This is a genomic window from Telluria sp. ZB4P36 (assembly GCF_059685865.1).
In genome coordinates this window covers 1-56227 of sequence record NZ_JCASIE010000011.1, presented here as the reverse complement: position 1 = coordinate 56227, position 56227 = coordinate 1, and the positions used below count along the sequence as shown (strand labels likewise).

Sequence of the window (56227 nt, the reverse complement as noted above, 5' to 3'; positions counted from 1 at the left end):
GAGCTGTACAGGTTGCTGCCGGTGGCGTCGTATTGTACGCCGCTATCGAAGCTCCAGGTCTCGGAAATGCGGCCCGAGGCCGCCAGCAGCACGTCCGAGCGGCTCTGGTGCAGCGCTTCGCCCGGCAGGCGCACGCGCGGCTCCCTGAAGTACATGCGCTGGCCGAAGGCCAGGCGCAGGCGCTCGGCGCCGTCCGGCTGGATGAAGCGCGACACCAGGGCGGCGGTCAGCTGGTTGGCGTCGGACACGCGGTCCAGGCCGACGTAGCGGTTCTCGCTGAACAGCTGGGCGTAGTTGAAACCGGCGCGGCCGGTGTCGAATACCGGGAACAGGTCCTGGTTCTTGTACGGCGTGTAGACGTAGAACAGGCGCGGTTCCAGGGTCTGGGTCATGGCGCTCTTGAACAGCGTGGTGTCGCGCTCGAACACTAGGCCGCTGTCGAGCGAGACGGTGTTCAGGCTGCGCGACAGCTTGCTCGGGCCGGTGTAGCCGTTGGCGCGGTCCAGGTCGTACTTGCTGTGGTGGCTGATGACTTTCGGCGTGATGAACCAGCCCGGGCGCACGATCGGGTAGCTGAGCTGGGCCACGGCCACGGCGCGGTTGCCGCGCAGGAGGTCCGGGTGCCAGAAGCTGACCGCCTCGGCGTCCACCGCCCAGTCGAAGCCCTTGACGTCGTAGCGGCCGGCGTGGAAGTTAATCTGCGGCATGCGGTCGTAGGGGCGCGGCACCGTCAGGCTCGGGTTGTTGGCCGCGGCCGGGTCCTGCAGCACCTGGTAGTTCTGGGCGCGCGCGCTCAGGTTCCAGTACTGGCCGACGAAGTCGGTGCGCACTTCGCGCAGCAGCTGGCGCTCGGCGCTGGCGGCCACGGTGCGCGAAAAGTCGCTCGGGTATTCGTCGTCGGAAGCCGCATGCAGGTTCCAGCCATAGGACCAGCCCGGGCCGAGTGCCTGGGTGTGGACCGAATCGACGCGCCAGCGGTCCTCGCCGGTCTCGCGGTCCTTGCGCAGGCCCTCGACGTGGGTTTCGCCGTTGTAGGCGCCGAGCCCGGTGACGCCGAGGTAGCGCCCGGTGGCGCCGAGCTGCAGGCCGCGGTCGAACATCATGCGCGGGTACAGCGTCAGGTCGCGGTTGGGCGCGATGTTGAAGTAATACGGCACCATGATCTCGGCCTTGCCCTTGGAGCCGAAGCCCACGGTGGGCGCCAGCCAGCCGGAGCGGCGCGCGCCCGACAGCGAGAACGACAGGGCCGGGGTGCCGATGATCGGCACGTCCTTGAAATAGATGACGGTCTTGCCGGCCAGGCCGACGTCGCGGCCGCTGTCCAGGCGCAGCGTGCTCGATTTCAGGTACCAGTCCGGATCGGGGCCTTCGCAGGTGCTGTAGGTGCCGTCGCGCACCAGCGCCACGTCTTCGCCGAGGAAGTCGATGCGCGAGGCATTGCCCTGGGCGTTATTCAGCTGCAAACGGTATTCGGGGCGCAGCACGTAGCCCTTGCCGGTCTCCAGGTTCAGCTGCAGCTCGTCGCCCTTGTAGCGGTCGCCGAAGCGCCACATGTTGACGTTGCCGACGGCGGTAACCTGGTCTTCGACGCGCAGGTAGCAGGCGCTGTCGGCGGTCAGGCGGGTCTGGCCACGTGTCAGTTCGACATTGCGCTCGAGGTTCAGCTGGCGGTCGGGACGGCCGCTGATGTCCTCGGCGTGGATCGTGATCGGCAGGTCCTGCTCATCCGGGTGTGGCGCCGGTACTACGTTCTGTGCATGCAGGGGCAAGGACATGCCGGCCGCTGCGCTAGCCAGTACATACAATGCGAGCGCCTGGCGCGGGGGAAATGGGTGGGCCGAAAACCAGCTCATGGAGAATCTGCGTGCGCCATAAAGGGCGGTATTTTTGGGATGAATCCCTTATTATATGGGAATAATTTCGATCAACCCGTTTCACCAGGCCGCTTCATGTCTTCTTTGTATCAAAATTCCTCCACTTCCGGCAGCCAGGACGCGCGCCTGCAGCAGCTGACCGAATGGCTGGCATCGACCGGCCTGGTGGAAGTGGAAACCGGCCGCCCGGCATCCGCGGATGCCAGTTTCCGACGCTATTTCCGTTACGACGTTGTGCCAGCGATGCGCGAGAAGCTGGGCGCCACCCTGGTCGCCATGGATGCGCCGCCCGAGCGCGAGAACGTGCCGGCCTTCATCCACGTGCAGGGCCTCCTGATGGACGCCGGCGTCACGGTGCCGGCGATCGTCGAGCGCAAGGTGGAGAGCGGCTTCCTGCTGCTGTCCGACCTCGGCGTGACCACCTATCTGCAGCGCCTCGATTCGGACAATGCCGCCTTCATGTATTCGGATGCGGTCGACGCCCTACTCAAGTTCCAGCTCGCCAGCCAGCCCGGCAAGCTGCCGGAATTCGACCGCGCCTTCGTGCTGCGCGAGATGAACCTGTTCCCGGAGTGGTTCATCAACCGCCACCTGGGTGTGACGCTCGACGACAAGCAGCAGGCGACGCTGGACAAGGTGTTCGAAGCGATCACCGCCAACGTGCTGGCCCAGCAGCAGGTCTACATGCACCGCGACTTCCATTCGCGTAACCTGATGTGGCTCGAACAGGGCAACCCGGGCGTGCTCGATTTCCAGGATGCGGTCTACGGCCCGGTCACCTACGACCTCGGCTCGCTGCTGCGCGACGCCTACATCCAGTGGGACGAAGAGATCGTGCTGGACTGGGTGGTGCGCTACTGGCAGAGCGCCAAGCAGGTGGGCCTGCCGGTGAATCCGGACATCGACGCCTTCTACCGCGACTTCGAGTTCATGGCCCTGCAGCGCCACCTGAAGATCCTCGGGATCTTCTGCCGCCTGAACTACCGCGACAGCAAGCCGAATTACATGGGCGACCTGCCGACGGTGATGGAGTACGTGCGCCGCACCGCCAACCGCTACACCGAACTGAAACCGCTGCTCCGCCTCCTCGACGCGCTCGAGGACAAGGCGCCGGCGGTCGGCTACACCTTCTGACGGAACCAGCATGAAAGCCATGATTTTCGCCGCCGGCCGCGGCGAGCGCATGCGCCCGCTCACGGACGCCTGCCCCAAGCCGCTGCTGAAAGTGCGCGGACGGCCGATGATCACCTACCACGTGCTGAACCTGGTGCGTGCCGGGATCACCGACATCGTCATCAACCACTCGCACCTCGGCCACATGATCGAGGACGAGCTGGGCGACGGCAGCAAGTACGGCGCCCGCATCGTGTATTCGCACGAACCGACCCCGCTCGAGACCGCGGGCGGCATCGCCAATGCCCTGCACCTGCTGGGCGACGAACCCTTCCTGGCGGTGTCGGGCGACATCTATGCGCCCTACTTCGATTTCTCGCAGGTGGTCGACGTCCTGAAGGACAAGGACATGCTGGGCATTCCCTACCCGCCCGACAAGCGCGACATCGCCTGGCTGTGGCTGACGCCGAACCCTTGGCACAACCCGGAAGGCGACTTCGCCCTCGACATGTACACCCTGCGCAACGAGGGTGAGGTGAAGTGGAACTTCGCGGGCATCGGCGTCTACCGTCCCGAGATGTTCGACGGGATCGCCGCCGGCGAATTCGTCAAGTTCGGTCCCCTGATGCGCAAGTTCATCGAGCAGGGCCGCGTCGGCGGCGAGCTGTACGATGGCCTGTGGGTCAACGTCGGTACCGCGCGCCAGCTGGAAGAACTGAACGCGCCGCTGGGAGCGGCCAAGACGGGGTCATGACCGCGGCCGCGGCTCCTTACATCGAACGCCGTGCGCGCCTGGCGGCGCGCATGCAGCCGGGATCGGTCGCGGTGCTGGCCACCGCGCCCGAAGTGCTGCGCAACGGCGACAGCGACTACCCCTACCGGCACGACAGCTATTTTTATTACCTGAGCGGTTTTACGGAACCGGAAGCGGTGCTGGTGCTCGTCGCCGCATCAGGCGAGCTGCCTTCGCGCTCCCTCCTGTTCTGCCGCGAGAAGAATCCCGAGCGCGAGATCTGGGACGGTTACCGCTACGGACCGGAGGCGGCGCGCATCGCTTTCGGCTTCGACGAAGCCTTCCCTATCGGCGAACTGGATGCGCAGATGGGCAAGCTGCTGGCCAACGCGCCGGCCCTGTACTACGCCCTCGGCCACAGCGCCGCCCTGGATGCGCAGGTCAGCGGCTGGCTCAAGGCCGTGCGCGCGCAGGGCCGCAGCGGCATCGCGGCGCCCGGCACCACCCACCACCTGCCCGGCATCCTCGACGACATGCGCCTGCTGAAGGATGCGGGCGAACAGGCGATCATGGGGCGTGCCGCCGCGATCGCCGCGGCGGGCCACGCGCGCGCCATGCGCTTCACCCGGCCCGGCGTGTTCGAGTACGAGATCGAAGCCGAGCTGCTGCACGAATTCCGCCGCAACGGCGCCCAGTTCCCGGCCTATACCCCGATCGTCGCCTCCGGCAGCAACGCCTGCGTGCTGCACTACAACCAGAACGACCGCCGGTGCCGCGAGGGCGAACTGGTGCTGGTCGACGCCGGCTGCGAGTTGGACGGCTATGCTTCGGACATCACGCGCACCTGGCCGGTGGGCGGACGTTTCAGCACGCCGCAGAAACTCCTGTACGAATTGGTGCTGCAGGCCCAGCAGGCGGCCTTCGCCGCCATCGTCCCGGGGCGGCCCTACAGCGGCATGCACGAAGCGGCGCTGCAGGTGCTGGCAAGCGGCATGCTGGACCTCGGCCTGCTCGATCGCCAGAAATATGCCTCGGCCGAGGACGCGATTGCCGACAAGGCCCACCTGCAGTTCTACATGCACGGCACCGGCCACTGGCTCGGCATGGACGTGCACGATGTCGGGCCCTATCGCGACCTGAGCGTCGCCGAGGGGCCTTCGCGGCCCCTGCTGGCGGGGATGGCGCTGACGGTGGAGCCGGGCATCTACGTGCGGCCGGGCGAAGGCGTGCCCGAGCAGTTCTGGAACATCGGCATCCGGATCGAGGACGACGTGATCGTCACCGCGGATGGCTGCCGCATCCTCTCCGGCGACGCGCCGAAGAGCGTCGTGGAGATTGAAACACTGATGGAGGAGCGTTGATGGCGGACGAGCGGATCGATGTCGATGTGGCGATCTGTGGCGCCGGTCCGGTAGGACTGGCACTGGCCGCCTTCCTGGCGCGGCGCGGGGTGGATGGCAAGCGCATCGCCCTCATCGACGGCAAGTCGCTGGGCCAGGCGATCAGCGATCCGCGCTCGATCGCGCTGTCCTGGGGCAGCGTGCAGCTGCTGGAGGAAGTGCGGGCCTGGCCGCTGCCGGCCACGCCGATCCACGAGATCCACGTCTCGCGCCGCGGCCAGCTTGGCCGCAGCCTGATGGACCGGGCCGAGCACAAGCTGCCGGCACTGGGCTACGTCGCGCGCTACGGCGCCGTGGTGGACGCGCTGGCGCGCGCCTGCGACAAGGCCGGCGTGGCCACGCTGCGCCCGGCCCGGGTCGAGGCCTTCGATGAAGAAGACAGCGGCGTACGGCTGCGCCTGGACGACGGCCGCAGCGTGTTCGCGCAGGTGGCGGTGCAGGCCGAGGGCGGCGTGTTCGGCCAGCAGGACGGCAAGGCCCGGCAGCGCGACTACGGCCAGACTGCCCTGATCGCGCGCGTGACCGTGAGCGAGCCGGTCGCGCACCGCGCCTTCGAGCGCTTCACCGACGAAGGGCCGCTGGCGCTGCTGCCGCAGGACGATGGCGACGGCCACCAGTACGCGCTGGTGTGGTGCATGCGCCCGGAGCGCGCGACGGACGTCCAGTTGCTCGACGATGCCGCGTTCTTGAAGCAGCTGGGCGAGGCCTTCGGCACCCGCCTGGGCAGCTTCACGGCCAGCTCGCCACGCGTCGCCTTCCCGCTCGGCCTGAACGCCGAAGCCCGCGCCACCACGCGCACGGTCGCGATCGGCAACGCCGCGCAAACCCTGCATCCGGTCGCCGGCCAGGGCCTGAACCTCGGCCTGCGCGACGCCGCCGTGCTGGCGCGCCAGCTGGCACGCGGCGCCACGCCGGAAGCGGTCGGCGCCTTCATGAGCGCGCGCGCCCAGGACCGGCGCCTGACGATCTCCCTGACCGACACCATGGCCCGCGCCTTCACCGGCGGCGGCCCGCTGCAGCCCATGCTGGGCCTGTCGCTCGCGGCGCTGGACCTCGCCAAGCCGGCCCGCCTGCTGCTGGCCGAGCTGATGATGTTCGGCCGCCGCTGACCCAACAAGTGGGGTCAGAGTAGAATTATTCGCCAAGATCTCCGCATCAACTGGCCTAGCACCATTGATCGTAACAGGAACCAATTGATCCGAAGATCGTACTCAGTAATTCGACTCTGACCCTTATTGTTCAGCCAACAGCGACGCCACCAACAATTGGGGTCAGAGTCGAATTATTTGCCAAAAGCTTCAAAGCAAGTGGCTTCGCCCCATGTTTCATAGATGGGCGACTGATCGCTGGATCAATTGGCAAATAATTCTACTCTGACCCTACTGTTGATTATTCGACAGCCTTGACCATCGATTCGATCACCTTCTTGGCGTCGCCGAAGACCATCATCGTGTTCGGCTGGTAGAACAGGTCGTTGTCCAGGCCTGCGTAGCCGGAAGCCATCGAGCGCTTGTTGACGATGATGCTCTTGGCTTTATAGGCCTCGAGAATCGGCATGCCGGCGATCGGCGATTTCGGGTCCTTGGCCGCCGGGTTCACCACGTCGTTCGCGCCCAGCACCAGCACCACGTCGGTCTGGCCGAACTCGCCGTTGATGTCTTCCATCTCGACCACCTGGTCGTAGGGCACTTCGGCCTCGGCCAGCAGCACGTTCATGTGGCCCGGCATGCGGCCGGCCACCGGGTGGATCGCGTAGCGCACCTGGACGCCGTGCTCGGTCAGCTTGTCGACCAGTTCCTTCACCGAGTGCTGGGCGCGCGCCACCGCCAGGCCGTAGCCGGGGACGATGATCACCGATTCCGCATTCTGCAGGATGAAGGCGGCGTCGTCCGCCGAGCCGGATTTCACCGGGCGCTGTTCCTTGGCGCCGCCGTCGTCCACCACGGCCTCGCCGCCGAAGCCGCCCAGCAGCACGTTGAAGAAGGAGCGGTTCATCGCCTTGCACATGATGTACGAGAGGATCGCGCCGCTCGAGCCCACCAGCGAGCCGGCGATGATCAGCATCGAGTTGTTCAGCGAGAAGCCGATGCCCGCCGCCGCCCAGCCGGAATAGGAATTCAGCATCGACACCACCACCGGCATGTCGGCGCCGCCGATCGGGATGATGATCAGCACGCCCAGCACGAAGGACAGCGCGGCCATGATGATGAAGGGGGTCCAGGCCGGCGCCACGTTGGCGTCGAAGCAGAACATCAGGCCCAGCGCGATGATCGCGATCGCCAGCACCAGGTTCAGGATGTGCTGCCCGGCGAAGCGCACCGGCGCGCCCTGGAACAGGCGGAACTTGTACTTGCCCGACAGCTTGCCGAAGGCGATCACCGAACCCGAGAAGGTCACCGCGCCCACGAAGGTGCCGATGAACAGTTCCAGGCGGTTGCCGAAGGGGAGCGGGGTGTCGCGGGTGGCGATGTTGAAGGCCCAGGGCTCGGACACCGCGGCGATCGCGATGCAGACCGCGGCCAGGCCGATCAGCGAGTGCATCGCCGCGACCAGCTCCGGCATCTTGGTCATCTCGACCTTCTTCGCCGCCACCGCGCCGATGGCGCCACCGACCACCACGCCCAGGATCACCAGCGGGAAGCCCATGCCGCGGCCGGTCGCCAGTTCGGCCTGCAGCTTGAAGATCAGGGCCACCGTGGTCAGCACGGCGATCGCCATCCCGGCCATGCCGAAGGTATTCCCGAGGCGCGCCGTCGACGGCGAGGACAGGCCCTTGAGCGCCTGGATGAAGCAGATCGAGGCCATCAGGTAGAGCAGGGTCACGGCATTCATGCTGATGAAGTTCATGCCCGTTCCTCCGCCGCAGCTTTGGAAGCCTTGGGCTCCTTCTTCTTGAACATCTCGAGCATGCGGCGCGTGACCATGAAGCCGCCGAACACGTTCACCGCGGCCAGCGCCACCGCGAGGGTGCCGGATACCTGCCCGGCCAGCCCTTCGGTGAGGCCGGCGGCCAGCATGGCGCCGACGATGATGATGGCCGAGATCGCGTTGGTCACCGCCATCAGCGGCGTGTGCAGCGCGGGGGTGACGTTCCAGACCACGTGGTAGCCGACGTAGATGGCCAGCACGAAGATGATCAGGTTGATGATGGTATGGCTGATTTCCATGCTTCGCTCCTCTTCCTCGTTCTTATGTCCGCAGCACTGCCCCGTCGGCGCACACCAGGGTGGCGCGCACGATCTCGTCCTCGCGGTCGATCGCGAACTTGTCCTCCTTGTCGATGAGCAGCTTGAGGAAGTCCAGCACATTCCGGGCATACAGGGCGGAAGCATCGGCCGCCACCATGGAAGCCAGGTTCGGTTCGCCGATGATGTGCACCCCGTGCTTGATCACCGTGCGGCCCAGCTCCGTCAGCGGGCAGTTGCCGCCCTGCTCGATCGCCATGTCGACGATCACCGAGCCCGGTTTCATGGCCTGCACCGTCTCTGCCGAAATCAGGGTCGGCGCCTTGCGGCCCGGGATCAGGGCGGTGGTGATGATGATGTCGGCCAGCTTGGCGCGCTCGTGCACCAGCGCCGCCTGGCGCTGCATCCAGCCGGCCGGCATCGGCCGCGCGTAGCCGCCCGCGCCCTTGGCGATCTCGCGTTCCTCGTCGGTCTCGTACGGCACGTCGATGAACTTGGCGCCGAGCGACTCGACCTGCTCCTTCACCGGCGGGCGCACGTCGGAGGCTTCGATCACGGCGCCCAGGCGCTTGGCGGTGGCGATGGCCTGCAGGCCGGCCACGCCGACGCCCATGATCAGGACCCGCGCCGCCTTGACCGTGCCGGCCGCCGTCATCAGCATCGGCATGAAGCGGCCATAGGTGTTCGCGGCCAGCATCACGGCCTTGTAGCCGGCGATGTTGGCTTGGCTCGACAGCACGTCCATCGACTGGGCGCGCGTGATGCGCGGCGCGGCCTCGAGCGCGAAGGCGGTCAGGCCGGCGCCGGCCAGCGCGGCCAGGTTCCCGGTATCGAAGGGATTGAGCATGCCGACCAGGACGCTGCCGGCCCGCATCCGGGCGCGCTCGCCGGCGTCGGGACTGCGCACCTTGAGCACCATGTCGGCGCCGAAGGCGGTGGCGGCGTCGACGATGGTGGCGCCGGCCGCTTCATAGGCGGCGTCGGGAATCGATGCCTTGACCCCGGCGCCGGCTTCGACCTGGACCTGATGACGCGCGGCCAGCTTCTTGACGGTTTCGGGAGTTGCAGCAACGCGGGTCTCGCCCGGCCTGGTCTCGGCCGGTATGCCAATTCTCATGAATCCTCCGTTCAGTGGACACATCCGCCCACAATCTAACATGTAAACACGGCAATTGCTTCATAACAAATACTAAAAAACCAATATTTGATTGTGTCCACGAAGTCTTATGAATGCCAGCCGCACTGCCCAGTTGTTTGCAACAGATCAAGGCCATTTAACGACAGGCAAGCGCACAGCAAGCGGCATGGATGAGCGAAGATGCCCGCTGTCAAGGTAGAATGTCGGCTCATTTTCAAGGACGCGCATGACCGATATCTTCAAACCATCCGTGACCGTCGCCGCGATCATCGAGCGTGATGGCCGTTTCCTGCTGATCGAGGAAGAGACGAGCGAAGGCGTGAAGCTGAACCAGCCGGCCGGGCACCTCGACCCCCACGAGTCGCTGGAGCAGGCGGTGGTGCGCGAAGCGCTGGAGGAGACCGCGCACGAATTCATCCCGACCGCCCTGGTCGGGATGTACATGTCGCGCTACCATTCGAAATCGCGCGGGACCGACGTCACCTACCTGCGCTTCACCTTCTGCGGCCATGCCGGCCGCGAGCTGGACCAGCCGCTCGACGAGGGCATCCTGCGCACCTTGTGGATGACGCGCGACGAGATCGCCGCCACGGCCGAACGCCACCGCAGCCCGATCGTGCTGCAGTGCGTGGACGACTACCTGGCCGGCCATCGTACGCCGCTGCACCTGCTGTATACCCATCCTTCGGTCTTCGAGGGCGGGATCTAAAAGAACGGAATTGAAATGAGCAAGAAAAAAGTCGTGATCGGGATGTCGGGCGGTGTCGACTCCTCCGTCGCGGCGTGGATGTTGAAGGAACAGGGCTACGAGGTGATCGGCCTGTTCATGAAGAACTGGGAAGACGACGACGACTCGGAATACTGCTCGACGCGCCAGGACTGGATCGATGCGGCCAGCGTGGCCGACGTGGTCGGCGTCGACATCGAGGCGGTCAACTTCGCCGCCGAATACAAGGACCGCGTGTTCGCGGAATTCCTGCGCGAGTACCAGGCCGGCCGCACGCCGAACCCGGACGTGCTGTGCAATGCCGAGATCAAGTTCAAGGCTTTCCTCGACCATGCAATGAAGCTGGGCGCCGACCTGATCGCGACCGGCCACTATGCGCGCGTGCGCGAGAACGCGGGCCGCTTCGAACTGCTGAAAGCCTTCGATCACACCAAGGACCAGAGTTACTTCCTGCACCGCCTTAACCAGGCCCAGCTCTCGAAGTCGCTGTTCCCGCTGGGCGAGATCCCGAAGACCGAGGTGCGCAAGATCGCCGAGCGCCTGGGCCTGCCCAACGCGCAAAAGAAGGACTCGACCGGCATCTGCTTCATCGGCGAGCGCCCCTTCCGCGAATTCCTGAACCGCTACCTGTCGCACAAACCGGGCCCGATGAAGCTCGACACCGGCGAGACCGTGGGCGAGCACATCGGCCTGTCCTTCTACACGCTGGGCCAGCGCAAGGGCATCGGGATCGGCGGCCTGAAGTCGCGCAAGAACGTGGACGGCACCAGCGAGCCGTGGTTCGTGGCGCGCAAGGACGTCGCCACCAACACGCTCTACATCGTGCAGGGCCACGAGCATCCGTGGCTGCTGTCGCCGAACCTGGAAGCCGGCCAGGCCAACTGGGTGGCGGGCGAGCCGCCGGCAGCCGAGGGCGAAGGCCGCCTGCTGTCGGCCAAGACCCGCTACCGCCAGGCCGACGTGGCCTGCACCGTGCGTGCCGACGGGATGGCGCGTTTCGCGCTCGATTTCGGGGAGCCGCAGTGGGCGGTGACGCCGGGGCAGTCGGCCGTGCTGTACGACGGCGACGTGTGCCTGGGTGGTGGCATCATCGATGGCAAATCGGCGGCCTGAGGCCGCCGATCGCAAGGGGCATGCGGGCGCATGCCCGCACTTTCTTCAGGCCTGAACGCGGGCCTTGCGGCGGCTCGCGGCGCCGGCACCCAGCAGGCCCAGGCCGATCAGCGCCAGCGACGCTGGTTCAGGCACGTTCGACGGCGGCAGCGTATCTTCCGGAATTAGCGCGTAGTGGACCGTGCCGCCCATGTAGAGCGCATCGCCGAAACCGCTACCCCAGAACTGCACCTTGGTGAACCCGCCGGCATCGTCGAAGGCGCCGACGAACACCTGGTTGCGGCCGTTGAACATGACGTCGCCGGCCTGGGTCGATTGACCCACCTTGATGGCCGCGCCGCCGTCGAAGGAGATGTAGAGGGCCGACGGATGGCAGCAGGTGCCCCAGTCACCCACCTCGAAGCCGACCGCATTCACGGCCGCGTCGAAGGTCAGCGTCACGCCGCTGCCCTTGCCGCCATCGTTGTTATTGACCGCGTTCATACTGATCACCTTGCCCGGGATCGTCCCATAGTTGCTGACGTTCATCACAGCGCCGCTGGTACGCGAAACGCTGTAATCGCCGCGGTCGATACTCGTTTGATTGGTCGCCAGGGTGCTCCACAGATCATGCTTGGCCGTGCCGCCGGCAGCATCCACGGTGCTGTTGAAGTTGTTCAGGCCGTTGGAAGGCGAGCCGAAAACGGCAACCTGGGTGGCATGTGCCGATGCGGCGCCGGCGAGCAGCGCGATTGGCAAGGCGAACTTGCTGAAGAAGTTTTTCATTTTTATCCCTAGAAAAGAAGTTTGCCAAACTAGCAAGCAACTTTTGTGCCAGGAAATAATTTCCTTTTTTCATCAATTACTTAAGTATCGATCGAAAAAACCTGGGTACCGGATGTAAAGAAAATCGACAGGATGCACGGCCGTTTGGCCACGCCGATGCCATCGTCGGCCGGCATTTATCGGAAGTGACGATAATAGGGACAGCTCCGCTCTAAGTGATGCTCATAGTCAATTTTTCGTACAGTCTTCACGCAGTTCCGTCAAATATTTCGGAATTCGGGTAGAATGGATAGATCGACTACAAATCACCGGGAACATGAGCGAGGACGATCCGATCCTGACGACGCGGGAAGCAGCGGACATGCTGGGCGTTGCCGTCAGCACAGCGCAGCTCTGGATGGAGAGCGGAGCACTGCGCGCCTGGAAGACGCCCGGCGGGCACCGGCGCGTGCGCGTGAGCGCGGTGCGCCAGCTGCAGGCAAGGCAGGCCCCGGGCGTGGCCCCGGCAGACGTGGCGCCCGCCCCTGTCGCGCAGGCATTCGACCTGCTGTCTACCCACCCACTGCTCGACACGCCGGCCGAGGAAGTCTTCGACCGCCTGGCGCGGCTGGCCGCGCAGGTGACGGACTGCCCGATGGCGCTGGTCACGGTGCTGGCGGGAGGGCGCCAGTGGTTCAAGGCGCGCGTCGGCCTCGAGCTGCGGGAGACGCCGCGCGAGTGGGCGTTCTGCAACCAGGCGCTGGCCACCGGACTAGCCTTCGTGGTGGGCGACGCCGCCAACGATGCACGTTTCGCCGCCAACCCGCTGGTGACGCGGGCGCCGCACGTACGCTTCTATGCCGGGGTGCCGCTGGAAGACGCGCAGGGCCGCCGCTTCGGCACCCTGTGCGTGCTGGACCGCGAGCCGCGCCGCCTGCGCGAGCGCGAACTGCGCGCCCTGCACGAGCTGGCGGCGATCGCGTCGGACGAACTCAAGCGGCGCGGCTGAGCACCGGCCGCGCTATTCCGCGCTGCCCGCGCCTCCCTGCTGCTTGCGGACGACCGCGATCACGGTATTGCGGATGGTCTTGAGTACGGCGTCGGCCTTGAAGGGCTTGACGATGAAGCCGTGCACGCCGCGCCCGAGCGCGTCCTGGATGGCGGCGGCATCGAGCGTGCCCGACACCATGAAGATCATCGCCTTCGGCAGCTGGACGCGCAGTTCCTCGACGATGCGGCTGCCGTCCTCGACCTGCTCGCGCGCAATGCAGACGATCTGCGGACGGTGCTTCATCGCCAGCCCGTAGCCGAGCGTGCCGGTGTGGGTCTGCGCGACGACGTCGTAGCCGCCGTCGAGCAGCACGGTGTTGAGCAGGCCGCGCGCGATGGCGCTGCCGTCCACGATCAATGCCTTCAGCATCGCCTCTTTCCTTCAGTGTGATTCATAGGCCAGCATGTTCCAGGTCACGCCCAGCCGCACGTCCAGCTTGAGCTCGACCAGCCGGCGCGATACCGCCAGTATCTCACGCTCGGCGCGCAGCCTTTCGCCCAGCGGGGTCTTGAGGATGCCGGCCCCGGCCACCACGGCGTCCAGGCTGCCGTAGGCATTGAGCAGGCGCGCGGCGGTCTTCATGCCGATCTTCGACACGCCCGGCACGCCGTCGGTCGGGTCGCCCATCAGGGCCAGCAGGTCGTGCAGCAGTTCCGGCGCCACGCCGAAGCGCTGGCGCACCCAGGCGTCGTCATGCCATTCGTTCTTGAAGTGGTCCCACACCAGCGCGCCGTGCGCGATCAGGATGTGCAGGTCCTTGTCGGTGGTCGCCACGATGGCCTCGCCCCGCCCTTCCTGCAGCCAGCGCATGACGCCGGTCGCGATCACGTCGTCGGCCTCGACCTCGGGCAGCGCCAGCACGTGCAGGCCGGCCTGGCGCAGGCGCTCGTGGAAGTCCGGCAGGGCCTCGCGCAGCGGTGCGGGCATGGCGGCGCGTCCCTCGCGGTAGCGCGGGTAGAGGGTGTGGCGCCAGTTCGGACCGCCGTAATCGAAGGCCGCCAGCACGTGGGTCGGCGCATGCGCTTCCAGCAGGTTGCGGAAGGACGAAAACGCATGGCGCAGCGCGATGCTGGCCTTCAGGTCGGAATCCGGTTCGGGGCTGGCTTCGTAGACGCGGCGCACGATGTTCAGGCCATCGATCGCGAGCAGCTTTCCCTGTTTGCTCATGGTGGTGGTTCGGTTGATGCGGCGCCGCCATGATAAACCGGACGGGCTGGCCCGTACTATGCGTAATCGTATTTTCCGCCGCGCTCCAGCGCGCGCTGGTAAGCCGGACGCGCGTGGATCTTCTGGAGGAAGGCGGCCAGCTTCGGGTATTGGCTGCCGAGGCCGCCGCGCGAGGCGGCCGCTTCCAGCGCAAAGCTCATCTGGATGTCGGCGGCGCTGAACTCCTCGCCGGCGAACCAGCTGGATTTGCCCAACTCACTCTCCAGGAAATCGAGCTGGCTGCGGATGTTCGGCAGGATGAAGCTGTCCTTGACCTTGCGCGCGATCGCACGCGCGATCGGTTTCGCGAAGAATGGCATCGGGCCGTTCTCGACCTTGTCGAACACCAGCTTCATCAAGAGCGGCGACATGGCCGAGCCTTCGGCGAAGTGCAGGAAGTAGGTGTAGCGCAGGCGCTCCGGGGTGCCGCTTGCCGGCACCAGGCGCCCGTTGCCGTAGCGGCCGGTGAGGTATTCGACGATCGCACCGGACTCCGCCACCACGGTGCCGCCGTCGGTGATCACCGGCGACTTGCCGAGCGGGTGCACCGCCTTCAGTTCCGGCGGCGCCAGCATGGTCTTGGGGTCGCGCTGGTACTTCTTGATCTCGTATTCCAGCCCGAGCTCTTCGAGCAGCCACAGGATGCGCTGCGAGCGCGAATTGTTCAGGTGGTGGACGACGATCATGGACTGCTTCCGTGGAGTTCGAGAGGCCGCCAGCTTAGCATGTTGTGCGCCTGCCACGGATGAGGCGATGGATGCCTTGGCGGCGCAAGCGGACTAGAATGGACGTCCACCCACGCAGTGAACGACCAGGAGGCTATATGAAATTGCTTCGCGTCAGTACCGCTGTCCTCGCCCTGCTGTTCTCTTCCACCGCCCTTGCCAACGACCCGGCTCCATTGCGGGCCGCCAACGGCATGCTCGTCAACAGTGCCGGCATGACGGTCTACACCTACGACAAGGACGCGCCTGACAGCGGCAAGAGCAGCTGCGTCGCGACCTGTGCCAAGAACTGGCCGCCGGTCATGGCCGAAGGGACGCCGCCGGCGCCCTACTCGGTCGTCACGCGCGAGGATGGCGGCAAGCAGCTGGCCCACAAGGGCAAGCCCCTGTACACCTTCGTGAAAGACAAGAAAGCGGGAGACAAGACCGGCGACGGCGTCGGCGGCGCCTGGCACGTGGTCAAGAGCGAGTGATCAGCGCCGTTCGTGGATCTTGATGACCCTGCCGCTGCCCTTGCCGGGCGGCGGCGCGGGCTCGGACGGCCCGCAGGTATTGCAGCTGTTGCAGCCGCTGCCGCAGCTGGCCGAAGTGTCGAGCCACTTCACCAGCGTCGATTGCTTCCCGCCCTGCGACAGGCGGTGCACGATGGCGCGGCGCCAGCCGTCGGGCAGGTACTTCGCGCCGACGTAGAGCACGGCCAGCGCGACGATGATCCCGGCTACCAGCTCCTGCCACATGCTCAGCCCCCCGTGAAGTACAAGGTCACGCGGTAGACGATGAAGGCTGCGACGTAGGCCAGGCCGAACATGTAGCCGGCCATGATCCAGGCGTAGCGGCGGTTGCCGGTCTCGCGCGCCACCGTGGCCAGCGTCGGCAGGCAGTGCGGCGCATAGACGTACCAGGTGAGCAGCGACAGGCCGGTGGCCAGCGACCACGATTGCGCGATCAGCGGCGCCAGGGTGTTGCCGACTTCATCGCCACCCGACAGCGCATACACCTGGCCCAGGGCGCCGACCGCGACTTCGCGCGCGGCCATGCCCGGCACCAGGGCGATCGCGATCTCCCAGCCGAAGCCGATCGGGGCCAGCAGGTATTCGAGGCCGCGGCCGATCATGCCGGCCACGCTGTAGTACACCGGCGGATGGGTCGCGCCTTCCGGCGCGCCCGGGAAGCTCGACAGCACCCACAGCAGGATCATCATGGTGAGGATCAGGGTACCGACCCGCTTCAGGAAGATCTTGGCGCGTTCCCACAGGCCCATGGCCAGGGCGCGCGGCTGCGGCCAGTGGTAGGCCGGCAGTTCCATCATGAGGGCATGCTGCTTGTAGTCGCTGCGGCGCTTCATGAACCAGGCCACCGCCATCGCGCTCAGGATGCCGGCCATGTACAGCACGAACAACACCAGGCCCTGCAGGTTCATCAGGCCGGCGACCTCGCGGTCCGGGATGAAGGCGGCGATCAGGAGCGCATACACCGGCAGGCGCGCCGAGCAGGTCATGAGCGGCGCGATCATGATCGTCACCAGGCGGTCGCGCGGGTTCTGGATGGTGCGCGCGGCCATGATGCCGGGGATCGCGCAGGCGAAGGAGGACAGCAGCGGCAGGAAGGCGCGGCCCGACAGGCCCACGCTGCCCATGATGCGGTCGAGCAGGAAGGCGGCGCGCGGCAGGTAGCCCACGTCTTCCAGCAGCAGGATGAAGAAGAACAGGATCAGGATCTGCGGCAGGAACACCAGCACGCTGCCGACGCCGGCGATGATGCCGTCCACGATCAGGCTGTGCAGAACGCCTTCGCCCAGCAGCAGGCCGACCTGCTCGCCGAGGGCGCCGACGCCCGCCTCGATCAGGTCCATCGGGGTGCCGGCCCAGCTGAACACGGCCTGGAAGATCAGGAACATCAGCGCGGCCAGCAGCACCGGGCCGAGCACCGGGTGCAGCACCACGTTGTCGATCTTTTCGGTGAGGTTGCCGCGGTCGGCGCCGCTGGAGACGGCGAGGTCGAGGATGCGGCGCACTTCGCGCTGGGTTTCCTCGACCGGCACCGCGTCGATCGCCGACAGCGGATTGGCCTTGACCGGGACATCGAAGGCCATGCGGTCCAGTTCGGCCAGCAGGCCTTGCTCGCCGCCGGCCTGGATGGCGACGGTTTCGACCACCGGCATGCCCAGCGCCGCCGACAGCTTGGCGGTATCGATGGCGATGCCGCGCTTGCGCGCGACGTCGACCATGTTCAACACGAGCACCATCGGCAGGCCGAGGCGCTTGAGCTCCAGCACCATGCGCAGGTTCAGGCGCAAATTGGTCGCGTTGACCACGCACAGGATGGCGTCGGGCGCGGCTTCGCCGGCACGCAGGCCGGCCACCACGTCGCGCGTGATGGCTTCGTCCGGGGTCTGGGCGCTCAGGCTGTAGGCGCCCGGCAGGTCGAGCACGCGGAAGGCGCGGCCGGCGGGCGAGGTGAAGCTGCCTTCCTTGCGTTCGATGGTCACGCCGGCATAGTTCGCGACCTTCTGGCGCGAGCCGGTCAACCGGTTGAACAATGCGGTCTTGCCGCAGTTGGGATTGCCGAGCAGTGCGACCAGGGGCGTACGCGACGCCACCTGTTGTTCCATGACTCCCATCCGCTTATTCCGGCTTGATCGACACGAGGGCCGCTTCGAAGCGGCGCAGGGCGAAGGTGGACTCGCCCACCTTGACCGCCAGCGGGCCACCCAGCACGCGCTTGAGCACGCGGATGCGCTCGCCCGGCACGAAGCCGAGTTCCATCAGGCGGCGCTGGACGTCGCCGGCGCCCTGCTGCTCCGCCGGTGCAAGGTGGATCACAGTGGCGCTCTGGCCAGGCTGGAGGGCGTCGAGGGTGGTGAGGCTGGGAGCTAAGGTCATGGTCGCGTCCGGATAGTAGGACTACATATGTAGCGCTGATGAGACAGATATGAGCATCATAAACCTAAATGCGAATTATTTCTATTTGCAGCTTGATCATACTCGCCAGAATTTGCGCGCACATCACAAAAATCAGTTGCAAACGCCGCCGAGTTTCAGCAGAATAGAACACGAATGAGATTGATTCTCATTCGTGTGATGATAAAGGCAAGGAGCCGCAACGATGATCGTCTGTGTTTGCAACAACATTTCTGACCGTGAAATCCGCCAGGCGGTCGACCTCGGCATCTCCTCGGTCGCCGAACTGCACAAGGAACTGGGCGTCGGCACCATGTGCGGCAAGTGTGTCAGCTATGCACGCGAAGTGCTCAACGAACACCTGGACAGCAAGACCACGATTACCGAAGTGCGCCGCGTTCCCCAAGCGGCCTGAGGCAAAATCGGCTCTCTCCTGCCCCGCCATGCGCGGGGTTTTTTTTCGTAGTGAGAAGCGTTCTCGCGATGGAACGAGAACGGTTTCCATTACGGCGCATTTCGATGATTTTCCCTGCTTTTGAGGCAGTTTTTTCAGGATTTTCGCCGGTTTTTGGCCGATTCTGGACAGCTTGTTTGCTATCATGGTGTCTATCCAACATCACCGAAAGCATTCCATGAAGGGCGATCCCAACATCATCCGGCTGCTCAACGCGCAGCTGACCAACGAACTCACCGCGATCAACCAGTACTTCCTGCATGCGCGCATGTACCGCCACTGGGGCTTCGGCAAGCTGGCGAAGAAGGAATACGACGAATCGATCGGCGAGATGAAGCATGCCGACAAGCTGATCGACCGCATCCTGATGCTCGACGGCCTGCCGAACCTGCAGGCCCTGCACAAGCTGCTCATCGGTGAATCGACCCAGGAAATGCTGGAATGCGACCTCAAGCTCGAGCGCGCGGCCCAGGTGACGGTCAAGGAAGGCATTGCGGCGGCGGAAGCGGCGGCTGACTACGTGACCCGCGACCTGTTCCTGATGATCCTCGAGGATACCGAGGAGCATATCGAGTGGCTGGAGACGCAGCTGGACCTGATCGTGAAGGTCGGCATCCAGAACTACCTGCAGAGCCAGATCAGCGAGTAAACCGCGCCGGCTCCTCAGCCTGGCGCCACTTCCTCATCCACTGGTCATAAAACCCGAGATCCCGCGGCACCGCGCCCGGGATCGCGCAAATCGCTCCCGCGAACTCGTTGGCCCTGGCCAGTGACACATCGAGCGGCCAATCCCGCATCTTCCCCAGCAGGAAAATCGCCGAGAAGGCATCGCCCGCGCCGACCGTGTCGATCACGAAGGGCGGCGCCGGGTTATCGCGGTGCATGAGCACGCCGCCGTCCGCACTGAAGTAGACCGAGCCGCGGTGGCCCAGCGTGACGATCAGCGCATCGAGCGAGAACATCTGCAGCAGCGCCTGGCACGAGGCGCGCACCTCGTCGGCCGTCAGCGCCTGCGCATCCGCCTTGATCTGGAAATACCAGCCGAACAGCGCCTGCAGTTCTTCCTCGTTGACCTTGGCGATATTGGCTTCCTGCAGCGAGCGCGTGACGACGCGTTCGTCCACCTGGCCCTCGCGCAGGTTCAGGTCGAGGTAGCGCAGCGCCGCCGTGGTCCCGAGCAGGGACATCAGGGTGGCGCGCGAGCGCTCGTTGCGCTGGGCCAGGGTGCCGTAATAGAAGATGCCGGGCTGCGCCTGGTCGAGCGCTGCCCTGGCCTGGGCGCGGTCGATGAAATCGTAGGCCTGGTTCGGCAGGATGGTGAAGCGGTGGCTGCCGCGCGCGCCGCGCTCGACCAGCACACGGCCGGTCTCCTCGATGGCATCGCACTGCAGCCCGGCTTCGCTCATCGCGAAGCGCTCGAATTCGGCGCGCACCGCCAGGCCCGGCTTGTCATTGCCGATGCGGGTGATCATCAGCTGCGGCGCCATGAAGGCGGCCAGGTGGCGCGCCACGTTGAAGGGCGCGCCGCCGACCACCTGCTCGGTGCTGAAGTCGTCGACCAGCGCCTCGCCAAAGACAACTGTAGTCAAGAGGGCGCTCACGCGACAGGAGGCGCGGTATCGCGGAACGAGGGACGTTCGGCGAGTTTATCGGCCAGGCGCGCCAGGTTCGGGTAATCGCCGCGCCAGCCGATCTCGGGGAAACGCAGGGCAAGCCAGCCCAATGCGCAACCGACGGCGACGTCGGCCAGCGTGTAGTGGATGCCCATGCAGTAGGCCGAATCGCCGAGCTTGGCGGACATCTCGCGCAGGCCTGCGTGCACCTTGCCCAATTGACGCTCGATCCACTGCGCGCTCTGCAGCTCCGGCGCGCGGTCGCGCCGCTCGACGAAGACCAGGATGGCCGCCTCCATGACGCCGTCGGCCAGCGCTTCCCATACCTTGACGTCGGTGCGCTCGCGGCCGTTCGGCGGCAGCAGCTTGCAGACCGGGGAGATGGTGTCGAGGTATTCGGCGATCACGCGCGAGTCGTACAGCGTGCTGCCATCTTCCATGAGCAGGCAGGGAACCTTGCCGAGCGGGTTGACTTCCTGGATGGTGGTCTCCGCAGCCCAGACGTTTTCCTGTTCAAAACTGAAGTCGAGCTTCTTGTCCGCCATGACGACACGGACTTTGCGCACATAGGGACTGGTGAGGGAACCGATGAGTTTCATACATGCCCGGATGAGAAGATTGGATGCCAGTATAGCATCGCCGTTTCGGCGTTTGTCTGCGCCAGGCTGGCGTCGCGGCCGGCCGGCGCGGCCGCGCGCGCAAAGCCTTGTCATCCACCCGGTGGTAAAATCCGCGTTTTTGCACGGACCGCCCGCCATGACCTCTACCGTTCCCTCATCTGCCCAATCGGCGACTCTGTCGGCCCTGTCCCCGCTGGATGGCCGCTACGCGTCGAAAACCGACAAGCTGCGCCCGATCCTGTCGGAAGCGGGCTTCATGCACCACCGCGTGAAAGTCGAAATCGCCTGGCTGCAGGCGCTGTCGCAGGCCGGCTTCCCGGAGATCAAGCCGTTCTCGGCCGAAGCGAACGCTCACCTCGAGCGCATGGCCGCGAACTTCGGCGATGCCGAGGCGGCGCGCATCAAGGAGATCGAGGCGGTCACCAACCATGACGTCAAGGCGGTGGAGTACTGGCTCAAGGAGCAGGTGAAGGACGTGCCGGAGCTGGTGGCGGCGAGCGAATTCATCCACTTCGGCTGCACCTCGGAAGACATCAACAACACCTCGCACGGCATGATGCTCAAGAGCGCGCGCGACGGCGTGCTGCTGCCGGCCCTGCAGAACATCGTCGCCAAGCTGACCGAGATCGCCCACACCAACGCGGCGCTGCCGATGCTGTCGCGCACCCACGGCCAGACCGCCAGCCCGACCACCCTCGGCAAGGAATTCGCCAACGTGGTCGCACGCCTGCAACGCGCCGTGCAGCGCATCGCCGCTGTCGAGATCCTCGGCAAGATGAACGGCGCGGTCGGCAACTACAACGCCCACCTGTCGGCCTACCCGGGCTTCGACTGGCCGGCCTTCTCGAAGGAGGTCATCGAGAACCGTCTGGGACTGGTGTTCAATCCCTACACCATCCAGATCGAGCCGCACGACTACATGGCCGAGATGTTCGACGCCATCGCGCGCGCCAACACCATCCTGCTCGACCTGAACCGCGACATCTGGACCTACGTCTCGCTCGGCTACTTCAAGCAGAAGCTGCGCGCCGGCGAGATCGGTTCGTCGACCATGCCGCACAAAGTCAACCCGATCGACTTCGAGAACTCGGAGGGCAACCTGGGCCTGGCCAACGCGGTGCTGCGCCACATGGCCGAGAAGCTGCCGGTCTCGCGCATGCAGCGCGACCTGACCGATTCGACCGTGCTGCGCAACATCGGCGTCGGCTTCGGCTACGCGCTGCTGGCCTACGACAGCTGCCTGCGTGGCCTGAACAAGCTGGAAGTGAATGCGGCCCGTCTCGAAGCGGACCTGGATGCGAGCTGGGAAGTGCTGGCCGAGCCGGTGCAGACCGTGATGCGCCGCTACGGCATCGAGAACCCGTACGAGCAGCTGAAGGAACTCACCCGCGGCAAGGGCATCACCCGCGAAGCGCTGCAGGAGTTCATCGGCAAGCTGGCGGTTCCGCAGGAGGCCAGGGATCTCCTGATGCAGATGACGCCGGCGAACTACACCGGCCTGGCTGCGCAGCTGGCAAAAGCCATCTGATCGCGAGGGGGCCGGCCGCGGCCCCCTTCTTCTCCACCTATAAGCTCCACTCCAGCTTGACGCCCAGCCTGCGGTCGACTTCGGCCCGCGCCCCGGCCGCGCCGTACTCGGCGTGGCTGCCGTTCAGGTTCTGCCCCACCACCGACAATTCCAGATCGGGCGCCAGGCGCCAGCCGAAGCGCGCGTCCAGCGCCCAGTAGGCGGGCACCGCGGGGTTCTCCAGCGCAGCCACTTTGCGCAGCGCCAGGTCCAGCTCGCGCCGGTCGTCGAAGCTGTACTGCGAGCGCAGCTGCAGCGTATGCTCCGGATCTTTCCCGGCAGTGCCGGGACTCACGCGGTCGTTGCTGCCCGGCTTCGTGTGCAACCGTTCGCGCAGCGCCGTGAAGCCGGCCGACAGGCGCAAGGCGTCCGTCATCTGGTAGCTTCCCCACATCTCGATGCCGGTCGCCTTCCCTTCCATCAGGCTGTCGAAGGTGATGAAGGTCCGGGTCGGATCGACTTCCTGCGTCCGCAGGTGCTCGTATTGGTTATGGAACAGCGTGACGGTGGTCGACAGGCCGTCCATTGGCTGGCCGCGGTAGCCGGCTTCGAACACCCGCGCCACTTCGGCCCGTACGCGCGGTCCGCCGCGCAGCAGATAGGGCGGGCGGCCGGGAATGAAGGCGTCCACGTCGAGCCGGGTGGGCGCGCGCACGGTGCGCGACAGCGCGCCCCACAGCGCGTGGCGCGGCGCCAGGCGCCACGACAGGCGCGCGGTGGGCAGGAATTCGTTGCCGGTATAGTCGTTGCGCTCGATGCGCGCGCCCAGGGTCAGGCTCAGGTCGGTCCGCAGTGCGATCTCGTCCTGGGCGAACAGGCTGGCCCAGGTCTGCTGCTTGCGCGCCGGCAGGAAGGCGATCACGACGCTGTTCTCCACCTTGTCCCAGCTGTGGCGCAGGCTCGCTCCCCACACCAGGCTGTGGCGGCCCCAGGCCGGCAGCGTGTGCTGGATCTGCAGGTCGGCGATCTGCAGCGATTCGGTGAAGGTGGGCGGCACCTGGCGCCGCGTATGGTCGAGATAGGCCTCCACCGACAGCTGCCCGCCGGCGGCCAGCGCATGCTCCCAGCGCGCGCTCAGGTTGGCGCCCTGGGTATCGATCTCGCCCAGGCGCAGCGTGGTGCCGCTGACCGCGATCTCTCCCGGTGCGGGCTGCTCAAGCCGGCCGCGATACGCGTTGCCATTCACGCTGACACTGTCCGCGCCGCGCTGCCAGTCGCTCCGAAAGCCGAGCTGGGCCTGACGCCAGGCATCGTCGAGGCGTGCTCCCCCGGTCGTCTCGCCATGCGAGCGTTGCAGCATCTTGCCGTAGACGCGCCAGCTGGCCTCGCCGCTTTGTCCTCCCTGGCGGAATGCGGCATCGGCGCCATCGGTGGTCCCGCGCAGCACCGCCAGGCTGCCCTGGGTTGCCCCGGCCGGGCGCGTCGTGATGTTGATGACGCCATTGACGGCATTGACGCCCCAGAGGGTGCCGCCCGGACCACTGATGACTTCGATGCGTTCGACGTCTTCCAGCATGAGGTCCTGCATATCCCAGAACACGCCGGAGAACAGCGGCGCGTACACGGAGCGCCCGTCGATCATCACCAGCAGCTTGTTGGGGGCGCTGTTGCTGCTGCCGTTGAGGCCGCGTGCGCTGATCGCGTAGCCGTAGCCGGAGCGCTGCGCCACGTGCAGGTTGGGTGCGAGCCGCAGGGCTTCAGGCAGGCTGCGCGCGCCGGAGCGCCGGATATCGTCGCCGGTGATGAGGAACACCGAGGCCGGCGCGTCGAGAAGGCGCTCCGGCTTCTTGGAAACGGAAGTGACCGCGATGTTCGCCAGTTCTTCGATCGACAGGTCGGCCAGGCTGGCGGGGCGTCCGGACATGAGCTCTTCGGCAGCAGCCGGCAGTGCCAGCAGCGCGCCGAAGCAGCCGGCAATCAGACGCAGCGGGGGACGCAGGGAAAACGGAAAGGATGGTGCGCTCATATCTTACTCCCCGGCATTAAAACTATCCGCCAGTAATGTGTGATAACAGTATTTCTTCCAGATTTTACATTCTGGCTGCTGCCGCTGTGCATGTTTTGCAATTCGTGCTAGTGTTCCTAGCGAAAAATTACCCTCGGCAGCAACGGGCGGTAAAGACTGGTATAGTTAGTTCTAACGCGTACAACTTTCCAAAAGATAAACTTTATGCCCCGCTATACCATCCCGGCCATCGTTCTGCACTGGCTGATCGCACTGCTGATCATCGGGACGTTCACGCTCGGCCTGGTGATGACCGATATCCCCGGCATCACGCCGACCAAACTGAAGTACTTCAACTGGCACAAGTGGGCCGGCGTCACCGTGCTCGCACTGGCGGCCCTGCGCCTGCTGTGGCGCCTGTTCCGTCACCCGCCCGCCTATGCCGACGAGATGCCCGCCTGGCAGCGCGGCGCGTCCCATGGCCTGCACTGGCTGCTGTACATCCTGATGTTCGCGGTGCCGCTGTCCGGCTACTTCTACAGCCTGTCGACCGGCTATCCGGTGGTCTGGTTCGGCGTGCTCGAACTGCCGGTCCTGATCGGTCCCGACCCCGTCCTGAAAGTGGTACTGAAGGATGTCCACTACTGGCTCAACATGCTGCTGGCGCTGCTGGTCGGCGTGCACGTGGCGGCCGCGTTCAAGCACCTGCTCGTCGACCGCGACGGCGTGATGGCGCGCATGCTGCCTTTTTCCAAGCGTAAGGAGTTCTCATGAAGACAATCAAGGGCCTGCTGCTGGCCTCCCTGTTCGCCACTGCCTTCGCAGGCGCCGCGGTGCTGAAGACCGACCCTGCGAAAAGCAGTGTGACGGCCACCTTCAAGCAGATGGGCGTGCCGGTCGAGGCGAAGTTCAAGCAGTTCACGGCGCACATCGACTACGACGCCGCCAAGCCGGCCGCCTCGAAGGCGACGGTCGAGATCCAAACCGCCAGCCTCGACCTGGGCGATCCCGACTACAACAAGGAAGTCACCAAGAAGGAGTGGTTCAACACCGCCCAGTTCCCGAAGGCGAGCTTCGTGTCCTCGAGCATTGCCGCGGCCGGCGCGGGCAAGCTGGACGTCAGCGGCAAGCTGACCATCAAGGGCCGCAGCGCCGACGTGCGCTTCCCGCTGACCGTGAAAACGGAAGCAGGCAAACAGGTATTCGAAGGCCAGCTGCCGATCAAGCGGCTGGCTTTCAACATCGGTGAAGGCGAGTGGAAGGACACCAGCATGGTCGCCGATGAAGTCGTCATCAAGTTCCGCGTCGCCGCGGCGCAGTAATCAACACGCACACACCTCAACACTTCAGCAAGGAATCGCTCCATGAACATCAAGCACCTGATCGCAGCCCTGGCCGCTTCGAGCACCCTCGGCGCCGGCTTCGCCTTTGCCGCCGATACCTACAAGATTGAGCCGAATCACACCTACCCGAGCTTCGAAGCCGACCACATGGGCATCTCGGTCTGGCGCGGCAAGTTCAACAAGACCGACGGCACCGTGACCCTGGACCGCAAGGCCAAGACCGGCACCCTCGACATCACCGTCTACATCGACAGCATCGACTTCGGCCACGACAAGATGAACGAGCACGCCAAGAAGCCGGACATCTTCGACGCCGCCCAATTCCCGACCGCGACCTTCAAGTCGAAGTCGATCACCTTCACCGGCGACGTCCCGACCTCGGCCCAGGGCGAGCTGACCCTGCACGGCGTCACCAAGCCGCTGACCCTGACCATCAACAAGTTCAAGTGCATCGAGCACCCGATGCTCAAGCGCGAAGTGTGCGGCGCCGACGTGAGCGGCACTTTCCAGCGCAGCGACTTCGGCATCACCAAGGGCGTGCCGGCCTTCTCTCCGGAAGTGAAACTGGCGATCCAGGTGGAAGCGATCAAGCAGTAATCCCCTTCGCCAAAAGGAAAAGCCTCGGTGCCGTGAAGCACCGAGGCTTTTTTTACGCTAGCGTATCCGCTGCTTAGCGGCCGTCGCGGTCGGCATCACCCGGGATGGCGCGCTCGACCTTGTGCCATGCGGCGCGCGAGGCGTGCTTGGCCTGTTCCCAGCTCAGGCGCGAAGTGCCCTTGGTGCGTTCCCATTCGCTCGACAGCTCTTGCTCGTGCTGGTCGTAACCGCCCGGGTAACGGCCTGCCGAGTTGTAGCCCAGCGCATAGGCTGGCTGGTAGTCGTCGTAGGTGTAGCCCGGGGTGTAGTACGGCTGGGTCTGGTACTGGCCGCGCCAGTGGGCGTCTTCTTCCGCCGGGTTGACCATCTTGGCCACGCCCTTGCCCGCCATGCCGCCGACTGCCGCGCCGATGCCGGCGCCCACGACTGCACCGACCGGGCCGCCCACGGCACCACCGATCACCGAACCGCCCACCGCGGCACCCGCACCGGCGCCGACGCCGGTACCCAGGTGGTGGTCACGCAGTTCGTCGCCCGGTTTCGGGTTGACGACTTCGCCCGTTCCCTGGCCGGCCGCGCCGCCCGCCAGGCCGCCGACCACCGCGCCGGCAGCCATGCCGATCGGGCCGGCCGCCGCGCCTGCCATCGCGCCCACGGCAGCGCCGCTGCCGGCGCCGACGCCCTTGGCCAGGTAGTGTTCCGACAGGTCGTCGCCGGCTTTCGGGTTCACGACTTCGCCGACGCCCTTGCCGGCCATGCCGCCGGTGACCGCGCCGATGGCGGCGCCAGCCACGGTGCCGACCGGACCGGCCGCCGAACCGATGGCGGCGCCAGCCGCCGCACCACCGAGTGCGCCGATGCCGGTGCCGATGATGTGGGTGCCGCCGCTGTCGGTCCACGACTGCTGGATGTGGCGCGCATCTTCGTCCGAACGGGCATTCACGCCCATCACGATGCCGCCCTTCTTGATGCCTTCTTCATAGTGCGCGGCACGGTCTTCCGGAATGCCGGCACCGATCAGCGCGCCGATCAGGCCGCCGGTGATGCCGCCGGCGCCGGCGCCGGCCAGGGCCGCTGCCAGCGGACCGGCCACGACCACGCCCAGGCCCGGCAGCACGAGGGTGGTGCCGACGGCTGCGATGCCTGCCAGCACGGCGCCGATGGTGCCGCCGATGCCGGCGCCGATGCCGGCGCCTTCGGCGGCCTTGCTGCCCAGTTCGGTGTCGGTATCGCCGAAGTGGGTCTTGCGAGCGTCGTCCGACATCATCAGGTTGACATCGTCCTTGGTGTAGCCGCGGGTCGAGATCGAGGAATAGGCGCGTTCTGCGCTGGCACGGTCGGGGAACAGGCCGGTGACCATGCGGGAATTCTGGTTGGTGTTGCTATTCGAATCGTAGTTACTCATGGCGAATCCTTTCAGAAGGTTCAGGTGCTGGGTCCTGCAAAAAGAAAGTATTGCAAGTGTTGAAACCTTATGCCCCACACCGAGCCTCTTCTGTTCGGTGCCGCACTCTACCCACTTCTTTTCGCTCAACAGTTCCCGGGACCAGAACAGGCTTGGAGTTTCGCCGTCTAACGTTCGTTGCCGCACCGACCTGAAGGGGACTGGTCTCTAGACTTTTCTCCATGGCCACGGCAATTCAATCGGCCTGGGGGTATGTTTTCTCACACTTGAAGGAGGTACACCATGTTATTCATCATTTGGATCGTTGTCGGTGGCATTCTGGGCTGGCTCGCCAGCATGATCATGAAAACCGACGCAGAACAGGGCATGATTCTCAATGTCGTGGTTGGTATCGTCGGCGCCTTCCTGGGTGGCTGGCTCCTGTCGCCGCTGTTCGGCACCGGCACCATCAACTCCGACGACTTCAGCGTCTCGTCGCTGCTGGTCTCCTTCCTGGGCGCTGTCATCCTGCTGGCCATCGTGAACCTGCTGCGTCGCGGCCGTGTTCGTTAATCAGCAGTGATGCGCTCTTCCTAAAAACCAACGCTTCATGCGTTGGTTTTTTTACGCCCGCATTCCCTTATGTCACCCAAGCGATTCTGGACCATCCTCGTCACGGCCGCCCTCACCCTGGTGGGAGGCGTACTTGCGCTCAATTTCATGCCGAGCGAAAAGCAGATCGAGGCCCGCCTCGTCCGCCTGTACGATACCAACGACCCACAGTTCCGCCGCTCGCTGGGCGTCCTGCTCGGCCCGCCCATTCTTGAAGGTAACAAGGTCGAGGCGCTGCTGAACGGCGACCAGATCTTCCCGTCCATGCTCGAGGCGATCCGCTCGGCCAGGAAAACGATCACCTTCGAAACCTATATCTACTGGTCGGAGTCGATCGGACGCGAGTTCGCCGACGCCCTGATGGAGCGCGCCCGCGCCGGAGTGAAAGTGCATGTGATGCTCGACTTCATGGGCAGCGTGAAAATGGACCTGGCCCAGCTCGACGCGATGAAAGCGGCCGGCGTACAGGTGCAGCGCTACCACAAGCCGGTATGGTGGAAACTGGCGCGCCTGAACAACCGCACCCACCGCAAGCTCCTGGTGATCGACGGCAAGGTCGGCTACACCGGCGGGGTCGGCATCGCCGACCAGTGGCGCGGCAATGCCCAGGACGAGAAGCACTGGCGCGACACCCATTTCCGCATCGAAGGCCCGGTGGTGGGCCAGGTGCAGGCCGTGTTCAATGACAACTGGCTGAAAGCCACCGGCACCGTCCTCGACGGCCCCGATTACTTCCCGGCCCTGCAGCCGGTGGGCGACATGCCGGCCCAGATGTTTTCCAGTTCGCCGACCGGCGGCAGCGAATCGATGCACCTGATGTACCTGATGGCGATCACCTCGGCGCGCAAGACCATCGACCTGGCGGCCGCCTATTTCGTGCCCGACGACCTGACCATCCGCACCCTGATCGAGGCGGCCAAGCGCGGCGTACGCGTGCGCATCTTGATGCCGGGCAAGATCATCGACTCGGACCTGGTGAAGGCCGCCTCGCGCGAGCGCTGGGGCGAGCTGCTGGCGGCCGGCGTGAAGCTGGCCGAATACCAGCCCACGATGTACCACGTAAAAGCGCTGATCGTCGACAATCTGCTGGTGTCGGTAGGCTCGACCAACTTCGACAACCGCTCGTTCAGTATCAACGACGAGGCCAACCTGAACGTTCTGCATGAAGGCTTCGCGCGCGAGCAGAGCGCCATTTTCGAGGACGACTGGCGCCGCGCGAACCCGGTGACGAAGGTGGAATTCCGCGAGCGTCCGTGGTGGGATCGCATAACGACAAGCATCAGCTCGCTCGTCAGCGCCCAGCTGTAAACACATTCTTTCGAGAAAAAAGTATCGCTTTGTCTGGACGAAATATTGGTTGACGATGCATATAGGGATTACGGATACTCTTGGATGCTCCGCGGAGCCCAAGAGTTCCCATCCCAACCAGACAGACGCGAATGAAAAAGACCCTCCTCTCGCTCGCCATCCTCACCAGCTTCGCCGCACACGCGGACGAAGGCATGTGGATGCCGCAGCAGCTGCCACAAGTAGCCAAGCAACTGAAAGCCGCCGGCCTCAAGCTGGATCCGTCCACCCTGACCAAGCTGACCGAATTCCCGATGGGCGCGATCGTGAGCCTGGGCGGCTGCTCGGCCTCGTTCGTCTCGCCGCAGGGCCTGGTCGTCACCAACCACCACTGCATCTACAACAGCGTGGCGGTCAACTCGACCCCGGAACGCGACCTGCTGGCCAACGGCTTCCTGGCCAAGACTTTCGCTGAAGAACTGCCGGCCGCGCCGGGCAGCCGCGTCTACGTGACCGAGGAAGTGGCGAACGTCACCGGCCAGATCATTACGCCGGAAGTCGCCAAGCTGAGCGGCAAGGCGCGCATCGACGCCATCGAGAAGAACCAGAAGAAGCTGGTGGCCGAGTGCGAACAGTCGGCCGGCTACCGCTGCACCGTGGCCAGCTACTACGGCGGCCTGGAGTTCTACCGCCTGAAGCAGCTCGAGATCCGTGACGTGCGCCTGGTGCACGCGCCGGCGGCCGGCGTCGGCAAGTTCGGCGGCGACACCGACAACTGGATGTGGCCGCGCCACACCGGCGACTACGGCTTCTACCGTGCCTACGTGAGCAAGGACGGCAAGGCCGCCGAGTTCTCGAAGGACAACGTACCTTACCAGCCGAAGCACGTGCTGAAGATCGCCGACCCGGGCGCCAGCGCCAAGGAAGGCGACTTCGTCATGGTGCTGGGCTACCCGGGCCGCACCAACCGCCACCGCCTGCCGTCGGAAGTCGCCTCGACCTTCGACTGGAACTACCCGGCGTTTGTTGCGGCATCGGGCGAGACCCTGGCGATCATCGAGCGCGAGACCAAGACCGATCCGGCCGCCAAGCTGAAGTACGCCGGCCAGATCGCCAGCGTCAACAACTACTACAAGAACCGCAAGGGCATGCTGACCTCGTACGCGAACAGCGATTTCCTGCAGCGTAAGACGGCCGAGCACAATGCCCTGAAGGCATGGGTCAACGCCAACCCGGCCCGCAAGGCGCAGTACGCCGCCGACATCGAGCAGGCCGAAAAGCTGATCGCCGAGCGCGACGCCAACGCCAAGAAGGGCTTCTACCTGGGCTACGCGCAGCCGAAGTTCCTGTCCTCGGCACGTTCGCTGTACCGCCTGGCCAACGAGCGCACCAAGCCGGACGCCGAGCGCAAGTCGGGCTTCCAGGAACGCGACATGCCGCGCTGGAACTCGGTCATCGCCGGCCAGGACCGCACCTACGACGAAAAGGTCGACAAGGCGCTGGTGCTGAACTTCCTGACCAAGTACAACGCGCAGCCTGCCGCCGAGCATGACGCCGCCTTCGACGCCGCCCTGGGCATCCGCGCCGGCATGAGCGAAGCCGAACTGAAGGCCGCACTGGACCGCATCTACGCCGGCTCCAAGCTGGCCAACAAGGAAGAGCGCAGCGCCTGGCTCAAGAAGTCGCCGGCCGAATTCCAGGCTTCGAATGACAGCTTCATCAAGGCCGCGGTCGCCATGTACGACGCAGGCCTGAAGGATGAAGCCAAGGAAGAGGAATTGGCAGGCAAGATCCAGCAAGCCTACGGCAGTTACATGCGCGCCAAGATCGCCTACATGTCCAGCCGCGGCCAGGCCGTCTACCCGGACGCGAACGGCACCCTGCGCGTCACCTTCGGCAAGGTCGCCGGCCGTGACGTCGGCGCCGACGGCACCGGCTCCTGGACCGCGTTCACGACGCCGAAAGGCATCGTGGCCAAGCACACCGGCGAAGGCGAGTTCAACGCACCGGCAGCCCAGCTGGCGGCAATCCAGTCCAAGGACTTCGGCAAGTACGTCGATCCGAAGCTGAAGACCGTGCCGGTCAACTACCTGGCGACGCTGGACATCACCGGCGGCAACTCGGGTTCGGCTGCGCTGAACGCGAAGGGCGAGCTGATCGGCCTGGCCTTCGACGGCACCCTGGATTCGATCATCTCGGACTGGGACTTCAACAAGGCCATGACCCGCTCGATCCAGGTCGACAGCCGCTACATGCTGTGGAACATGAAGCATGTGGACAAGGCCGACAACCTGCTGAAAGAAATGAACGTGCAATAAGCGGCACTGTCATACCTGCCGGCGTCTTCGGGTGCCGCGCATGGAAGCCACGCCGCCGCAGGGTTGCGTGGCTTTTTTACAAGAAAGGATCGGATATGAAGAAGCTATGGTTGTTCTGTGGCGCCTTGCTGGCCTGCGCGTCCACCCTGGCACAGGAAGTCGGCGACCCCTACGCGAAAGCGCGCACCGTCATCGAAGACCTCAACCGCATCAGCGCCCCGACCGGCGTGCAGGAGTCGTACAAGACCCGCATCGGCGGCGTCGACCAGTGGCTCAGCGTGCGCGGCCAGGACCGGGCCAATCCGATGATCCTGTTCGTGCACGGCGGCCCCGCCTCGCCGGTGACGCCGACCATGTGGCAGTTCCAGCGGCCGGTCGAGGAATACTTCACCGTGGTGAACTGGGACCAGCGCGGCGCCGGCAAGAGTTATGGCGAGACCGACCCGGAGCAGCTTGCCGGGACCATCCGCATCGAGCGCTACGTGGACGACGCCATCGAAGTGGCCGAGCACCTGAAGGCGCGCTACGGCCAGCGCAAGCTGATCCTGATGGGCCACAGCTGGGGCACCATCGTCGGCATGCGCGCGGCGCTCAAGCGCCCCGACCTGTTCCACGCCTATGTCGGCATCGGCCAGGTGCTGAACGTGCGCGAGAACGAGCGCATCAGCTTCGACTACGCCTACGAGCGCGCCAAGCGCGAGAACAACGTGGCAGCGGTCAAGGAAATGGCGGCGATCGCGCCCTACCCCGGCGACCAGCCGATCACGCGCGAGCGCATCATCGTCGCGCGCAAGTGGCCGCAGCACTATGGGGGACTGTCCGCCTTCCGCAGCGAGTCCGGCTACTTCTTCCGCGGCCCGCTGCTCTCGCCGGAATACACCCCGGGCCAGGTGAAGGACATCGACAAGGGCAGCGTGCTGACCCTGGGCCGGGTACTGCCGGAATTCCTGCAAGTGGATTTCTCGGGCGTGAAGCGCTTCCCGATCCCGGTCGTCATGTTCCTGGGCCGGCACGACTACACCACGCCGGCCGCGCCGACCGTCAACTGGATGGAGAAGGTCGATGCGCCCTACAAGCGCATCGTCTGGTTCGAGCGCTCGGCCCACATGGTGCCGTGGGAAGAGCCGGGCAAGACCCTGGTCAGCCTGCTCGAGGTGGTGAAGCCGCTGGTGAAGTGATCGCTTCCAGCTCGGCCGCGATGGTCTGCGCGAGCTGGTGGATGTGGAAGCCGTCGACGAAGCCGTGGTGCGCCTGCACCGAGAACGGCAGCTCGAGGCGGCCGTGTGCGCCATCCCTGAATTTCCCCCATGCGAACGAAGGAATGTCCGGCTGCGCCAGCGAGGCGCTCGGATGCTGGATCGAGGTAAAGGCCAGCCAGGGGATGCAGGTGACGAAGACCTGCTCCCTGGCCTGCAGCGGCGTCCTGGCGGCGTATTCCATGTTCAGGGCCGCCATGCTGCTGGCCGCCTCGCGCGCCGCGATGCCGCGGGCGACGAATTCGCGCAGGTCGTCCGACCAGTCGAACTGGGCGAAGTTCAGGTCATTGTGCTGGTTGACCACCGTGAAGGACGGAATCAGGCGATCGATGCGGATCACGTCGCCGTCCAGGATGCGGTAGCGGAAGTTCTCGACCTTCAGCACCGCGCGCAGCACGGCGCACAACAGCACGTGGAAAGGCGCCAGGCCCTGTTTCTTGCACCAGGGCCGGAAGTCCGGCAAGTCGAGCGGGAAGCAGATGTTGACGGCGGCGCTCTCCATCGCGTCGAACAATGCGAAGCGGTCGCGCCGCCGTTCGAAATTCTCCAATCCGGTACTCCGCTTACTGCGCCTTGTTCAGGCGGCTGTGACGCACGCTGTACAGGAAGTAGGTCGCCACCGCCACGCCCATCCAGATGAAGAACACGCGGAAGGTGGCCGGCGACAGGTCCTTCATGATGTACAGGCAGGCCAGCACCGACAGGCCCGGGATCACGTAAGGACCGAAGGGAACGCGGAAGTTGCCCGGCTCGCCGCGGCCCTGCTTGGCGCGGATCACCGGCACCGCGATCGACACCACGATGAAGGCGGTCAGCGTGCCCATGCTCACCATGTCCCACAGGAAGGTGGCGTCGACCAGGCCGGCCACCGCGCCCACCACGAGGCAGACGATGATGGTGTTGCTGACCGGGGCCAGGGTGCGCTTGTTCACCTTCTGGAAGGTCTTCGGGATCAGGCCGTCGCGGCTGATCGCATACAGGATGCGGGTCTGGCCGTAGATCGTCACCAGGGTCACCGAGAACACCGACACCACCGCGCCGAGCGACAGCACCAGGGCCGGCCAGGCCTGGCCGGTCACGTTCTGCAGGATCACCGACAGGCCGGCTTCCTGGCCCGCGAACATGCGCGCGGGCTGGGCGCCCATCGCGGCGAAGGCCACCAGCAGGTAGAACACGGTCACGATCAGCAGCGCCGCCAGGATCCCGATCGGCACGTTGCGGCGCGGGTTGTTGGTTTCCTCGCCGGCGGTGGCAATGGTGTCCAGGCCGATGAAGGAGAAGAACACGGTGCCGGCGGCGGCGGTCACGCCGGCCATGCCGACGTAGCCGCTGTCGGGGTCGGGGCTGAAGAAAGGCGTGAAATTGGCGGCGTCGAAGCCGGTGAAGGCGATCACCGAGAAGAAGATCAGGATCGCCAGCTTGACCAGCACCATGATGGCGTTGGTGGTCGCCGATTCCTTGGTACCGCGGATCAGCAGGATGCAGCACATCGCCACCAGGATCACCGGCGGCAGGTTGAAGTTGCCCGGGTTGAAGTGGACGTTGTGGTGGCTAGAGACGAACATCGGCGAACGCAGCTGCGCCGGGATCTCCCAGCCGAAGGCATTCACCAGGAAGTTGTTCAGGTAGTCCGACCAGCCGATCGCCACCGCGCTCCCGGCCAGACCGTATTCGAGCAGCAGGCAGGCCGCTACGATGAAGGCGGCGAACTCGCCGACGGTCGCATAGGCGAAGGAATACGAGGAACCCGCGGCGGGCACGCGGCCCGCCAGTTCGGCGTAGCACAGGGCGGTCAGGCCGGCGGTGAGGGCGGCCAGCAGGAAGGACAGGATCACGGCCGGACCGGCCTTCGGCACCGCCTCGACCATGGTGAAGAAGATGCCGGTCCCGATGGTGGCGCCGACCCCGATCATCGTCAGCGGAAACAGGCTGAGCGAACGTTGCAGGCCACCGCCGGTGCTGCTGTCTTCATGGTGACGTTCAGCCTGTTTGGTACGAATCAGCTTTTGGCCCAGGGTCAGATTCACGGCAAGTCCTTTGGTGGCGCGGCCTGTCGCAGCGCGGTTTGTCTCGGGTCGGCAGCTTGATAGGCCACCAATCAAACCAGCGATTATAGGGGTTTTGCGTTCTTTCAATAAAATAGTTTGCTCAAACATGCATTCTCTAAGCATCTTTGATAGAATGCTTGCGTTCGCACGGATCAGCCCATCCAGTCCGAACCATTTTTTTGGCTTTAAACATTCATTGCTTATGCATCTATAAGGAAAACACCATGATCTCGAGCGCTTCCCGCCCCTACATCGACGCCTCCGTCCCGGTCCTGCGCGAGCACGGCCTGGCCATCACCACCACCTTCTACCGCAGCATGTTCGCGGCCCATCCGGAACTGACGAAGCTGTTCAACATGGGGAACCAGGCCAACGGCGCGCAGCAGCAATCGCTGGCGTCGGCGGTGTTCGCGTATGCCGCCAACATCGGCAACGCCGCGGCGCTCGGCCCGGTGGTGAGCCGCATCGTGCACAAGCACGCCTCGGTGGGCATCCGTGCCGACCACTACCCGATCGTCGGCCACCACCTGCTCGGCGCGATCAAGACGGTGCTGGGCGATGCCGCCACCGAGCCGCTGCTCAAGGCCTGGGAAGAAGCCTATACCTCGCTGGCGCGCCTGCTGATCGATGCGGAAGCGAAGATGGTCGAGGAAGCCGGCGTGCAGCCGGGCGAGACCCGCGCGATGCGCGTGACGGAAGTGGTGCGCGAGAGCGACAAGGTGATCTCGATCCGCTTCGTCCCGCTGGATGGCGGCGCCCTGCCGCCCTTCAAGGCCGGCCAGTATGTGAGCGTGGCGGTCGACTTCAAGGATGGCCGCCGCCAGCTGCGCCAGTACAGCCTGTCGGATGCGAACGGCAAGGACAGCCTGCGCATCTCGGTCAAGCGCGAGGACGGCGGCGCCCACCCGGCCGGCGAGGTCTCGACCTGGCTGCACGACAATGTGAACATGGACGACCTGCTGCACGTGACCCATCCCTTCGGCGACTTCCTGCCGGATACCGAATCGAACGAGCCGGTGGTGCTGCTGTCGGCCGGTGTCGGCATCACGCCGATGATCGCGGCGCTGAACCGCATCGCGATGGTCAACCCGGAGCGCCGCGTGATCTTCGCCCATGCCGCCCGCAACGCGGCCCACCACGCGCACCAGGCCGACACTGCCGCCGCCCAGGCGCGCATGCCGCACCTGCACGTGGTGAGCTTCCACGAAGAAGGCGAGCTGCCGGGCGTGTTGAAAGGGAAGATGGAACTGGAGCGCCTGCCGTCATGGCCGCGCACCGAGACCGAGGTCTACATGTGCGGCCCGCTGCCCTTCATGCAGGCCCAGTGGAATGCCCTGCTGGCGGCAGGCGCCCCGGCGGCCCGCCTGCACCGCGAGGTGTTCGGTCCGGACCTGCTGGACAACCTGCTGTAATGTACTAAATGGGCGTTCCGCCCACCCGGCGGCATCAATCGAGCAGGTGCACGTTGCGGCCCGTGACGCTGGTCCTGGCCGGATGCCCGTACACCCGGATACCGCCCGACCCGCCGCCGTGCGCAATCAGCGATTGCTTGACGGTGGCGCGGATCCCGCCCGAACCGTCGGCCGCCAGGTCGGCGTCCTGGGTCGACAGGCTCGCCAGGTCGACGCTGCCCGAACCCGCGACGCGGGCATTCAGCGAACGCACCGCGCCGCCGGCCTGCAGCACGCCCGAACCCGCCACCGAGACGCGCGCATAGTCGCCGCGGATCTCGCCGACGTTCATACGGCCCGAACCGGCGAGGCTCAGGTCCGCACTGGCGCTGCGCAGCTCGCCCGCATCGAGGACGCCCGAACCGCTCACGCGCGCCTGCAGGCTGTCGACCCTTCCTGCCAGCCGCACCTGTCCCGAACCGCTCTTGCGCACCGCCAGCGGCGCGCCGTCCAGGCCGGACACTAGCACCTGGCCCGAACCCGCGGCGCGTACCTCGGTCAGGCGCGGGGTGGTGTAGACGATCCGCACCGGCGTCTTGCTGCGCAGGCTGCGCTCGTTGACGATCTTTAGCGTGTTGCCGCTCGCCTCGGTGCGGATATAGGGCAGCAGGTTGCCGTCGGCTTCGACCAGCAGCGAGGGCGCCGGGCCGACGCGTACCTCGACCTGCATCGAACCGCTCACTTCCAGTTCGCCGTGCGCCGCCACCTGGCGCTGGTCGCGTGCCGCAATGCCGTCGCCTTCGATCGCGCTGTCGCTGAACACCGTCCGCATGCGCACGTCGCCGTCGTTCGGCGACACGATGATGGCGCAGCCGCCCAGGGAGGCGAGAGCGGCGATGGCAAGTAGGGCACGTGGCGTACGCATGGCATGAATCCTTTGTGGTGGTTGACTGCTGCGACTTTAACAAGCCCTCCATCCGGCCGCCCGGCCCGTGCGACAGGCTGCAGGAAATGCTCCCTGAACTGCGGCCCTATCCCGCACGCATACTGCCGAACAGCTCCTTGTGTTCACGCGGCTGCGAGCGCCAATACTGAGGCGGCGCGGCCACCTGGGCGCCCAGCTCGGCCGCCGCATGCCAGGGCCAGCGCGGGTCGTACAGCATGGCGCGCGCCAGGCCGATGAGGTCGGCCTGGCCCTGCTGCAGGATGCTTTCCGCGTGTTGCGCTTCGGTGATCAGGCCCACGCCGATGGTCGGCATGCCGGCCTCGCGCTTGATGCGCTCGGCGAACTCGACCTGGTAGCCCGGCTTGAGCGGAATCTTCTGCAGCGGCGACAGGCCGCCGGTGGAGACGTGGATGAAGTCGCAGCCGCGCGCCTCGAGCGCCTGGGCGACGCGCAGGCTCTGTTCGATCTCCCAGCCGCCTTCGACCCAGTCGGTGGCCGAGATGCGCATGCCGACCGCCATCTCGCGCGGCACGGCGGCGCGCACGGCATCGAAGACCTCGAGCGGGAAACGCATGCGGTTCTCGAGCGCGCCGCCGTACTCGTCGTCACGGGCATTCGACAGCGGCGACAGGAACTGGTGCAGCAGGTAGCCGTGGGCGGCATGCAGCTCGATGCCGTCGAGGCCCAGCGCATGCGCGCGGCGGGCGGCGGCGACAAAAGCTTCCTTGACGCGCACCACGCCCTCGGTTTCGAGCGCCAGCGGCGGCACCTCGCCCTGCTGCGGAAATGCGCTTAGCCGATCCGTACGACCATCAGCCCCGCACGCAAGCCAACCCGCACGTCCGGATTCGGAAACACGACCAGCTCCTCGTCATGCTCCACGCGGTACACCGTGTCCCCATCCGTCGCGATCACCTCACCCTTCTTCATCGGCGTGAAGTTCCAGGTCTCGCGTCCCACCGACATACTGAAGGCATCCGACAGCTTGATCACCTGGCGCGCCGTCGCGAACACGTGCGGCGCCGTCCTGGCCGGCAGGCCGGGCAAGCCACGCAGCAGACGGTAGAGCGCTGCGGAAGCATCGGCGAACTGCGACAGGTCGTTCTGCCCCAGCGTCCCGACCCGCCCCAGCTCCACGGTGCTGCCCGCGGCGCCATGGTGCTCCGCGGAGTAATAACTGTAGGTGCCCACCGACTTCGGATTCATGATGACGGCGCCGATCGCCGCCTGTCCCAGCCAGTCGATGAGCGCCTTGCGCGGCGCATCGGGAATGATCTCGGGCACGATCGCGAACATCGGATAGTGCGATGGCCGGATCGCCGTGTGCAGGTCCAGGTGCCAGCGCTGCGGCCCCGCACCCTCGAAGAAGGCACAGGTGGCGGCGATGAGCGCGTCGGCCCGCGCCGCCTCGAAGGCAGAAGCCAGCGAACCACGGTCGGCACGGAACATGCGGTTCAGGTCCGCATCGATGAAGCGCTTGCCGGCCGCGATCGCATCGATGTTCCCGACGCAGAGCATCAGGTCCACCGCCAGTTCACGCGGCGTGCGCGACAGGGCTTCGATCAGCCAGGCCACCATCTCGATCGGCCCGGTCTCGTCGCCATGCACGCCCACCGACACCAGCACGGCGGGACGCTGCCTGTCCTGCGCAGCGTGTTTCACCGTGATGATGCCGGGCGCCGGCAGGCCGACCGTGAAGCCGGCCTCCGAGAAGCGTTGCGCGACCGCGCCGAAGTCGGCTTCGGCCAGGGCGCGCACCGCTTCCGGCAGCGCAGAGTTTGCGGCTGCGCTCATCGCCTTAGGCCGCCAGGCGGTCCGGGCTCGAACCTTCCGACAGCGCCCAGACGTCCAGCATGGCCTGCTCGAGCTCGACCGGCTGTGCGAAGCCGGTCAGGCCGCGCGCCTTGGTGACTTCGCCGACGGCAGCCAGCGGATCGCCGCCCATGCCGGCACGCTCGATCACCTGCAGCAGCAGGCGCTGCTGGGTACGGCGCAGGGCCTGCATCGCGTAGTTGCGCAGCTGTTCCTGCGACTTGCTCTGCGCCGGCAGCTTGAGGCCGCGTTCGAGCGTGTCGATGCCGGCCTGCTGGCGCAGGGCCATGCCGACCTGCAGGAACTGGGCCAGGCTCATGCCGCTCGGACGCTGCACCGACACCGCCGCGAACAGGAAGGTGGCCAGCGACTCGATGGTCTCGACCGCCTTCCAGGCCGCGGTGAACGAGGCCGGCAGGCCGCTGTGGCCATCGGCTTCCGAACGGGCCGGGGTCAGCGAACGCAGCTGGTCGGCCTGGCCGAACAGGGTCGACAGCTCGGCCATGCCGTCGGTACCGCTAGGGAGCGACAGCACGCCTTCGATCACGGCGCGCAGCAGCGCACGGGTACGCGCGTCGACCGCCATCGAGACGTCACGCGGCACTTTCAGCGCATCGGCGTCGAGCGCGTCGAACACCGGCGCCAGGTGCAGCGCCGACCAGGCGCGCGCCCAGCCCTTCACCACTTCGGTTTCCTCGACGCGGTGCTCGGCGGCCAGGTCGCGCAGCATCAGCGGACCGCAGCGGTTGACCGCTTCGTTGGCCAGCACGGTGGCCAGGATGGTATTGGCCAGCGGGTGGTTCAGCGGGTTGCGGGTAGCGACCAGCTGGGCCGGGAAGTAAGGACGCAGCAGCGATTCGGCCCAGGTTTCCTTGGTCAGGTCGAGTGCCGACAGGGTGCGCTTGAAGCGGTTCTTCACGTTGGCGACGACCACCGCCAGTTCCGGCGCGCTCAAGCCCAGGCCCAGGGCCTTGCGGCGCTGCAGCTCGGTGTCGCTCGGCAGCTGCTCCAGTTCGCGGTTGACCGCGCCTTCCGATTCCAGGTTGGTGATCAGGGCGGCATAGCCGTCCACCACCGAGGCAGTGGTTTGCGCCTGTGCTTCGCGGGTCAGCAGGTGGGTCTGCAGGGTGTTGTCGCGCAGGACCAGGTCTTCCACGGCGCCGGTCATTTCGTTCAGCACGCGGTTGCGGTCCGACGCCAAGAGTTCGCCGGCGTTGACTTCGGTGTCCAGCCAGATCTTGATGTTGACTTCGTGGTCCGAGCAGTCCACGCCCGCCGAGTTGTCGATCGCATCGGTGAAGATGCGGCCGCCGGCCAGCGCGAATTCGATACGGCCGGCCTGGGTCGCGCCCAGGTTGCCGCCTTCGGCCACCACCTTGCAGCGCAGTTCGTTGCCGTTGACGCGGATGCGGTCGTTGGCGCGGTCCTTCACCTGCGCATGGGTTTCATTGGACGACTTGATGTAGGTGCCGATGCCGCCGTTGTAGAACAGGTCCACCGGCGCCAGCAGGATGCGGTGCATCAGCTCTTCCGGCGTCAGCGAGCTTTCCTTGATGTCCAGCGCTGCACGGACTTCCGGGGTCAGCTCGATCGAGCGTGCGGTGCGCGGGAACACGCCGCCGCCCTGCGAGATCAGTCCCTTGTCGTAGTCTTCCCACGAGGAGCGCGGCAGCGCGAACATGCGCTGGCGTTCCTTGAACGAGGCTTCGACGTCCGGGGTCGGATCCAGGAAGATGTGGCGGTGGTCGAAGGCTGCCAGCACTTTCAGCTGGCGCGACAGCAGCACGCCGTTGCCGAACACGTCGCCCGACATGTCGCCCACGCCGACCATGGTCACCGGGGTAGTGCTCATGTCGTGGCCCAGTTCGTAGAAGTGGCGCTTGACCGCTTCGAAGGCGCCCTTGGCGGTGATGCCCATCTTCTTGTGGTCGTAGCCGTTCGAGCCGCCCGATGCGAAGGCGTCGCCCAGCCAGAAGCCGCGCTTGACGGCGATGCTGTTGGCGATGTCCGAGAAGGTCGCGGTGCCCTTGTCGGCGGCCACCACCAGGTAAGGATCGTCCTGGTCGTGGCGCACGGTGTTTTCCGGCGGGACGATGGAACCGCGCACGCGGTTGTCGGTCACTTCCAGCAGGCTGGCGATGAACTCGCGGTAGCATGCTTCGCCTTCGGCCGCCACCACTTCACGCGCGGCGCCGGTCGGCATCTGCTTGCACACGAAACCTCCCTTCGAGCCGGCCGGCACGATGACGGCGTTCTTCACCATCTGCGCCTTCACCAGGCCCAGCACTTCGGTGCGGTAGTCTTCCATGCGGTCCGACCAGCGCAGGCCGCCGCGGGCGACCGGGCCGCCGCGCAGGTGCACGCCTTCGAAGCGGCGCGAGAACACGTAGATCTCGCGGTAGGGACGCGGTTCCGGCGCCAGCGCCAGGTTGCTGGTGTCGACCTTGAAGATGATCTTCTCGCCGTCGTTTTGGAAGTAATTGGTGCGCACGGTGGCCAGGGCCAGGTCGACCAGGGCGGCCATGATCTCTTCGGTGTCGGCGTGGTTCACGGTCGACAGGCCGGCCTTCAGGGCGGCCAGCTTGGCGGTGCCGGCGCTGTGCTCGGAATCGCCCAGCTTCGGATCGAAGCGCAGCAGGAAGGCGGTGACGAACTCCTTCACCAGCACCGGCTGGGTGCGCAGGGTCTCGGCCATGTAGCGCACCGAGAACTTGGAGCCGAGCTGGCGCCAGTAGCTGATGTAGGCGCGCACCAGCTGCACTTCGCGCATCGACAGGCCGCCTTCGATGGTCAGGCCGTTCATGCGGCCGTCTTCGGCGTCGTTGTTGAACAGCGCGGTGAACAGCTCTTCGGCGACTTCGGCGATGCCCGGCTTGACCAGCTTGGCGCCGCTCTCGTCGTCGACCGCGAGGGCGGTGACGTTGTGGCGCACGCCGTCGGCGGTGGTGAAGGACCAGGTCTGTTCGCGGTCGACCGCGATGCCGGCGTTCTGCAGTGCCGGCAGGATGCGCGACAGCGACGGCACGGTCTCGCCCGAATACAGGCGGATCGAGGCGTCGCGCACTTCGGCGCCCTTGCCGGCGCCCGGTTCGATGCGCACGCTGACGCGGTCCTTGTGGCCGTTCTTCAGCATGGCCTGCAGGTCGCGGAAGGCGATTTCAGGCGCGGTGGCGGTCACGAAGGAGACCGGCAGGTTGGCGCCGAGCTTACGCAGGCTGCTGCGCTGGCCGGCGTCTTCGATGGTGTTGGTCATGGCGGCGAAGCGGTCATGCCAGCCGTCCAGCACCGCCAGCAGCGGCTGCTGGATGTCGGTTTCGAGGTCGAGCGGGTAGCGGGCGGCGTGCGCGATCAGGTACACGCGGGCCAGCGGGCCGTCGGCCACCAGGGTCTGCACGCGCACTTCGCGCGCGCCCGAGCTGTCCTTCAGGGCCGAGGCCAGGCTGGACGCCACCGCGGCGCTGTAGCGCTCGCGCGGCAGGTAGACCAGCACGTTCAGGTGGCGCGCATATACGTCGCGGCGCGCGAAGACTTTCGGGCGCGGCTGCTTGTACATCGACACCACCGAGCTGCACACCTGGGCCAGCCATTCCGGATCGGCTTCCAGCGCTTCGGTGCGCGGCAGCGATTCGAGGATCTCGACGAATTTCTCGGCGCGGAAGCCTTCCTGGCGCACGCCGGCGATCGACAATACCTTGGCGACGCGGCCGCGCGCGAAGGGCAGACGCGCCAGCGGGGTCGAGGTGGCGGCGCGGGTGAACAGGCCGACGAAGCAGTGCTCGCCCAGGATCTTGCCCTGGGCATCGGTGTTGCGCACGCCGATGAAGTCGAGCGGCTGGTCGCGGTGCAGGGTGCCCTCGACGTCGGCCTTGACGATCGACAGGGTGTCGGCGCGGCGCGACAGGGTTTCGAAGTCGCCCGGGATGTTGGCCAGGCAGGTGCCGTAGACCGGGTGGACGGTATCCTGCAGCACGCCGATGCGGCTCGGGATGTCGCGCTCGAGTTCGCGCACGCCTTCCTTCACCACGTAGTAGGCGTAGCCGAAGGGCTCGAAGCCTTCGTTCTTGGCCCACTCGAGGAAGGCGGCCACTTCCTGGCCTTCGGGGGTGCCGGCGCTCGCGGCGGCGGCGGCCACCGCGGTCATGCGGTCGGCCAGCTTGACGGCGTCGCGGTGCACGGTGGCGGCATCGTTGGCGACCATGCGGATGCGCGCGGTCAGGGCGTCGAGTTCGGCGAATTCGAGTTCGTCGCTCATCAGGATCAGGACGATCGATTCCAGCGGCGCGCCGGCTTCGCCGACGGCGGTGGCGAGGCCGCTGGCGTCACGGCGCACCGGCAGCACGGCGTTCATCACGCCGGCCGCGGTCTGGCGCTCCTTGCGCAGGGCCATGACGAAGGAATCGACCAGGTAAGGCATGTCGTCGTTCAGGATCAGCAGCGCGGTGGCCATGCCGCCACGTCCGTCGGAATAGCGCATCTGCGCGATCTGGCAGCCAGGGCCGCTGCGCTGGGCCAGCTGCGAGAAACCTTCCCACAGCACCGGCGCCAGGCTCTCGGGGGCGGTGCCGGCCAGGTCTTCGTCGTCGAGGGCGCCGAGCCAGGCGCTGATGAGCGCACCCACCTGCGCATTGGCGCCGGTGGCGGACTGGTTTGCGTTGACCAGCGTGAGCGTCTGGCTGCGCAAATCTTGAGGCATGTCTTTCATGGTTGCTTCTCCAAAGTTTGTGTGCCCGGGCGCGCTCTTGCTTGTGGCTTCGCGCCGCCCTGGCTTTATATGGACGGGGGTGTCCCGTCCGAATCCGTTATTAGAACATGCCCGCCGGGTCTTACGACAGGTCGTACAGGCCCGGCAGGCCGAGGATGCGCTCCAGTTCCTCTAGCGCCGTCATGCATTCGATCGCGAGCTGCGGGTCGGCCAGGTCCTTCGGCTCGATGCGGTCGCGGTAGTGCTTCTCCACCCAGGCGACCAGCTGCGCGTACAGGGCTTCGGTCATGATCACGTCGCCGTGCATCGCCTGCGCCTCGTCCTCGGTCAGGGCCACGCGCAGGCGCAGGCAGGCCGGCCCGCCGCCGTTGCGCATGCTCTGGCGCAGGTCGAATTCGAGCAGCTCGTCGATCGGGCCGTCGCCGGCCATCATCGCGACCAGGTAGCGCGACACCGCCTCGTTCTCGCGGCATTCGTGCGGCACCACCAGGGCCATGCGGCCGTCCGGACGGGTGAGCAACTGGCTGTTGAACAGGTAGCTGGCCACGGCGTCGGCCACCGGCACCTGGGCGGTCGCGACGCGCACCGGCACCAGGTCGGTATCGACGGCGCCCAGGGCGCGGCGCAGCGCGTCCAGCGTGCCCGCTTCGTCGACGAAGGCCTGGTCGTGGTAGAACAGCACATTGCCGTTGCCGACCGAGATCACGTCGTTGTGGAACACGCCCTGGTCGATCACGTCCGGGTTCTGGAAGGCGAACACGGTGCGCGCCGCATCCAGGCCATGCAGGCGGGCGACCGCCTGCGAGGCTTCCAGGGTCTGGCGCGCCGGGTACTTCTTCGGGGCCGGGGCCGAGGGATCGAACTCGGCGCGGCCGACCACGAAGAATTCCACGCCGGCCGCGCCATGCGCTGCGGCGAAACGGGTGTGGTTGGCGGCGCCCTCGTCGCCGAAGGCCGGCACCGGCGGCAGCGCGTCATGCACCACGAAGCGGCTGCTGTCGCCGAAGATGGCGCGCAGGGTGCGGGTGGCCTGCACGTGCTCTTCCGAGCGATGCAGCTTGTTGTTCAGGTTCGCCGGCGTGAAGTGCACGCGGCCGTCCGCGGTGTCGGCCGAGGGGCTGACGGTGGCCGCGTTGGCGGTCCACATCGGCGCCGCCGAATAGGCGCAGGCCAGGATCACGGGCGCTTCGCGGAAGGCGCGCGCCAGCACGTCGGCGTCGGTGCCGGAAAAGCCGATGCGGCGCAGCAGGCGGAAGTTCGGGCGCGCCTGCGGCGGCATCACGGCCTGGGCGTAGCCGCGCGCGGCCAGTTCGCGCATCTTGGCCAGGCCCTGCAGGGCGGCCTGGCGCGGGTTGGAGGCGCTGCGCACGTTGCTGAACGAGGCGACGTTGCCGAACGAGAGGCCGGCATAGTTGTGGGACGGGCCAACCAGGCCGTCGAAGTTGTATTCGCGGGCAGTACGCATGGGTCTCAGAAGTTCAGGCCGGGCGACAGCTTGGCCGGCAGTTCGAGTTCCGCCGTCTCGATCGAAGCGACCGGGTAGGCGCAGTAATCGGCGGCATAGTAGGCGCTCGGGCGGTGGTTGCCCGATTTGCCGACACCGCCGAACGGGGCCGAACTGGCCGCGCCGGTGGTCGGGCGGTTCCAGTTGACGATGCCGGCGCGGGCGCGCACCGAGAAGCGCTTCCACAGTTCCTCGGAAGGCGACAGCAAGGCCGCGGCCAGGCCGTATTCGGTGGCGTTGGCCACGCGCAGGGCCTGGTCGAAGTCCTTCACGCGGATCACCTGCAGCAGCGGGCCGAACCACTCTTCGTCCGGGATGCCTTGCGCGCCGGTGGTGTCGACGATGCCGGCGGTGACGAAACCCGCGTCCGGGTCGAGCTGCTTCATCTGCAGCAGCACCTTGCCGCCCTTGGCGGCCATGTCGGCCTGCGCTTCGACCAGGCGGGCGGCGACGGCTGCCGAGACCACCGGGCCCATGAAGGGCTGCGGTTCGGCCTTCGAGGGGCCGGGCTGCAGGGTGGCTGCGATTTTTACCAATCGGTCAAGGAAGGCCTGTCCCGCCGGCGAATCTTGAATAATCAGGCGGCGCGCGCAGGTGCAGCGCTGGCCGGCCGAGATGAAGGCCGACATTACGGTGTGGTGCACGGCGGCGTCCAGCAATCTGGGGTCGGTCGGGATGTCCCACGCCACCAGCGGGTTGTTGCCGCCCATTTCCAGCGCCAGCATCTTGCCCGGCTTGCCGCCGAACTGCTTGTGCAGGGCCATGCCGGTCTGGCTGCTGCCGGTGAACAGGATGCCGTCGATGCTTGCCTCCTGGCCGAGCGCCACGCCGGTGTCGCGACCGCCGTTGACCAGGTTCAGCACGCCCTTCGGCAGGCCGGCCTGTTCCCACAGCTGCACGGTCTTCACCGCGGTGCGCGGCGCATATTCGCTCGGCTTGAAAACCACGGTGTTCCCGGCGATCAGGGCCGGCACGATGTGGCCGTTCGGCAGGTGGCCCGGGAAGTTGTAGGGGCCGTAGACGGCGAACACGCCGTGCGGGCGGTGGCGCAGCACGGCATTGCCGTCGGCGACCTTGCTTGCTGTTTCGCCGGTGCGCGCGCCATGGGACTGGACCGAGATGTCGATCTTGTTGGCCATGGTCGCCACTTCGGTACGCGCTTCCCACAGGGGCTTGCCGACTTCCTCGGCGATGATCGAAGCGAGTTCCTCGCTGTGTTCCTTCAGCAGGTCGCGGAAGCGCGTGCAGACGGCGATGCGCTCCTCCAGCGGCGTGAGCGCCCAGGATTCGAAACTGTCGCGCGCGGCGACGGTGGCACGCGCGACGTCTTCCGCCGTGGAGGCATTGCTGGTCCAGGTCTGGCGTCCGGTGGACGGATCGATGGTGGCCAGCTCCGGGCCGCTGCCGGCGAGCCATTCGCCGCCGATGTAGTTCGAGAGATTAGGCATTCGCGTTCTTCCTTGCGTTGAGGGGCAGCGTGCGTACTTCGTCGCCGGCCTGCACGTGCAGCTGCGACAGCTCCTGGGCCGACAGTGCGATGCGGGTGGCGCCGGGCACGGCGCGGGTCAGGATCATGCGGAAATCGGCGAGCCTGGTGTTCGACACCAGCAGGTGTTCAGTCTCGCCTTCGTGGTTTCCTTCCTCGGCCACGGCCAGCACGCTGTCGCGCACCGCGCGCAGCTCGGACACGCGGCCCTGCAGCACCGGGCCGGCGTCGAAGATGTCGACGTAGCCTTCGTAGTGCATGCCTTCGTTTTCCAGCAGCTTGCGCGCCGGCAGGGTCGAGGTATGGACCTTGCCGATGACTTCGCGCGCCGATTCCGGCAGGTAGTCGACGTACAGCGGCTGGCGCGGCATCAGTTCGGCGATGAAGGACTTCTTGCCGATCGCGGTCAAGCCGTCGACGTGGTCGAAGTCCATCTTGAAGAAGTGGCGGCCCAGGCCTTCGTAGAAGGGCGAGCTGCCGTTTTCGTCCTGGTAGCCGCGCATCTCGGCGATGATCTTCTCGGTGAACAGCTGCTGGAACTGGGCGATGAACAGGAAGCGGCTTTTCGACAGCCACTTGCCGTTGAAGCCGGCGCGGTACTGCGGCAGCAGGAACAGCGAGCACAGTTCGGACGAGCCGGTCAGGTCGTTCGACAGGTACAGGGTTTCCATCCGCGTAAACACATTCAGTTCGCGGCTGCTGTGCACCAGGGTGCCGATGCGGTAGTTGTAGAAGGGCTCGGTGAGGCCGACTGCGCCCTTGATCGCGCATACGCCGGCGATGCGCGCATCCTCGGTGTGCTCGAGCACGAACATATAGTCGCGCTGCTCGGGCGGAATGGTCTGGTTGAAGGAGGCCACCGCGGTGGCGACGCGGTCGCCCAGCATCTTGCGGTCGGGCTTCAGCGTGGTCATGCCGCTGCCGGCCTGGCGCGCCATCTCGATCAGGGCGTCCAGGTCGGTGGTGTTTACTGCACGGATTACGAGCATCGGGTCCTCTCTCAGATGCGCACGCAGGTGACGCTGTCGCCCGCGGAGACGCCCAGCGCCTGCTGGGCTTCGCGCGGCAGGCAAATGGCCTGGCCGGCGTCAAGCGCCGGGCAGGCGGCGATGACGGCGCGGAAGTGTTGTTCGCTGCTGGCCACGGCGTAGGTCAGCATTTCGTCCCTGCCTGCGGCACGGCCGGCGTTCTCGACCTGGCGCACCTGCGAGGCGCAGAAGGAGCGCAATGCGTTCTTGTGGGCCTGCAGGATCGGGCCGCCGTCGAAGATGTCGATGTACTCGTCGGCTTCGAAGCCTTCCTGCGTGAGCAGCTGGAAGGCCAGCTGGCCGCTCGGGTGGATCTGGCCGAGCGCCGCCTGGGCGTCACCCGGCAGCAGCGGCACGTAGACCGGGTAATGCGGCATCAGCTCGACGATCAGGGTGCGGTTGCGGGCGCCGTCGATGACGCGCTCGGCGTCGAGGAAGTCCATCTTGAAGAACTTGCGGCCCAGCGCATTCCAGAACGGCGACTGGCCCTCGCTATCGGTGACGCCGGCCAGCGGCACGAAGAAACGGTCGCCGAAGCGCTGCGGCGCCAGCACGGCGTACAGCAGGCGCGCGCGCGACAGCAGCGCGGCTTCAAGGCCGGCGTTGTCGCGGTTGCGGACATAGAAGCCCGACAGGTGCGAGTAGGCCGTCAGTTCCGAGCACAGTGTCAGCGCGTGCACGCTGTGGCTGATGTTCAGGTCGCGCGAGACCTGCTGGATCACGTCGTTGCGGAAGGCGAAATAGGTGCCGTTCGAGCCGGCCGAGGCGTGGATCGACGAGGTGCCGACCACTTCGCGGCTGCGCAGGTCCTCGAGCACGAACTGGTACGACTCCTCGCTCGGGATGTCGACGTGGGCGGCGAACGAGGCGATGGAACGCTCGACCGCCGCGACGATGGCTTCACGCGTGCGCGGCAGCGTGTGCACGCCGGGGATCGACACCGCCCCCAATGCCTCGAGGGCGCCGATATCTCCGCGTTCAACCGGTCGGACTACATACATGCGAACTCCCAGAATGGGTTCAACTTAAACGGCAAGGCCGGCCACACCCGCTCGGGGAGGCCGGCCGGATGCAGGCTTCGGATCAGCCTGCGATGAATGCCTCGACGGCTTCGCGCATCAGGCGGTCCGCTTCCGCGATCTGTTCGTCCGACACCACCAGGGCCGGCGCCAGGCGCACCACGTCCGGGCCGGCGATCAGCAGCATCAGGCCGAGCTTTTCGCAGGTCTTGGTGTAGTCCTTGGCGCGGCCCTTGAAGTCGCCCGTCATCGGCAGGCCGATCAGGAGACCCAGGCCGCGCGGCTTGCCGAATACCTGCGGGTAGTCGGCGGCCAGCTTTTCGAGGTTGGCGAAGATCTTGCCGCTCGCTTCGCGCACGCGCGCCAGGAAGGCCGGCTGCTTGATGGTCTCGACGACCTTCAGGCCGACGGTGCCGGCCAGCGGGTTGCCGCCGTAGGTGGTGCCGTGCGAGCCGACGTTCAGGTGCAGGCCGATTTCCTCGGTGGTCAGCATGGCGCCGATCGGGTAGCCGTTGCCCAGGGCCTTGGCCGAGGTCAGGATGTCCGGGGTGACGCCGGTGTCCATGTAGGCGTAGAAGGCGCCGGTGCGGCCGACGCCCGACTGCACTTCGTCGAACACCAGCAGCGCGCCGGTCTGGTCGCAGAGTTCGCGCAGGGCCTTCAGGTAGGCGTGGTCGCCCGGGATCACGCCGCCCTCGCCCTGGATCGGCTCGACGATCACGGCGGCGACATCGTCGGTGATCGCGGCGCGCGCGGCTTCGATGTCGTTGTACGGGATGTGGTTGATTTCCTGCGGCAGCGGCTCGAAGCCTTCGGTGTACTTCGGCTGGCCGCCCACCGACACGGTGAACAGGGTACGTCCGTGGAAGGACGACAGGCAGGACACGATGCGCGACTTGTGCGCGCCGAACTTGGTGTGCGCGTACTTGCGGGCCAGCTTCAGGGCCGCTTCATTGGCTTCGGCGCCCGAATTGCAGAAGAAGGCGCGGTCGGCGAAGGTGGCTTCGGTCAGGGCGCGGCCCAGGCGCAGCACCGGCTCGTTGGTGTAGCCGTTGCCGAGGTGCCAGAGGGTGTTGATCTGCTCCGTCACTGCGGCCACCAGGGCCGGGTTGCAATGGCCCAGGCTCGACACCGCGATGCCCGAGGTGAAGTCCAGGTAACGCTTGCCTTCCTGGTCCCACACGTCCAGGCCCGCCGCGCGCACCGGCACCATGGCGGCCGGGGCGTAGGTCGGGACGAGGACTTCGTCGAAGGTCTGCCGGGTGACAGGCCGCGTGGTGACACCGGAATCAAGGTTTGCGTTCATGGCTTCTTCCTCATCAATAGTCGGTTGGTGCGCGGACGGGTGCAGCGCAGGCTCGAGCCATTATAGAAAGCCACCCTGACAAGTTCTTGCAGAAGTGCGACAGGGATTTTCGTTTTTAGTCGGAGAAATATTATGGGAATGGCAAAGGACGCTTACTGACCGAGCTTGCGCTGCCGTTCTTCCCGTGGGGTATTGCCGAACAGCGCCCCAAACGCCGTCGAAAAGTGCGAGCCCGACGAGAACCCGCACATCAGCCCCACCTGCACGATCGAATAATTGGTGTCGAGCAGCAGCTTGCGCGCCCGCTGCAGGCGCAGTTCGAGGTAATAGCGCGACGGCAGGCTGCCGAGGTACTGCTTGAACAGGCGCTCCAGCTGGCGCCGCGAGATGCCGGCCAGGCCGGCGATCTCGTCGGTCGAGAGCGGCTCTTCGATGTTGGCTTCCATCAAGGCCACCGCCTCGGTCAGCTTCGGCTGCAGGGTGCCGAACCTGGCCTGCAGCGCCACCCGCTGGCGCTCGTCCTTGCCGCGCACGCGGTCCACGCACAGGCTTTCCTTGACTTGCGCCTGCACCGCCGCGCCGAACAGCATTTCGATCAGGGTCAGGGCGAAGTCGATGCTGGCCGCGCCGCCGCAGCAGGTCAGGCGGTTGCGGTCGAATTCGAAGAGGTTGGGCGTGAACAGGGCCTGCTCGGCCAGCGCATTGGTGTCCGGATACAGGGCCCAGGGCAGTGCGGTGCGCACGCCGTGCAGCGCGCCGGCATCGGCCAGCCACAGCACGCCGGCACCGACGCCGCCCCAGAACGGCGCCGCGCGGCAGCGCTCGACGAGGACGCGGCAGTTGGCGGGTTTGAGCGCCGCTTCGGCCTCGTCGGCGACCAGCAGCACCAGGTGCCAGTGGCGCTGGGCATCGGCAGTGAACTTGTCGGGGCTGCGCACGTCAACGTGCAGCAGCTCGGGCCCCAGCAGCTTGGCCGCCAGGCGCAAGGGCTGGACCAGGCCGGACCAGGTCAGCATGTCCGGCTCGCCCGCGTTAACCAGCAGCACGCGCAGCGGACGCTCCTGTGCCAGTTGGGACAGGTCAGCAGGCGGCATCGGGATGGATCGGCGGTGTCATCAAGGTGGAATGATACCGGAGATAATGATCCGGGACCGATCATGCCCGTCCCGGGGACGCATGTCGATCCGGCAAAACCCCGCCGGCCAGCTATAATCCGCCCATGGGGGAACGATATCTAAAGAGTGTCCGGCTGCTGGCCGAGTGCATGCAGGGCTTCGAGCGTTTTTCCGGCGAATCGGTGCGCCAGCACGGGCTGACGCACGCACAGTTCGATATCATTGCCACGCTGGGCAACACGCCCGGGATGAGCTACAAGGAGCTCGGCGAGCGCACCCTGATCACCAAGGGCACACTCACCGGCGTCATCGAACGGCTGGAACAGAAAGGCCTCGTGGTGCGCGAACGCAGCAGCGACGACAAGCGCTCCTTCTTCGTGCGCCTCACGCCCGCGGGCGAAGCCGTGTTCGGCGACGTGTTCCCCAAGGTGGTGGCGCATGGCAAGCAGCTGTTCGCGCACTACGGCGATGCCGACTTCGAGGCCCTGGAAAACGTATTGCGCAGGCTGCGCGACCAGATCGCCGCCGGCAGCCTTCCTCCCCAATCACCACAAGCAAAGGAATTGCCTTGAAAACATCTCTCATCGACGGCAAAAAGCCTGCCCATTTCGACAAGCACATCATCGGCAACATCCTGCTCGATGTCGCGCCCCTGGACGAAGTCAGGCAGGAAGCCATGCTGATCGGCGTGCGCAACGAAGCCGGCGAGATCTACCGCCTCATCGGTGCAACCAAGCTCAACAGCTTCATGAATGCGACCGAAGAACTGCTCGATCTCGGCCTCGTGGACGAGCTGCAGGATCTCGAGGAGCAGAAGGAAGGCTGCGACGCCATCTTCAGCGAACCTTGACCTGGCTCAAACCTTGGAAAAATTCCATAAGGCAATTTTTTCAAGTTTGACACGGCGATGGGGGTATAATTTTTCGATGGACCGACTCTCCGCACTCAAGAGCATCGCCGCCCAGGCCAGCCGCGGCGAACTCAGCTTCCCGACGAACGTCGACGCGACGCTCAAGCTGCAGCGCGCGCTCAACGAACCCGACTGCCACGCCGACATGGCGGCGCGCCTGGTGCAGGCCGAACCCCTGCTTGCGGCGCGCACGGTGGCGATCGCCAATTCAGTGGCCTACAACCGTGCCGGACACGACGTCACCAACGTCCGCGCGGCGGTCCAGCGCGTCGGCTTCCGCACGCTCGGTGCACTGGCCGCCTCCGTCATCGTGCGCCAGCTGGCGAGCGAAATCAGCGATCCCGGCCTGCGCGCCAAGGCCGATGCGCTCTGGATCCACTCGGCCCACGTGGCCGCGCTGGCCCAGGTGATCGCGCGCCGGGTCTCCTTCGTCGACCCCGAAACCGCGATGTTCGCCGGCATCGTGCACGAAGTCGGCGGCTTCTACCTGCTTTCGCGCGCCGAGGAATTCCCCGGCCTGCTCGACGATGGTGCTGAGAACAGCGCCGACGAATGGATCGAGCATGGCGAAGTCGCGATCGGCCGCGGCGTGCTGATCAAGCTCGGCGTGCCGGTGCCGGTCATGGGCGCCATCGAGGCCCTGTGGAACGGCATGCGCGCGCTGCCGCCGGAAACCCTGGGCGACACCCTGCTGCTCGCCAATGACCTGGCGCCCTTCCCTTCTCCCCTGCATGTGCGTCCGGGCGCCACCACCCTCGATTCCGCCGCCACCATCGACTTCACGGTCGGCCAAGGGACCCTGGCCCAGGTCCTCGCCGAATCCGCCGAGGAAGTGAAGAGCCTCACCGCCGCCCTGCTCTGAGCGGCGTCACACTGTAGCTCGGCAGTCGATACCGATACCGGTATCGACTGCCGTATTAATCTCATTAGTAAATAAGCACAAACGTCTTCAAGCTTGGTATGCACCGTTCATACGGCATAACAAAAAAGCTCACGGAGACATGCAATGAAGAACACCCTCGCACTGTGGGGGATGGGGGCGCTATTGGCCTCATCCCTGGTTTCCCCGAACGCCGCCGCCCAGGCCGGATTCACTCCCATCAGCTTCAAGAACGCGTCCGTCCACGACCCTTCGGTGGTCAAGTCCGGCGACACCTACTACGTCTTCGGCTCCCACCTCGCTGCCGCGAAGTCCACCGACCTGATGAACTGGCAGCAGGTCAGCGACGGCGTCAGCGCGACCAATCCCCTGTTCCTGAACGGCACGGCGAACGTGTTCACGGAACTGTCCGAAACCTTCGCCTGGGCGCAATCGAACACCCTGTGGGCGGCCGACGTCAGGCAGCTGGCCGACGGCAAGTTCTACATGTACTACAACGCCTGCAAGGGCGACTCTCCCCGTTCCGCCCTCGGCATTGCCGTGGCCGAGCGCATCGAAGGGCCCTATGTCGACAAGGGCATCATCCTGCGCTCCGGGATGTGGGGACAGGCCAGCCACGACGGCACGGTGTACGACGCCCTGAAGCACCCGAATGCGGTCGACCCGCACGTGTTTTCGGACAATGCGGGCCGCCTGTGGATGATCTACGGCTCGTATTCGGGCGGCATCTTCATCATGCAGATGAACCCGAGTAACGGCATGCCCTTGCCCGGCCAGGGCTACGGCAAGCGCCTGATCGGCGGCAACCACAGCCGCATCGAAGGGGCCTTCGTGATGTACAGCCCGGCCACCTCCTACTACTACATGTTCACCTCCTTCGGCGGCTTGGATGCGAATGGCGGCTACAACATGCGGGTGGCGCGCTCGCTCAATCCGAATGGCCCCTACCTGGATGCCCAAGGCAATGACATGGCCAATGTCAGGTCGGACCCAGGCAAACCGCTGTTCGACGACGCCTCGATCGCGCCCTACGGCGTCAAGCTGATGGGGAACTACCTGTTCGAGCGCAAGCTGGGCGAGGCCGGCACCGGCATCGGCACCGGCTATGTGTCGCCCGGCCATAACTCTGCCTATTACGATGCCGCGACCGGCAAGCATTTCCTGGTATTCCATGCGCGCTTCCCGGAGCGCGGCGAACAGCACGAGATCCGGGTACACCAGATGTTCATGAATGCTGACGGCTGGCCGGTCGTCGCGCCCTATCGCTACGCGAAAGAAAATGCCACTGCCGTGCGCCGCGAGTTCGTGATCGGCGACTACCTGTTCGTCAACCATGGCAAGGACATCTCCGCCACCGTCAAGAAATCGCAGTCGATCACCTTGGGCAGCAACGGCGCGGTGAGCGGCGCGGTGACAGGCAGCTGGACCCTGTCCGGCAGCAATGGGGTCGAGCTGCACCTGGCGGGCGCCGCCTCGCCCTACAAGGGGGTCTTCCTGAACCAGTGGGACGAGACCTCGAAAAGCTATGTCATGACCCTGTCGGCCCTGTCGCGCGAAGGCGTGGCGGTGTTCGGCAGCCGCCTGATCCCGCGCACCGACGCGCAGGTGGTGAATGCGATTTATGCCGAGCTCAGCCTAGGCAATACCGCGGCCGTGAGCGCCAACCTGAACCTGCCGACCTCGGCGGCGCGCGGCGCAAGCATCGCCTGGACGTCCTCGCATCCCGCCATCGTGAGCAATACCGGCGTCGTCACCCCTGCCGCCAGCGACGTCACCGTGAGCCTGAGTGCGCGCATCACGAAGGGCACGGCCAGCGCCGTGAAGACCTTCGCCGTCACGGTGCGCAAGGCCGGCGGCCTGCTGGCGCATTACCCCTTCGACGGCAACCTGCTCGACGCCAGCGGCGCAGCCGCGCCCGGCACCGTGGTCGGCAACCGGCTCGACGTGGCCGGGGGCAGCATCGGCTATGAAGCGGGCGCCAAGGGCAATGCCGCCGTCTTCAACGGCGCCAGCGGCATCCGCCTGCCGAACGGCCTGATCACCACCAACAGCTACACGGTCGCGCTCTGGCTCAAGCCGGCGCAATTGACGCCGTTCACGACGACCTTCTTCGGCGCCCGGACGACCGACTCGTGGATTAGCCTGCTTCCGATGGGACATGAGTTCGTGAATGGTGCGTCCATGCTGTGGTCGGGGACGGCCTGGTATGACGCGGGGCTGGGCATGAACCTGCCGGTCGGCCGCTGGTCGCACCTGGCCTTCACGGTCAGGAACGGCGCCGTCAATGTCTACGTGGACGGGGTGAAACGCTTCAGCGGCAGCAACTTCCCGAACGTATTCACCACCACGAGCGGCGTGTTCGCGCTGGGTGTGAACTGGTGGGATACGCCCTATAAAGGGTCGATGGATGACCTGCGCATCTATGGCAGCGCCTTGAGCGATGCCGATGTAGCGGCCCTGGCCCGTTGAGCAAGCCATTTACCTCCAAGGACGACGACACATGAAAACCATTGCCTTCTCCCTGATGTTGTTGCTGGCCTCGGCGGGCGCTTCCGCCGGCGTGATCGGCTTCGACGACTTGTCCGGTGACGAAACCGAAGCGATCGCCAACGGCTACCAGGGCTTCGACTGGGACAACTTCGGCACGATCCGGGCCGAAGCCTATCCGGGCAGCGGCTATGCCGCCGGCACTGTCTCCTTCGCGAACACGGCCTTCAACCGCGACGGCGGCATAGCGGCGATCTCGAAGGCGGGCGGCTTCAACTTCGCCGGCGCCTTCTTCACCTCCGCCTGGCTCGACCAGGAACTCGCCTTCGACGGCTGGCGCGATGGCCAGTTGCTGTATTCCAGCACGGCGTCCTATGTGGTGGACACGGTCGCGCCGGTATGGATCGGGCTCGGCTGGTCGGGGATCGATACCCTCGTCATCTACAACAGCAGCGGCACGCAATGGGCCATGGATGACTTCACGGTGCCGGAGCCGGCTTCGCTCGGCCTGTTCGCCACCGCCCTGGCGGGGTTGGCGATGTCGCGCAGGAGCGAAGCCCGCAAAAAAAATGGTTCATCGCACTTTCCCGGGGAACGCATCCTTGATTTTCAGGAAGAAGTAGGATGCGTCTTGAAATCCGTAGGCCATGCGCTTGATGACCTTGATGCGATTGTTGACGCCTTCCAG

At 66.0% G+C, this 56227-nt stretch carries 50 protein-coding genes and 2 pseudogenes (1 of these 52 cut by a window edge); 24 read left to right on the top strand and 28 right to left on the bottom strand.

What is annotated here, in order from left to right:
- Positions 1–1853: the 5' portion of an LPS-assembly protein LptD gene (locus AC56LK_RS15135; protein WP_497185319.1), read on the bottom strand. The gene continues 415 nt to the left of window position 1, outside the view; the window shows 1853 of its 2268 coding nt (coding positions 1–1853); its start codon is at positions 1851–1853; the stop codon falls past the left edge of the window.
- Positions 1854–1949: 96 nt separating this feature from the next.
- Here AC56LK_RS15135 and AC56LK_RS15130 point away from each other — a divergent pair, with 96 nt between their 5' ends.
- From AC56LK_RS15130 to AC56LK_RS15115, 4 genes are read left to right on the top strand one after another with little or no spacing between them, the layout of a single operon-like run.
- The gene (locus AC56LK_RS15130; RefSeq protein WP_497185318.1) at positions 1950–3008 is read left to right on the top strand and encodes an aminoglycoside phosphotransferase family protein; all 1059 of its coding nucleotides are present in this window, start codon (positions 1950–1952) and stop codon (positions 3006–3008) included.
- Between the two features lie 10 nt (positions 3009–3018).
- Positions 3019–3741 carry an N-acetylmuramate alpha-1-phosphate uridylyltransferase MurU gene (gene murU, locus AC56LK_RS15125; RefSeq protein ID WP_497185317.1) on the top strand — a complete coding sequence of 241 codons (723 nt, stop codon included), beginning with the start codon at positions 3019–3021 and terminating at the stop codon, positions 3739–3741.
- Positions 3738–5081 (top strand): aminopeptidase P N-terminal domain-containing protein, encoded by a 1344-nt coding sequence (locus tag AC56LK_RS15120; protein ID WP_497185316.1) that lies wholly within the window; start codon positions 3738–3740, stop codon positions 5079–5081. Before murU ends, AC56LK_RS15120 begins: the two co-directional genes overlap by 4 nt.
- Positions 5081–6229 carry a UbiH/UbiF/VisC/COQ6 family ubiquinone biosynthesis hydroxylase gene (locus tag AC56LK_RS15115; protein WP_497185315.1) on the top strand — a complete coding sequence of 383 codons (1149 nt, stop codon included), beginning with the start codon at positions 5081–5083 and terminating at the stop codon, positions 6227–6229. Before AC56LK_RS15120 ends, AC56LK_RS15115 begins: the two co-directional genes overlap by 1 nt.
- A 280-nt stretch (positions 6230–6509) precedes the next feature.
- Here the strand turns inward: AC56LK_RS15115 and AC56LK_RS15110 are convergent, their stop codons facing one another.
- The 3 genes from AC56LK_RS15110 to AC56LK_RS15100 are packed head-to-tail and all read right to left on the bottom strand — an operon-like array spanning position 6510 to position 9422.
- Positions 6510–7967, bottom strand: coding sequence for an NAD(P)(+) transhydrogenase (Re/Si-specific) subunit beta (locus AC56LK_RS15110; protein WP_497185314.1), 1458 nt, complete (start codon positions 7965–7967; stop codon positions 6510–6512).
- Entirely contained in the window at positions 7964–8287 is a 324-nt protein-coding gene (locus AC56LK_RS15105) for an NAD(P) transhydrogenase subunit alpha part 2 (protein WP_497185313.1), read from the bottom strand. Before AC56LK_RS15105 ends, AC56LK_RS15110 begins: the two co-directional genes overlap by 4 nt.
- Before the next feature lie 22 nt (positions 8288–8309).
- Positions 8310–9422, bottom strand: coding sequence for a Re/Si-specific NAD(P)(+) transhydrogenase subunit alpha (locus AC56LK_RS15100; protein ID WP_497185312.1), 1113 nt, complete (start codon positions 9420–9422; stop codon positions 8310–8312).
- Between the two features lie 247 nt (positions 9423–9669).
- Here AC56LK_RS15100 and AC56LK_RS15095 point away from each other — a divergent pair, with 247 nt between their 5' ends.
- On the top strand, positions 9670–10152 hold the full coding sequence (locus AC56LK_RS15095) for an NUDIX hydrolase (protein ID WP_436103979.1): 483 nt from the start codon (positions 9670–9672) through the stop codon (positions 10150–10152).
- Between the two features lie 15 nt (positions 10153–10167).
- The gene (gene mnmA / locus AC56LK_RS15090; protein WP_497185311.1) at positions 10168–11283 is read left to right on the top strand and encodes a tRNA 2-thiouridine(34) synthase MnmA; all 1116 of its coding nucleotides are present in this window, start codon (positions 10168–10170) and stop codon (positions 11281–11283) included.
- Positions 11284–11328: 45 nt separating this feature from the next.
- On the opposite strand, the gene AC56LK_RS15085 is transcribed toward mnmA, so the two are convergent.
- The gene (locus AC56LK_RS15085) at positions 11329–12048 is read right to left on the bottom strand and encodes a PEP-CTERM sorting domain-containing protein (RefSeq protein WP_497185310.1); all 720 of its coding nucleotides are present in this window, start codon (positions 12046–12048) and stop codon (positions 11329–11331) included.
- Positions 12049–12364: 316 nt separating this feature from the next.
- Here AC56LK_RS15085 and AC56LK_RS15080 point away from each other — a divergent pair, with 316 nt between their 5' ends.
- Positions 12365–13036, top strand: a complete 672-nt coding sequence (locus tag AC56LK_RS15080) for a GAF domain-containing protein (RefSeq protein WP_497185309.1) — start codon at positions 12365–12367, stop codon at positions 13034–13036.
- Positions 13037–13048: 12 nt separating this feature from the next.
- On the opposite strand, the gene AC56LK_RS15075 is transcribed toward AC56LK_RS15080, so the two are convergent.
- Genes AC56LK_RS15075 through AC56LK_RS15065 form a run of 3 tightly spaced genes read right to left on the bottom strand, consistent with a single transcriptional unit; the run spans position 13049 to position 14970 of the window.
- The gene (locus AC56LK_RS15075) at positions 13049–13447 is read right to left on the bottom strand and encodes a response regulator (RefSeq protein WP_497185308.1); all 399 of its coding nucleotides are present in this window, start codon (positions 13445–13447) and stop codon (positions 13049–13051) included.
- A gap of 12 nt (positions 13448–13459) precedes the next feature.
- Positions 13460–14245, bottom strand: a complete 786-nt coding sequence (locus AC56LK_RS15070; protein ID WP_497185307.1) for a 5'-3' exonuclease — start codon at positions 14243–14245, stop codon at positions 13460–13462.
- Between the two features lie 56 nt (positions 14246–14301).
- Complete coding sequence (locus AC56LK_RS15065; RefSeq protein WP_497185306.1) at positions 14302–14970, bottom strand: glutathione S-transferase; 669 nt, start codon at positions 14968–14970, stop codon at positions 14302–14304.
- A gap of 137 nt (positions 14971–15107) precedes the next feature.
- On the opposite strand from AC56LK_RS15065, the gene AC56LK_RS15060 reads away from it, so the two are divergent.
- On the top strand, positions 15108–15482 hold the full coding sequence (locus tag AC56LK_RS15060) for a COG4315 family predicted lipoprotein (protein ID WP_497185305.1): 375 nt from the start codon (positions 15108–15110) through the stop codon (positions 15480–15482).
- Here the strand turns inward: AC56LK_RS15060 and AC56LK_RS15055 are convergent, their stop codons facing one another.
- From AC56LK_RS15055 to AC56LK_RS15045, 3 genes are read right to left on the bottom strand one after another with little or no spacing between them, the layout of a single operon-like run.
- Positions 15483–15746, bottom strand: a complete 264-nt coding sequence (locus tag AC56LK_RS15055; protein WP_497185304.1) for a DUF6587 family protein — start codon at positions 15744–15746, stop codon at positions 15483–15485.
- 2 nt (positions 15747–15748) lie between these two features.
- Positions 15749–17629: a ferrous iron transporter B gene (gene feoB, locus AC56LK_RS15050; protein WP_497185303.1), complete on the bottom strand. Its 1881-nt coding sequence runs from the start codon at positions 17627–17629 to the stop codon at positions 15749–15751.
- Between the two features lie 4 nt (positions 17630–17633).
- Positions 17634–17891: a FeoA family protein gene (locus AC56LK_RS15045; RefSeq protein WP_436103969.1), complete on the bottom strand. Its 258-nt coding sequence runs from the start codon at positions 17889–17891 to the stop codon at positions 17634–17636.
- A gap of 223 nt (positions 17892–18114) precedes the next feature.
- Between AC56LK_RS15045 and AC56LK_RS15040 the strand changes: the two genes are divergently transcribed.
- Both AC56LK_RS15040 and bfr read left to right on the top strand, forming a co-directional pair.
- Entirely contained in the window at positions 18115–18324 is a 210-nt protein-coding gene (locus AC56LK_RS15040) for a (2Fe-2S)-binding protein (protein WP_258827121.1), read from the top strand.
- A gap of 217 nt (positions 18325–18541) precedes the next feature.
- Positions 18542–19012, top strand: coding sequence for a bacterioferritin (gene bfr / locus AC56LK_RS15035; RefSeq protein ID WP_497185302.1), 471 nt, complete (start codon positions 18542–18544; stop codon positions 19010–19012).
- Here bfr and AC56LK_RS15030 read toward each other — a convergent pair.
- Positions 19002–19952: a PfkB family carbohydrate kinase gene (locus AC56LK_RS15030; RefSeq protein ID WP_497185301.1), complete on the bottom strand. Its 951-nt coding sequence runs from the start codon at positions 19950–19952 to the stop codon at positions 19002–19004. The two genes, bfr and AC56LK_RS15030, sit on opposite strands and share 11 nt — an antisense overlap.
- Positions 19953–19960: 8 nt before the next feature.
- Entirely contained in the window at positions 19961–20575 is a 615-nt protein-coding gene (locus AC56LK_RS15025; protein ID WP_497185300.1) for a glutathione S-transferase N-terminal domain-containing protein, read from the bottom strand.
- Between the two features lie 157 nt (positions 20576–20732).
- Between AC56LK_RS15025 and purB the strand changes: the two genes are divergently transcribed.
- On the top strand, positions 20733–22124 hold the full coding sequence (gene purB, locus AC56LK_RS15020; RefSeq protein ID WP_497185299.1) for an adenylosuccinate lyase: 1392 nt from the start codon (positions 20733–20735) through the stop codon (positions 22122–22124).
- A gap of 37 nt (positions 22125–22161) precedes the next feature.
- Here the strand turns inward: purB and AC56LK_RS15015 are convergent, their stop codons facing one another.
- The gene (locus tag AC56LK_RS15015) at positions 22162–24129 is read right to left on the bottom strand and encodes a TOL_0244 family TonB-dependent receptor (protein WP_497185298.1); all 1968 of its coding nucleotides are present in this window, start codon (positions 24127–24129) and stop codon (positions 22162–22164) included.
- A 204-nt stretch (positions 24130–24333) separates the two neighbouring features.
- Between AC56LK_RS15015 and AC56LK_RS15010 the strand changes: the two genes are divergently transcribed.
- The 3 genes from AC56LK_RS15010 to AC56LK_RS15000 are packed head-to-tail and all read left to right on the top strand — an operon-like array spanning position 24334 to position 26048.
- On the top strand, positions 24334–24882 hold the full coding sequence (locus tag AC56LK_RS15010) for a cytochrome b (protein WP_497185297.1): 549 nt from the start codon (positions 24334–24336) through the stop codon (positions 24880–24882).
- The gene (locus AC56LK_RS15005; RefSeq protein WP_497185296.1) at positions 24879–25430 is read left to right on the top strand and encodes a YceI family protein; all 552 of its coding nucleotides are present in this window, start codon (positions 24879–24881) and stop codon (positions 25428–25430) included. The genes AC56LK_RS15010 and AC56LK_RS15005 overlap by 4 nt, the downstream gene beginning before the upstream one ends.
- Positions 25431–25472: 42 nt before the next feature.
- Positions 25473–26048, top strand: coding sequence for a YceI family protein (locus AC56LK_RS15000; protein WP_497185295.1), 576 nt, complete (start codon positions 25473–25475; stop codon positions 26046–26048).
- A 73-nt stretch (positions 26049–26121) separates the two neighbouring features.
- Here AC56LK_RS15000 and AC56LK_RS14995 read toward each other — a convergent pair whose 3' ends face one another.
- Complete coding sequence (locus tag AC56LK_RS14995) at positions 26122–27453, bottom strand: hypothetical protein (protein ID WP_497185294.1); 1332 nt, start codon at positions 27451–27453, stop codon at positions 26122–26124.
- Positions 27454–27735: 282 nt separating this feature from the next.
- Here AC56LK_RS14995 and AC56LK_RS14990 point away from each other — a divergent pair, with 282 nt between their 5' ends.
- The 4 genes from AC56LK_RS14990 (at position 27736) to AC56LK_RS14975 (ending at position 32827) form a co-directional block, all read left to right on the top strand.
- Complete coding sequence (locus AC56LK_RS14990; protein WP_497185293.1) at positions 27736–28005, top strand: GlsB/YeaQ/YmgE family stress response membrane protein; 270 nt, start codon at positions 27736–27738, stop codon at positions 28003–28005.
- A 69-nt stretch (positions 28006–28074) separates the two neighbouring features.
- Positions 28075–29352 (top strand): cardiolipin synthase, encoded by a 1278-nt coding sequence (gene cls / locus AC56LK_RS14985; protein ID WP_497185292.1) that lies wholly within the window; start codon positions 28075–28077, stop codon positions 29350–29352.
- Between the two features lie 131 nt (positions 29353–29483).
- Positions 29484–31649, top strand: coding sequence for a S46 family peptidase (locus tag AC56LK_RS14980; protein ID WP_497185291.1), 2166 nt, complete (start codon positions 29484–29486; stop codon positions 31647–31649).
- A 95-nt stretch (positions 31650–31744) separates the two neighbouring features.
- Complete coding sequence (locus AC56LK_RS14975; protein WP_497185290.1) at positions 31745–32827, top strand: alpha/beta hydrolase; 1083 nt, start codon at positions 31745–31747, stop codon at positions 32825–32827.
- On the opposite strand, the gene AC56LK_RS14970 is transcribed toward AC56LK_RS14975, so the two are convergent.
- Both AC56LK_RS14970 and AC56LK_RS14965 read right to left on the bottom strand, forming a co-directional pair.
- A complete protein-coding gene (locus tag AC56LK_RS14970; protein WP_497185289.1) occupies positions 32790–33455 on the bottom strand; it encodes a CatA-like O-acetyltransferase in 666 nt (221 codons plus the stop codon). The two genes, AC56LK_RS14975 and AC56LK_RS14970, sit on opposite strands and share 38 nt — an antisense overlap.
- A 13-nt stretch (positions 33456–33468) precedes the next feature.
- Positions 33469–34932 (bottom strand): APC family permease, encoded by a 1464-nt coding sequence (locus AC56LK_RS14965; RefSeq protein WP_497185288.1) that lies wholly within the window; start codon positions 34930–34932, stop codon positions 33469–33471.
- Between the two features lie 245 nt (positions 34933–35177).
- On the opposite strand from AC56LK_RS14965, the gene AC56LK_RS14960 reads away from it, so the two are divergent.
- Complete coding sequence (locus tag AC56LK_RS14960) at positions 35178–36365, top strand: globin domain-containing protein (protein WP_497185287.1); 1188 nt, start codon at positions 35178–35180, stop codon at positions 36363–36365.
- Between the two features lie 34 nt (positions 36366–36399).
- On the opposite strand, the gene AC56LK_RS14955 is transcribed toward AC56LK_RS14960, so the two are convergent.
- The 10 genes and pseudogenes from AC56LK_RS14955 to AC56LK_RS14910 all read right to left on the bottom strand — a co-directional run bounded on the left by AC56LK_RS14955 (position 36400) and on the right by AC56LK_RS14910 (position 51241).
- Positions 36400–37269 carry a head GIN domain-containing protein gene (locus AC56LK_RS14955; RefSeq protein WP_497185286.1) on the bottom strand — a complete coding sequence of 290 codons (870 nt, stop codon included), beginning with the start codon at positions 37267–37269 and terminating at the stop codon, positions 36400–36402.
- Positions 37270–37375: 106 nt separating this feature from the next.
- A pseudogene (locus AC56LK_RS14950) lies at positions 37376–38083 on the bottom strand (oxidoreductase); the annotation flags it as partial.
- Positions 38083–39084 carry a succinylglutamate desuccinylase gene (locus AC56LK_RS14945; protein WP_497185285.1) on the bottom strand — a complete coding sequence of 334 codons (1002 nt, stop codon included), beginning with the start codon at positions 39082–39084 and terminating at the stop codon, positions 38083–38085. The gene AC56LK_RS14945 and the pseudogene AC56LK_RS14950, both read right to left, overlap by 1 nt.
- A gap of 4 nt (positions 39085–39088) precedes the next feature.
- Positions 39089–43804 (bottom strand): NAD-glutamate dehydrogenase domain-containing protein, encoded by a 4716-nt coding sequence (locus tag AC56LK_RS14940; protein WP_497185284.1) that lies wholly within the window; start codon positions 43802–43804, stop codon positions 39089–39091.
- 121 nt (positions 43805–43925) lie between these two features.
- Positions 43926–45269 carry an N-succinylarginine dihydrolase gene (gene astB / locus AC56LK_RS14935; RefSeq protein ID WP_497185283.1) on the bottom strand — a complete coding sequence of 448 codons (1344 nt, stop codon included), beginning with the start codon at positions 45267–45269 and terminating at the stop codon, positions 43926–43928.
- A 5-nt stretch (positions 45270–45274) separates the two neighbouring features.
- Complete coding sequence (gene astD / locus AC56LK_RS14930) at positions 45275–46756, bottom strand: succinylglutamate-semialdehyde dehydrogenase (RefSeq protein WP_497185282.1); 1482 nt, start codon at positions 46754–46756, stop codon at positions 45275–45277.
- Complete coding sequence (gene astA, locus AC56LK_RS14925; RefSeq protein ID WP_497185281.1) at positions 46749–47783, bottom strand: arginine N-succinyltransferase; 1035 nt, start codon at positions 47781–47783, stop codon at positions 46749–46751. Before astA ends, astD begins: the two co-directional genes overlap by 8 nt.
- Before the next feature lie 11 nt (positions 47784–47794).
- Positions 47795–48823, bottom strand: coding sequence for an arginine N-succinyltransferase (locus tag AC56LK_RS14920; protein WP_497185280.1), 1029 nt, complete (start codon positions 48821–48823; stop codon positions 47795–47797).
- 82 nt (positions 48824–48905) lie between these two features.
- Entirely contained in the window at positions 48906–50147 is a 1242-nt protein-coding gene (locus AC56LK_RS14915) for an acetylornithine/succinyldiaminopimelate transaminase (RefSeq protein WP_497185279.1), read from the bottom strand.
- A 152-nt stretch (positions 50148–50299) separates the two neighbouring features.
- Complete coding sequence (locus AC56LK_RS14910; RefSeq protein WP_497185278.1) at positions 50300–51241, bottom strand: GlxA family transcriptional regulator; 942 nt, start codon at positions 51239–51241, stop codon at positions 50300–50302.
- A 125-nt stretch (positions 51242–51366) separates the two neighbouring features.
- Here AC56LK_RS14910 and AC56LK_RS14905 point away from each other — a divergent pair, with 125 nt between their 5' ends.
- The 5 genes and pseudogenes from AC56LK_RS14905 to AC56LK_RS14885 form a co-directional block, all read left to right on the top strand.
- Entirely contained in the window at positions 51367–51834 is a 468-nt protein-coding gene (locus AC56LK_RS14905; protein ID WP_497185277.1) for a MarR family winged helix-turn-helix transcriptional regulator, read from the top strand.
- Positions 51831–52112, top strand: a complete 282-nt coding sequence (locus tag AC56LK_RS14900; protein ID WP_497185276.1) for a hypothetical protein — start codon at positions 51831–51833, stop codon at positions 52110–52112. The genes AC56LK_RS14905 and AC56LK_RS14900 overlap by 4 nt, the downstream gene beginning before the upstream one ends.
- A gap of 76 nt (positions 52113–52188) precedes the next feature.
- Positions 52189–53034 carry an HDOD domain-containing protein gene (locus AC56LK_RS14895; RefSeq protein ID WP_497185275.1) on the top strand — a complete coding sequence of 282 codons (846 nt, stop codon included), beginning with the start codon at positions 52189–52191 and terminating at the stop codon, positions 53032–53034.
- A gap of 144 nt (positions 53035–53178) precedes the next feature.
- Positions 53179–55521 (top strand): family 43 glycosylhydrolase, encoded by a 2343-nt coding sequence (locus AC56LK_RS14890; protein ID WP_497185274.1) that lies wholly within the window; start codon positions 53179–53181, stop codon positions 55519–55521.
- Positions 55522–55552: 31 nt separating this feature from the next.
- Positions 55553–56086 (top strand): annotated as a pseudogene (locus AC56LK_RS14885) (PEP-CTERM sorting domain-containing protein); the annotation flags it as partial.
- 27 nt (positions 56087–56113) lie between these two features.
- Here the strand turns inward: AC56LK_RS14885 and AC56LK_RS14880 are convergent.
- A partial coding sequence (locus AC56LK_RS14880; RefSeq protein WP_497183945.1) for a transposase occupies positions 56114–56227 on the bottom strand: 114 nt, incomplete at its 5' end.

What these genes read in the sequence shown, in the direction of transcription:
- AC56LK_RS15110 (WP_497185314.1), bottom strand. Translation starts at nt 7,967, where the DNA reads ATGAACTTCATCAGCATGAATGCCGTGACCCTGCTCTACCTGATGGCC.
- AC56LK_RS15105 (WP_497185313.1), bottom strand. Translation starts at nt 8,287, where the DNA reads ATGGAAATCAGCCATACCATCATCAACCTGATCATCTTCGTGCTGGCC.
- purB (WP_497185299.1), top strand. Translation starts at nt 20,733, where the DNA reads ATGACCTCTACCGTTCCCTCATCTGCCCAATCGGCGACTCTGTCGGCC.
- AC56LK_RS15080 (WP_497185309.1), top strand. Translation starts at nt 12,365, where the DNA reads ATGAGCGAGGACGATCCGATCCTGACGACGCGGGAAGCAGCGGACATG.
- AC56LK_RS15005 (WP_497185296.1), top strand. Translation starts at nt 24,879, where the DNA reads ATGAAGACAATCAAGGGCCTGCTGCTGGCCTCCCTGTTCGCCACTGCC.
- AC56LK_RS15055 (WP_497185304.1), bottom strand. Translation starts at nt 15,746, where the DNA reads ATGTGGCAGGAGCTGGTAGCCGGGATCATCGTCGCGCTGGCCGTGCTC.
- astB (WP_497185283.1), bottom strand. Translation starts at nt 45,269, where the DNA reads ATGCGTACTGCCCGCGAATACAACTTCGACGGCCTGGTTGGCCCGTCC.
- AC56LK_RS14995 (WP_497185294.1), bottom strand. Translation starts at nt 27,453, where the DNA reads ATGAGTAACTACGATTCGAATAGCAACACCAACCAGAATTCCCGCATG.
- AC56LK_RS15085 (WP_497185310.1), bottom strand. Translation starts at nt 12,048, where the DNA reads ATGAAAAACTTCTTCAGCAAGTTCGCCTTGCCAATCGCGCTGCTCGCC.
- AC56LK_RS14945 (WP_497185285.1), bottom strand. Translation starts at nt 39,084, where the DNA reads ATGAGCGCAGCCGCAAACTCTGCGCTGCCGGAAGCGGTGCGCGCCCTG.
- AC56LK_RS14975 (WP_497185290.1), top strand. Translation starts at nt 31,745, where the DNA reads ATGAAGAAGCTATGGTTGTTCTGTGGCGCCTTGCTGGCCTGCGCGTCC.
- AC56LK_RS14990 (WP_497185293.1), top strand. Translation starts at nt 27,736, where the DNA reads ATGTTATTCATCATTTGGATCGTTGTCGGTGGCATTCTGGGCTGGCTC.
- AC56LK_RS15060 (WP_497185305.1), top strand. Translation starts at nt 15,108, where the DNA reads ATGAAATTGCTTCGCGTCAGTACCGCTGTCCTCGCCCTGCTGTTCTCT.
- astA (WP_497185281.1), bottom strand. Translation starts at nt 47,783, where the DNA reads ATGCTCGTAATCCGTGCAGTAAACACCACCGACCTGGACGCCCTGATC.
- AC56LK_RS14890 (WP_497185274.1), top strand. Translation starts at nt 53,179, where the DNA reads ATGAAGAACACCCTCGCACTGTGGGGGATGGGGGCGCTATTGGCCTCA.
- AC56LK_RS14960 (WP_497185287.1), top strand. Translation starts at nt 35,178, where the DNA reads ATGATCTCGAGCGCTTCCCGCCCCTACATCGACGCCTCCGTCCCGGTC.
- AC56LK_RS15070 (WP_497185307.1), bottom strand. Translation starts at nt 14,245, where the DNA reads ATGAGCAAACAGGGAAAGCTGCTCGCGATCGATGGCCTGAACATCGTG.
- cls (WP_497185292.1), top strand. Translation starts at nt 28,075, where the DNA reads ATGTCACCCAAGCGATTCTGGACCATCCTCGTCACGGCCGCCCTCACC.
- AC56LK_RS14910 (WP_497185278.1), bottom strand. Translation starts at nt 51,241, where the DNA reads ATGCCGCCTGCTGACCTGTCCCAACTGGCACAGGAGCGTCCGCTGCGC.
- AC56LK_RS15000 (WP_497185295.1), top strand. Translation starts at nt 25,473, where the DNA reads ATGAACATCAAGCACCTGATCGCAGCCCTGGCCGCTTCGAGCACCCTC.
- AC56LK_RS15115 (WP_497185315.1), top strand. Translation starts at nt 5,081, where the DNA reads ATGGCGGACGAGCGGATCGATGTCGATGTGGCGATCTGTGGCGCCGGT.
- AC56LK_RS14895 (WP_497185275.1), top strand. Translation starts at nt 52,189, where the DNA reads ATGGACCGACTCTCCGCACTCAAGAGCATCGCCGCCCAGGCCAGCCGC.
- AC56LK_RS15100 (WP_497185312.1), bottom strand. Translation starts at nt 9,422, where the DNA reads ATGAGAATTGGCATACCGGCCGAGACCAGGCCGGGCGAGACCCGCGTT.
- AC56LK_RS15095 (WP_436103979.1), top strand. Translation starts at nt 9,670, where the DNA reads ATGACCGATATCTTCAAACCATCCGTGACCGTCGCCGCGATCATCGAG.
- AC56LK_RS14915 (WP_497185279.1), bottom strand. Translation starts at nt 50,147, where the DNA reads ATGAACGCAAACCTTGATTCCGGTGTCACCACGCGGCCTGTCACCCGG.
- AC56LK_RS15010 (WP_497185297.1), top strand. Translation starts at nt 24,334, where the DNA reads ATGCCCCGCTATACCATCCCGGCCATCGTTCTGCACTGGCTGATCGCA.
- feoB (WP_497185303.1), bottom strand. Translation starts at nt 17,629, where the DNA reads ATGGGAGTCATGGAACAACAGGTGGCGTCGCGTACGCCCCTGGTCGCA.
- AC56LK_RS15130 (WP_497185318.1), top strand. Translation starts at nt 1,950, where the DNA reads ATGTCTTCTTTGTATCAAAATTCCTCCACTTCCGGCAGCCAGGACGCG.
- AC56LK_RS15040 (WP_258827121.1), top strand. Translation starts at nt 18,115, where the DNA reads ATGATCGTCTGTGTTTGCAACAACATTTCTGACCGTGAAATCCGCCAG.
- AC56LK_RS15065 (WP_497185306.1), bottom strand. Translation starts at nt 14,970, where the DNA reads ATGATCGTCGTCCACCACCTGAACAATTCGCGCTCGCAGCGCATCCTG.
- AC56LK_RS14905 (WP_497185277.1), top strand. Translation starts at nt 51,367, where the DNA reads ATGGGGGAACGATATCTAAAGAGTGTCCGGCTGCTGGCCGAGTGCATG.
- AC56LK_RS15075 (WP_497185308.1), bottom strand. Translation starts at nt 13,447, where the DNA reads ATGCTGAAGGCATTGATCGTGGACGGCAGCGCCATCGCGCGCGGCCTG.
- bfr (WP_497185302.1), top strand. Translation starts at nt 18,542, where the DNA reads ATGAAGGGCGATCCCAACATCATCCGGCTGCTCAACGCGCAGCTGACC.
- AC56LK_RS14940 (WP_497185284.1), bottom strand. Translation starts at nt 43,804, where the DNA reads ATGAAAGACATGCCTCAAGATTTGCGCAGCCAGACGCTCACGCTGGTC.
- AC56LK_RS14980 (WP_497185291.1), top strand. Translation starts at nt 29,484, where the DNA reads ATGAAAAAGACCCTCCTCTCGCTCGCCATCCTCACCAGCTTCGCCGCA.
- murU (WP_497185317.1), top strand. Translation starts at nt 3,019, where the DNA reads ATGAAAGCCATGATTTTCGCCGCCGGCCGCGGCGAGCGCATGCGCCCG.
- astD (WP_497185282.1), bottom strand. Translation starts at nt 46,756, where the DNA reads ATGCCTAATCTCTCGAACTACATCGGCGGCGAATGGCTCGCCGGCAGC.
- AC56LK_RS15025 (WP_497185300.1), bottom strand. Translation starts at nt 20,575, where the DNA reads ATGAAACTCATCGGTTCCCTCACCAGTCCCTATGTGCGCAAAGTCCGT.
- AC56LK_RS15120 (WP_497185316.1), top strand. Translation starts at nt 3,738, where the DNA reads ATGACCGCGGCCGCGGCTCCTTACATCGAACGCCGTGCGCGCCTGGCG.
- mnmA (WP_497185311.1), top strand. Translation starts at nt 10,168, where the DNA reads ATGAGCAAGAAAAAAGTCGTGATCGGGATGTCGGGCGGTGTCGACTCC.
- AC56LK_RS15045 (WP_436103969.1), bottom strand. Translation starts at nt 17,891, where the DNA reads ATGACCTTAGCTCCCAGCCTCACCACCCTCGACGCCCTCCAGCCTGGC.
- AC56LK_RS14920 (WP_497185280.1), bottom strand. Translation starts at nt 48,823, where the DNA reads ATGTATGTAGTCCGACCGGTTGAACGCGGAGATATCGGCGCCCTCGAG.
- AC56LK_RS14955 (WP_497185286.1), bottom strand. Translation starts at nt 37,269, where the DNA reads ATGCGTACGCCACGTGCCCTACTTGCCATCGCCGCTCTCGCCTCCCTG.
- AC56LK_RS15015 (WP_497185298.1), bottom strand. Translation starts at nt 24,129, where the DNA reads ATGAGCGCACCATCCTTTCCGTTTTCCCTGCGTCCCCCGCTGCGTCTG.